Origin of the sequence: Thalassospira sp. MCCC 1A03138, from assembly GCF_002115785.1 — a bacterium.
Classification (GTDB): domain Bacteria; phylum Pseudomonadota; class Alphaproteobacteria; order Rhodospirillales; family Thalassospiraceae; genus Thalassospira.
The window spans coordinates 1-57671 of sequence record NZ_JFJY01000014.1; the positions used below are offsets into that span (position 1 = coordinate 1).

Annotated in this window: 51 protein-coding genes (1 of these 51 running past the window's edge); 32 read left to right on the forward strand and 19 right to left on the reverse strand. The window is 54.2% G+C overall.

The window, feature by feature from the left end; genetic code table 11:
• The first annotated feature begins 81 nt into the window (after positions 1–81).
• Entirely contained in the window at positions 82–807 is a 726-nt protein-coding gene (locus tag TH468_RS20360; protein WP_085646278.1) for a ribonuclease activity regulator RraA, read from the forward strand.
• Between the two features lie 78 nt (positions 808–885).
• Here the strand turns inward: TH468_RS20360 and TH468_RS20365 are convergent, their stop codons facing one another.
• The 5 genes from TH468_RS20365 to xylF all read right to left on the reverse strand — a co-directional run bounded on the left by TH468_RS20365 (position 886) and on the right by xylF (position 6626).
• Positions 886–2130 (reverse strand): ROK family transcriptional regulator, encoded by a 1245-nt coding sequence (locus TH468_RS20365; protein WP_085646279.1) that lies wholly within the window; start codon positions 2128–2130, stop codon positions 886–888.
• A gap of 105 nt (positions 2131–2235) precedes the next feature.
• Positions 2236–3417 carry a fumarylacetoacetate hydrolase family protein gene (locus tag TH468_RS20370; RefSeq protein WP_085646280.1) on the reverse strand — a complete coding sequence of 394 codons (1182 nt, stop codon included), beginning with the start codon at positions 3415–3417 and terminating at the stop codon, positions 2236–2238.
• The gene (locus tag TH468_RS20375) at positions 3414–4232 is read right to left on the reverse strand and encodes an ATP-binding cassette domain-containing protein (protein WP_085646281.1); all 819 of its coding nucleotides are present in this window, start codon (positions 4230–4232) and stop codon (positions 3414–3416) included. Before TH468_RS20375 ends, TH468_RS20370 begins: the two co-directional genes overlap by 4 nt.
• A gap of 12 nt (positions 4233–4244) precedes the next feature.
• The gene (locus TH468_RS20380) at positions 4245–5510 is read right to left on the reverse strand and encodes a sugar ABC transporter permease (RefSeq protein ID WP_210402275.1); all 1266 of its coding nucleotides are present in this window, start codon (positions 5508–5510) and stop codon (positions 4245–4247) included.
• 84 nt (positions 5511–5594) lie between these two features.
• Positions 5595–6626: a D-xylose ABC transporter substrate-binding protein gene (gene xylF, locus TH468_RS20385; RefSeq protein ID WP_085646283.1), complete on the reverse strand. Its 1032-nt coding sequence runs from the start codon at positions 6624–6626 to the stop codon at positions 5595–5597.
• A gap of 244 nt (positions 6627–6870) precedes the next feature.
• Here xylF and TH468_RS20390 point away from each other — a divergent pair, with 244 nt between their 5' ends.
• From TH468_RS20390 to TH468_RS20405, 4 genes are all read left to right on the forward strand, one after another.
• On the forward strand, positions 6871–7632 hold the full coding sequence (locus TH468_RS20390) for an SDR family NAD(P)-dependent oxidoreductase (RefSeq protein ID WP_085646284.1): 762 nt from the start codon (positions 6871–6873) through the stop codon (positions 7630–7632).
• A gap of 80 nt (positions 7633–7712) precedes the next feature.
• Positions 7713–9881 (forward strand): dihydroxy-acid dehydratase, encoded by a 2169-nt coding sequence (locus TH468_RS20395; protein WP_085646285.1) that lies wholly within the window; start codon positions 7713–7715, stop codon positions 9879–9881.
• A gap of 112 nt (positions 9882–9993) precedes the next feature.
• A complete protein-coding gene (locus TH468_RS20400; protein ID WP_085646286.1) occupies positions 9994–10689 on the forward strand; it encodes a dienelactone hydrolase family protein in 696 nt (231 codons plus the stop codon).
• Between the two features lie 136 nt (positions 10690–10825).
• Positions 10826–11668: a fumarylacetoacetate hydrolase family protein gene (locus TH468_RS20405; protein ID WP_085646287.1), complete on the forward strand. Its 843-nt coding sequence runs from the start codon at positions 10826–10828 to the stop codon at positions 11666–11668.
• A 60-nt stretch (positions 11669–11728) separates the two neighbouring features.
• Here the strand turns inward: TH468_RS20405 and TH468_RS20410 are convergent, their stop codons facing one another.
• Entirely contained in the window at positions 11729–13318 is a 1590-nt protein-coding gene (locus tag TH468_RS20410; protein WP_085646288.1) for an FGGY-family carbohydrate kinase, read from the reverse strand.
• A gap of 222 nt (positions 13319–13540) precedes the next feature.
• On the opposite strand from TH468_RS20410, the gene TH468_RS20415 reads away from it, so the two are divergent.
• Entirely contained in the window at positions 13541–14275 is a 735-nt protein-coding gene (locus tag TH468_RS20415) for an HAD family phosphatase (RefSeq protein WP_085646289.1), read from the forward strand.
• Positions 14276–14282: 7 nt separating this feature from the next.
• Here the strand turns inward: TH468_RS20415 and TH468_RS20420 are convergent, their stop codons facing one another.
• Positions 14283–15014 carry a FadR/GntR family transcriptional regulator gene (locus tag TH468_RS20420; RefSeq protein ID WP_007091580.1) on the reverse strand — a complete coding sequence of 244 codons (732 nt, stop codon included), beginning with the start codon at positions 15012–15014 and terminating at the stop codon, positions 14283–14285.
• A gap of 133 nt (positions 15015–15147) precedes the next feature.
• On the opposite strand from TH468_RS20420, the gene TH468_RS20425 reads away from it, so the two are divergent.
• The 3 genes from TH468_RS20425 (at position 15148) to TH468_RS20435 (ending at position 17960) form a co-directional block, all read left to right on the forward strand.
• Positions 15148–16131, forward strand: coding sequence for a hypothetical protein (locus TH468_RS20425; protein ID WP_085646290.1), 984 nt, complete (start codon positions 15148–15150; stop codon positions 16129–16131).
• 85 nt (positions 16132–16216) lie between these two features.
• Positions 16217–16933 (forward strand): FadR/GntR family transcriptional regulator, encoded by a 717-nt coding sequence (locus TH468_RS20430; protein WP_007091578.1) that lies wholly within the window; start codon positions 16217–16219, stop codon positions 16931–16933.
• A gap of 124 nt (positions 16934–17057) precedes the next feature.
• On the forward strand, positions 17058–17960 hold the full coding sequence (locus tag TH468_RS20435) for an SMP-30/gluconolactonase/LRE family protein (RefSeq protein WP_085646291.1): 903 nt from the start codon (positions 17058–17060) through the stop codon (positions 17958–17960).
• 65 nt (positions 17961–18025) lie between these two features.
• Here the strand turns inward: TH468_RS20435 and TH468_RS20440 are convergent, their stop codons facing one another.
• Positions 18026–18790, reverse strand: coding sequence for a 2-keto-4-pentenoate hydratase (locus TH468_RS20440; RefSeq protein ID WP_085646292.1), 765 nt, complete (start codon positions 18788–18790; stop codon positions 18026–18028).
• Between the two features lie 289 nt (positions 18791–19079).
• On the opposite strand from TH468_RS20440, the gene kdgD reads away from it, so the two are divergent.
• The 9 genes from kdgD (at position 19080) to TH468_RS20485 (ending at position 28704) form a co-directional block, all read left to right on the forward strand.
• Complete coding sequence (kdgD, locus tag TH468_RS20445) at positions 19080–20006, forward strand: 5-dehydro-4-deoxyglucarate dehydratase (RefSeq protein WP_085646293.1); 927 nt, start codon at positions 19080–19082, stop codon at positions 20004–20006.
• 203 nt (positions 20007–20209) lie between these two features.
• Positions 20210–21202 (forward strand): TRAP transporter substrate-binding protein, encoded by a 993-nt coding sequence (locus tag TH468_RS20450; protein ID WP_085646294.1) that lies wholly within the window; start codon positions 20210–20212, stop codon positions 21200–21202.
• Between the two features lie 94 nt (positions 21203–21296).
• Positions 21297–21842, forward strand: coding sequence for a TRAP transporter small permease (locus tag TH468_RS20455; protein ID WP_085646295.1), 546 nt, complete (start codon positions 21297–21299; stop codon positions 21840–21842).
• Positions 21843–23132 (forward strand): TRAP transporter large permease, encoded by a 1290-nt coding sequence (locus TH468_RS20460; protein WP_085646296.1) that lies wholly within the window; start codon positions 21843–21845, stop codon positions 23130–23132.
• A gap of 33 nt (positions 23133–23165) precedes the next feature.
• Positions 23166–23960, forward strand: coding sequence for an NAD(P)-dependent oxidoreductase (locus tag TH468_RS20465; RefSeq protein ID WP_085646297.1), 795 nt, complete (start codon positions 23166–23168; stop codon positions 23958–23960).
• A gap of 139 nt (positions 23961–24099) precedes the next feature.
• Positions 24100–24624 carry an RNA polymerase sigma factor gene (locus TH468_RS20470; RefSeq protein WP_085646298.1) on the forward strand — a complete coding sequence of 175 codons (525 nt, stop codon included), beginning with the start codon at positions 24100–24102 and terminating at the stop codon, positions 24622–24624.
• A gap of 75 nt (positions 24625–24699) precedes the next feature.
• Positions 24700–25752: a FecR family protein gene (locus TH468_RS20475; protein WP_246832395.1), complete on the forward strand. Its 1053-nt coding sequence runs from the start codon at positions 24700–24702 to the stop codon at positions 25750–25752.
• Between the two features lie 83 nt (positions 25753–25835).
• Positions 25836–28250 (forward strand): TonB-dependent receptor, encoded by a 2415-nt coding sequence (locus TH468_RS20480; RefSeq protein ID WP_085646300.1) that lies wholly within the window; start codon positions 25836–25838, stop codon positions 28248–28250.
• Between the two features lie 70 nt (positions 28251–28320).
• Complete coding sequence (locus TH468_RS20485) at positions 28321–28704, forward strand: hypothetical protein (protein ID WP_085646301.1); 384 nt, start codon at positions 28321–28323, stop codon at positions 28702–28704.
• Here the strand turns inward: TH468_RS20485 and fhuB are convergent.
• The 4 genes from fhuB to TH468_RS20505 are packed head-to-tail and all read right to left on the reverse strand — an operon-like array spanning position 28701 to position 33416.
• Entirely contained in the window at positions 28701–30710 is a 2010-nt protein-coding gene (gene fhuB, locus TH468_RS20490; RefSeq protein ID WP_246832396.1) for a Fe(3+)-hydroxamate ABC transporter permease FhuB, read from the reverse strand. The genes TH468_RS20485 and fhuB overlap by 4 nt on opposite strands.
• A gap of 32 nt (positions 30711–30742) precedes the next feature.
• Positions 30743–31675, reverse strand: a complete 933-nt coding sequence (locus TH468_RS20495; RefSeq protein WP_085646303.1) for an ABC transporter substrate-binding protein — start codon at positions 31673–31675, stop codon at positions 30743–30745.
• 6 nt (positions 31676–31681) lie between these two features.
• The gene (locus TH468_RS20500) at positions 31682–32629 is read right to left on the reverse strand and encodes an iron-siderophore ABC transporter substrate-binding protein (RefSeq protein WP_085646304.1); all 948 of its coding nucleotides are present in this window, start codon (positions 32627–32629) and stop codon (positions 31682–31684) included.
• Between the two features lie 10 nt (positions 32630–32639).
• Positions 32640–33416, reverse strand: a complete 777-nt coding sequence (locus TH468_RS20505) for an ABC transporter ATP-binding protein (RefSeq protein ID WP_085646305.1) — start codon at positions 33414–33416, stop codon at positions 32640–32642.
• 297 nt (positions 33417–33713) lie between these two features.
• Between TH468_RS20505 and TH468_RS20510 the strand changes: the two genes are divergently transcribed.
• Positions 33714–34604: an SMP-30/gluconolactonase/LRE family protein gene (locus tag TH468_RS20510; RefSeq protein ID WP_085646306.1), complete on the forward strand. Its 891-nt coding sequence runs from the start codon at positions 33714–33716 to the stop codon at positions 34602–34604.
• 175 nt (positions 34605–34779) lie between these two features.
• Positions 34780–36345, forward strand: coding sequence for a YbaY family lipoprotein (locus TH468_RS20515; RefSeq protein ID WP_246832397.1), 1566 nt, complete (start codon positions 34780–34782; stop codon positions 36343–36345).
• Positions 36346–36433: 88 nt separating this feature from the next.
• On the opposite strand, the gene TH468_RS20520 is transcribed toward TH468_RS20515, so the two are convergent.
• Both TH468_RS20520 and TH468_RS20525 read right to left on the reverse strand, forming a co-directional pair.
• Positions 36434–36940, reverse strand: a complete 507-nt coding sequence (locus TH468_RS20520) for a GNAT family N-acetyltransferase (protein WP_085646308.1) — start codon at positions 36938–36940, stop codon at positions 36434–36436.
• An 11-nt stretch (positions 36941–36951) separates the two neighbouring features.
• Positions 36952–38085 carry a type III PLP-dependent enzyme gene (locus TH468_RS20525; protein WP_085646309.1) on the reverse strand — a complete coding sequence of 378 codons (1134 nt, stop codon included), beginning with the start codon at positions 38083–38085 and terminating at the stop codon, positions 36952–36954.
• Positions 38086–38685: 600 nt separating this feature from the next.
• Here TH468_RS20525 and TH468_RS20530 point away from each other — a divergent pair.
• The 3 genes from TH468_RS20530 to TH468_RS20540 all read left to right on the forward strand — a co-directional run bounded on the left by TH468_RS20530 (position 38686) and on the right by TH468_RS20540 (position 41023).
• Positions 38686–39912, forward strand: a complete 1227-nt coding sequence (locus TH468_RS20530; protein ID WP_085646310.1) for an SLC13 family permease — start codon at positions 38686–38688, stop codon at positions 39910–39912.
• Between the two features lie 11 nt (positions 39913–39923).
• Positions 39924–40337 (forward strand): DUF3830 family protein, encoded by a 414-nt coding sequence (locus tag TH468_RS20535; protein WP_085646344.1) that lies wholly within the window; start codon positions 39924–39926, stop codon positions 40335–40337.
• Between the two features lie 92 nt (positions 40338–40429).
• Positions 40430–41023 carry a DedA family protein gene (locus TH468_RS20540; RefSeq protein WP_085646311.1) on the forward strand — a complete coding sequence of 198 codons (594 nt, stop codon included), beginning with the start codon at positions 40430–40432 and terminating at the stop codon, positions 41021–41023.
• Between the two features lie 60 nt (positions 41024–41083).
• Here TH468_RS20540 and TH468_RS20545 read toward each other — a convergent pair whose 3' ends face one another.
• Positions 41084–42730 (reverse strand): U32 family peptidase C-terminal domain-containing protein, encoded by a 1647-nt coding sequence (locus tag TH468_RS20545; protein ID WP_085646312.1) that lies wholly within the window; start codon positions 42728–42730, stop codon positions 41084–41086.
• 271 nt (positions 42731–43001) lie between these two features.
• Here TH468_RS20545 and TH468_RS20550 point away from each other — a divergent pair, with 271 nt between their 5' ends.
• Genes TH468_RS20550 through TH468_RS20560 form a run of 3 tightly spaced genes read left to right on the forward strand, consistent with a single transcriptional unit; the run spans position 43002 to position 46208 of the window.
• Entirely contained in the window at positions 43002–43496 is a 495-nt protein-coding gene (locus tag TH468_RS20550; protein WP_210402276.1) for a MarR family winged helix-turn-helix transcriptional regulator, read from the forward strand.
• A gap of 16 nt (positions 43497–43512) precedes the next feature.
• A complete protein-coding gene (locus tag TH468_RS20555) occupies positions 43513–44658 on the forward strand; it encodes an HlyD family secretion protein (protein WP_085646314.1) in 1146 nt (381 codons plus the stop codon).
• Positions 44655–46208, forward strand: a complete 1554-nt coding sequence (locus tag TH468_RS20560) for a DHA2 family efflux MFS transporter permease subunit (protein WP_085646315.1) — start codon at positions 44655–44657, stop codon at positions 46206–46208. The genes TH468_RS20555 and TH468_RS20560 overlap by 4 nt, the downstream gene beginning before the upstream one ends.
• Positions 46209–46261: 53 nt before the next feature.
• Here the strand turns inward: TH468_RS20560 and TH468_RS20565 are convergent, their stop codons facing one another.
• Together TH468_RS20565 and TH468_RS20570 are read right to left on the reverse strand one after the other, a co-directional pair.
• A complete protein-coding gene (locus TH468_RS20565) occupies positions 46262–47809 on the reverse strand; it encodes a sodium:alanine symporter family protein (protein WP_085646316.1) in 1548 nt (515 codons plus the stop codon).
• A gap of 54 nt (positions 47810–47863) precedes the next feature.
• Complete coding sequence (locus TH468_RS20570) at positions 47864–48310, reverse strand: universal stress protein (RefSeq protein WP_062958544.1); 447 nt, start codon at positions 48308–48310, stop codon at positions 47864–47866.
• Positions 48311–48557: 247 nt separating this feature from the next.
• Here TH468_RS20570 and TH468_RS20575 point away from each other — a divergent pair, with 247 nt between their 5' ends.
• The 4 genes from TH468_RS20575 (at position 48558) to TH468_RS20590 (ending at position 53386) form a co-directional block, all read left to right on the forward strand.
• Positions 48558–49013, forward strand: a complete 456-nt coding sequence (locus tag TH468_RS20575; RefSeq protein ID WP_062950827.1) for an Lrp/AsnC ligand binding domain-containing protein — start codon at positions 48558–48560, stop codon at positions 49011–49013.
• Positions 49014–49420: 407 nt separating this feature from the next.
• Positions 49421–50776 (forward strand): NAD(P)-dependent oxidoreductase, encoded by a 1356-nt coding sequence (locus TH468_RS20580; RefSeq protein ID WP_085646317.1) that lies wholly within the window; start codon positions 49421–49423, stop codon positions 50774–50776.
• A 20-nt stretch (positions 50777–50796) separates the two neighbouring features.
• Positions 50797–52074, forward strand: a complete 1278-nt coding sequence (gene preA / locus TH468_RS20585; protein WP_062950831.1) for an NAD-dependent dihydropyrimidine dehydrogenase subunit PreA — start codon at positions 50797–50799, stop codon at positions 52072–52074.
• A 34-nt stretch (positions 52075–52108) separates the two neighbouring features.
• A complete protein-coding gene (locus tag TH468_RS20590; protein ID WP_085646318.1) occupies positions 52109–53386 on the forward strand; it encodes a Zn-dependent hydrolase in 1278 nt (425 codons plus the stop codon).
• Between the two features lie 64 nt (positions 53387–53450).
• Here TH468_RS20590 and TH468_RS20595 read toward each other — a convergent pair whose 3' ends face one another.
• Both TH468_RS20595 and TH468_RS20600 read right to left on the reverse strand, forming a co-directional pair.
• Positions 53451–54266 carry an ABC transporter substrate-binding protein gene (locus TH468_RS20595; RefSeq protein WP_085646319.1) on the reverse strand — a complete coding sequence of 272 codons (816 nt, stop codon included), beginning with the start codon at positions 54264–54266 and terminating at the stop codon, positions 53451–53453.
• A 119-nt stretch (positions 54267–54385) separates the two neighbouring features.
• Entirely contained in the window at positions 54386–55027 is a 642-nt protein-coding gene (locus TH468_RS20600; protein WP_085646320.1) for a TetR/AcrR family transcriptional regulator, read from the reverse strand.
• 423 nt (positions 55028–55450) lie between these two features.
• Between TH468_RS20600 and TH468_RS20605 the strand changes: the two genes are divergently transcribed.
• Positions 55451–56782 carry an aspartate aminotransferase family protein gene (locus TH468_RS20605; RefSeq protein WP_085646321.1) on the forward strand — a complete coding sequence of 444 codons (1332 nt, stop codon included), beginning with the start codon at positions 55451–55453 and terminating at the stop codon, positions 56780–56782.
• A gap of 179 nt (positions 56783–56961) precedes the next feature.
• Positions 56962–57671 carry the 5' portion of a nitrilase-related carbon-nitrogen hydrolase gene (locus tag TH468_RS20610; RefSeq protein ID WP_085646345.1) on the forward strand. 157 nt of this gene lie beyond the right edge of the window, so 710 of the gene's 867 nt are visible here — the first part of the coding sequence; the start codon lies at positions 56962–56964; its stop codon lies off the right edge, out of view.

A 57671-nucleotide genomic window follows, 5' to 3' on the forward strand; every position in this document is an offset into this window, starting at 1 on the left:
CCTGCCGGCTGATCTGGCCTGATCGCATGTCATTGATTTGCCGGGGTGATCGGACCCCGGCGCACCTACGGAGTTCATATAATGAGCGATTATGTCCTTGGCGACGCAACGCGCGAGAAGCTTAAGAAAGTCAGCACGGCCTCGCTTTGCACAGCCCTTTTCAAACGTGGCCTGCGCAATCAGTTTATTCAGGATGTCGGGCCGGTTGCGCCAAAAGGTGAAAACATGGTCGGGCAGGCCTATACCCTGCGTTATATCCCGGCCCGCGAAGACCGCAACCCGATCGAGGTTTTCCGTGATCCCAACCATCCGCAGCGTGTGGCGGTTGAACAATGCCCGGCTGGTCATGTTCTGGTGATGGATAGCCGCAAGGATGCCCGGGCGGCATCGGCAGGCTCGATCCTTGTAACCCGTCTGATGAAGCGCGGCGTTGTCGGTATCGTTACCGATGGCGGTTTCCGTGATGCGGAAGGTATTGGCAAGCTTGATATCCACGCCTATCACAACCGTCCGTCGGCTCCGACCAACCTGACCCTGCATGAAGCATATGATCTGAACGTGCCGATCGGGTGCGGCGACGCGCCGGTTTTCCCGGGGGATGTTCTGGTCGGGGATAAGGATGGCGTTGTCGTCATTCCGGCCCATCTTGCCGACGAACTGGCCGAAGAATGCAGCGGCATGGAAAGCTTTGAAGATTTCGTTCTCGAAGAAGTTCTGGCGGGCAAGCCGATCATCGGCCTGTATCCGGCGACCAAGGACGAAACCAAAGCCAATTATGAGGCATGGCGCAAAAAAATGGGTCGCTGATCCTGTTATGCTTTGCTGAATCTCGCGTAAAGCCGCCCCGTTTCGGGCGGCTTTTTGCATTTCGGATGATTGATCCGGTCAGTTTATCGGAGGGTTGGCAAACATGCTTTCATCATGGCGCAAAAGGCTTTGGCCGATTGCACCCTGCAATGCCAGATCCTTGTCCCACGGCAGGTGGATAATCTTTGGTCCGCTGCGAAGCTCCGGCACTTGTGCCTCGCGAAGGCCGCGTTCGATTTCGGGTTCCATCAGATCATAGGCGCGTGCGCCGGAACCGGTAATCAGGATGCGTTCCGGTCCCAGAAGGGCGATCAGATTGGCAATGCCATATCCCAGTACCTTTCCGGCGTGGCGGAACAGATCGGCAAGGTCGTCGTGGCCGTCACGCGCCCGTTTGACCAGATCCATCATCTGTTTTTCACTGGGATGCAGACTGTTGGGATCGGGCAGGTCAATAAGGCCGCTGGCATCACGCAAAATGGCGTAATCCCCGATATAGGCTTCAATACAACCGCGTCGCCCGCAATTGCAAAGCGGCCCGTCGGGCTGGTATTTCATATGGCCAAATTCGGCGGCTGCGCCAAAATGCCCGTTATAGACCGCCCCGTTCAGGACAAGCCCCATACCCACGCCATAGCCCAGCATGATCACGGCAAAATCGCCATTGCCGCCAAGATTATTATTCTGGGTAATTGCGGTCGCAATACAGTTGGCATCGTTTGACATCTGGACAATGCCACCAAAGCGTTCGCGCAACGGTTTGGTAATCGCGATGTGACGATTGCGAAGGGCCGGTGACCAGATGATTTCGCCGCTGTTGCTGTCGGCGACACCTTGGATGGCGATACCGATCCCGATGGGCGGGTTTGGAGCGATATCGCGGTTATCGGTGATGAACTGATCAATCAGATCGCAAAGTGTTGTGACCAGGGATGTTTCATCAAGATCACGGGTGTTGATGCTGTGCTGGATACTGCGTTCAATCTCGCCCTTGAAATTTCCCAGTGCGATTTCAATCAGATTGATCGTTAGTTTAACGCCAACCACACTGGCCGCAGAGGGCACAAGATCAAGCAGAACCTTGGGGCGGCCGCGTGTAGCGCTTTGGCCGCTATTGCCATTTACTGTGTTTGGTACGCCTTGTGTTTCCTTGACCAGCCCCTGGGCAATCAGGTCCGCGGTGAGTGAGGTGACGGTTGCCGGGCTTAATCCCGTGGCGTTGCCGATATCGATCCGTGCTGCCGGGCCATGGATACGCAGAAAGCGCAGAATGGCGATCTGGGACGGTTGGCGCGGGGTATCGTAATCGGTTCGACGGCTCATGGGCGGGGCCTGTTATTCTGCAAGGCGGGGTCGGTACCGGGGATAAACCCGGTACCGGATAAGGGTATGTTTTTTACCGCTTTGGCAAGCTGGTGATGCAGCAGGTTAAAGCAATCCGCGTGCGGCCAGATTGGTCATCAGTGCCGTAATGCCAAAGGTCCATGGCGCAATGGCATCGGACCGCTCGACCTGATTGCAAAGCTTGCCGAGGCAGGGGGTCGAAATGGTAACGAGATCGCCCATTTCGTGGGTGAAGCCCTTACCAGCACCACCGCGATCATCGGTGGGCGCAAACATCGTGCCGAGAAACAGCATGAAACCATCCGGATATTGGTGATGTTTACCGCACGCCTGTGCGGCGAGGCTTTCGGGTGAGCGACTGATCTGGCTCATGGAGGAGCCAGCATCAAGGTGATAGCCATCCTGTCCGTCGACCGCCATTTCAAGATCGGCCTGCTTGACGGTTTCAAGCGTGAAATTACCATCAAAAATGCGGATGAACGGCCCGATGGCGCAAGACCCGTTATTGTCCTTTGCCTTGCCCAGAAGCAGGGCGGAGCGGCCTTCGACGTCGCGCAGATTGACATCGTTGCCAAGGGTCGCACCGATGATTTTGCCCTTTGAGCTGACGGCGAGAACGACTTCGGGTTCCGGGTTGTTCCAGTTTGAAATCGGATGCAGGCCAACATGCGCGCCATGACCCACGGCCGACATCGGCGGGGATTTGGTAAAGATTTCCGCATCAGGGCCAATGCCGACTTCAAGATATTGCGACCATGCGCCTTTGCCGATCAGGACTTCCTTGATGTCCGCGGCCTTTTGCGATCCCGGTTCGATCTGTGACAGGTCATCGCCGATGATGCCGGTGATTTCGGTGCGGATCAGGTCGGCCTTGCTGGCGTCGCCGCGCGCCTGTTCTTCGATCACACGTTCCAGAAGACTTGCGACAAACGTCACGCCACTGGCCTTGATCGCCTGAAGGTCATTGGGACTTAGTAGATGCAGGGTTTGCGATCCGGCACCGGGTTTGGATGCTGCCGCAACGTCATCAAGCGTACCGACAAGCGGGAAACCAGACGGATTGCGAAGCTGCGATACCAGGTCTTCGCGTTCAAGAAGCTGACTGATGGTCGGGGCCAGTTTGCTGATATCGCGAAGGTTGCCCTGATCGACAACAACCGGGGTCGGGCCGGAAACGCGCGGGTCCCAGACGCGACCAACCAGAATGGCATTGCCATGATCGTCGGGCAGAATATCGCGGGCGGTATTCGGAAAGTCGATAGTCATTGAAGGGCCTCTTTGTTCGGGGCGTTGGTAGCACCCGGCCCGGCCAGATGCATAAGATGTTCGGGCATTTTACCCAGAATGATCATTCCAAGAACGTCATCATGGGTGACATCTTTGGTCGGGACGGTGCCGACCAGCTTGCCGTTCTTCATAACATGCAAACGATCAGACAAATCAAACACATCATGAAGATCGTGACTGATCAACAAAATACCGAGCCCGTCACGTTTAAGCTGGGCAATCAGTTCGCCGACCATGCGGGTTTCATGCACGCCAAGTGCCGCGCAGGGTTCATCCATGATCAGGACGCGGGCTTCGAACAAAAGCGCGCGCGCAATCGCGACCGATTGGCGTTGCCCGCCCGAAAGGGCCGAAACCGGTGATGTGAATTTATGGAAATTCGGATTCAGGCGATGCAGTACTTCGCGCGCCTTGTGTTCCATCGCTGCATCGTCAAGAAAGCCGAATTTATCAACGATTTCACGGCCGAGAAACAGGTTCTGGGCGGCGTCAAGATTATCGGCAAGGGCCAGGTTCTGATAGATGGTTTCGATATTGTTGTCGCGGGCATCGCGGGCATTTTCAATTTTGGCTTCATGGCCATCGACGATGATCTGGCCGGTGTCGGCCTTATATGCACCCGAAAGAACCTTGATCAGGGTTGATTTTCCAGCGCCATTATGACCCAGAACGCCAACGACTTCGCCGGGATAAAGATCAATGGAAACCCCATCGACTGCCTTGACGCCGCCAAAGCTGATATGGATGTCGCGCATTTCGACCAGCGGGCTTTGACCGGTTTTGATATCGTTCATTTCCCCATACTCCTAGCTGGTCGGGTCGCTATAACGACGGTGGAAATATTTGTCGCTGAACACGGCAAGGACAAGCACAAGACCGATGACGATGCTTTGCAGCGACGTGTCGACGCCCAAAAGCGCCATACCGCTTTGCAGGCTTTGCATCACAAGGGCACCGATCAGCGCGCCATAGATGGTGCCGACACCGCCGGCCAGCGACGTTCCGCCGATCACAACCGCGGCAATCACGCGCAATTCGTCAAGCGTGCCAAGGTCATTGCCCGCCGATTGCAGGCGTGCCGATGAAATCGCCGCACTGATCGCGCACAAAACCCCCATAAGGGCAAAAACCGCAACCGTCATGCGTTTGACGTTAATGCCGGCCAGTTCGGCGGCCTGTGGGTTGCCGCCCATGGCGAAAACGTAGCGCCCAAACCGGGTGCGTTTGGCAACGATGGTCAGAACAATCGCCACAAGGGCAACAATCAGAAGCGGAACCGGAATGCCGTGCGAAATCATAAGGTTTTCAGGCGTTACTGGAATGCCGCGATCTTCAAGAATGCGTTCGGCTGCACGTTCGGGTAGATGATAGGCATTCAGCGTGATGATCGCCACCAGAACCAATCCGGCCTTGATGATTGTATTGGTATATTCCGCCCAGATCGGTTTGACCGGAAACTGGAATGATAACCGGCGGCGACGTTCCATAATGGCGGCATAGATGATTGCGGCAATGGCGATGGCTGCGACGATCCAGCTCCAGGTTGCGCCAATTGTGCCTTCGATTCCGCCGCCCAGCAGCATGAAGTTGTGATCAAGCGGGGCAACAGTGCGCCCCTGCGTGACCCACCAGGCCGCCCCGCGCCAGACCAGAAGTCCGCCCAAGGTCACAATAAATGCCGGAACGCCAAGATAGCCAACGGCAAGGCCTTGAACCCCGCCTATTGCCGCGCCAATGATCAACCCGACAAGCAGGGTAATGATCCATGTCATCGGGTGATTGTATTCAAGGAATTGCGGCAGGATGTCGGATTGCACGACCCCCATGATCATCGCAAGAACACCCAGTATCGCGCCGACCGAAAGATCGATATGCCGGGTGACGATAATCAGAACCATGCCACAGGCCATCACGGCAACAGATGCCGTCTGAACCGACAGGTTGAAGATATTACGCGGGGTGATGAAGCGGCCGCCGGAGGCAATATCAAAGCCGATCCAGATAACCAGAAGCACAACGGCGAGCCCTACAAGGCGGCGGTCGACTTCCATCTTGGCAAGTAGTCTTGTCATGTAAAATGCTCGTCAGGCAGCGGGGCCGGTCGACAGGGTGCGGCCGGCCCCGGGGTTTAACAAGGTCGGAGGGAGGAAACCTGCCTAGTTACAGGCAGCGACCTTGCCGCTTTCAACCCCTTTGCAGACGACGTCCTTGGATACCCAGCCCGCGTCGATCACAAGATCAAGCTTGTTCTGGGTGATCGCCACCGGATCAAGGAAGTAGGACTTCATGGTGACACCGTTCGGGCTTTTCCAATCCTCGGTGCCTTCGACATCACCAAGTTTTGTACCCTTTGCCAGTTCAACGGCGATTTCAGCTGCGCGCTGTCCGAGAAGGCGGGCATCTTTCCAGACCGAAACCGTCTGGGTGCCAAGAGCGACACGGTTAAGTGCTGCGTGATCGCCATCCTGACCGGAAACCGGGATGCCCTGCATACCCTGTGCGGAAAGGGCAGCAACAACACCACCGGCGGTGCCGTCATTTGAGGCAACAACAGCATCGACCTTGTTGTCGGCAGCGGTCAGGAACTGTTCCATGTTGCGCTGGGCGATGGCTGGCTGCCAGCTATCGGTATAAGCTTCGCCGACGACCTTGATGTCGCCGCTATCGATAGCGGCCTGAAGGATTTCAAGCTGGCCTTCATGCAGGATATTGGCGTTCGGGTCGGTCGGTGCGCCTTTGATGAAGACGTAATTGCCTTTCGGCTGTTCGGCAAACACGGCTTCGGCCTGAAGACGGCCGACTTCCTTGTTGTTGAACGTAATGTAATAGGCGTTCGGGTCTTCGATCAGGCGGTCATAGCCAACCACCGGAATGCCTTCATTGATCGCCTGTGTGACTGCAGCGCCAATGGATGAGGAATCCTGTGCCAGAACGATAAGGGCATCTGCGCCACGCGAAATCAGACTTTCGATATCGGAAAGCTGTTTGGACGGCGAACTTTGGGCATCGGCACTGATATATTGTGCGCCAGCTGCTTCAAGCGCCTTCACAATGGCGGCTTCGTCGGTTTTCCAGCGTTCTTCTTGGAAGTTTGACCAACTGACACCAACGATCAGATCGTCGGCAAAGGCGTTGGCGGAAAACAGCACGGCACCGGCCAGTGCGACCGAGGAGAGGAGTTTTTTCATCTGTTTCTTCCCTGAATGATATGTGTCTTGCAGTGACATTTATTTTTGTTGTCGAAAAAATGTTGACGCCTTCGATCCGTCCTGTCAAATTTTTTTTAATGAACAAATTAAAAATCTCGCTTTTCAGGCTAAAATCCATCATTGAACCGCATGTTTAGTTGATTCTATGTGGATTTGAGTTGGTGCAGCGCAGCATTTAATTTGATAGTGAAAAATAAAAGATGAAAACAAGTCAGGGAACGTCATGACAGCGAGTTATCACGACATACAGGGCAAATCGGTTCTTGTGACCGGTGGCGCATCGGGCATCGGGGCGTCTATCGTCCGGGCTTTTTGTGTGCAGGGCGCGCGGGTCGGTTTTTTTGATATCGATGATGATGCTGCGGCAAAACTGTGTGCCGAAATCGAACGCGATCTGGATGTTCGTCCGTACTACATGTCACTTGATCTGCGCGATCAGGCCCGAATTCCCAAGGCAGTTACCGAAATGGCATCGAAAATCGGCGTGATTGATGTGCTGGTCAATAATGCCGCGCGTGATGATCGCCACAGCCCCGAAGAAACCGGGCCGGATGAATGGCGTGACAAGCTTGATGTCAATCTGTCACACCAGTTTTTCTGTTCGCGTGCCGTGGCAAAGGGCATGGCCGAGAAGGGCCGGGGCAGCATCATTAATTTCAGTTCGGTAAGTTATTTGATGGGGCTGCCCGATCTGGTCGGTTATGAAACGGCCAAAGCCGGTGTGGTTGGCATGACGCGCGCACTGGCGCGTGATTGGGGTGCTGATGGTATCCGGGTCAATACGGTCATTCCGGGCTGTATCATTACCCAGCGACAGCTTGACCTTTGGATCAGCCCGGAAGATGAAGAGCGCATTCAGTCCGAACAATGCATCAAGCGTCGACTTGTCGGGGATGATGTTGCACAGATGGTGCTTTTCCTCGCATCTGACGTGTCATCGGCATGTTCGTCACAAAGCTTTATCGTCGACGGCGGACTTGTCTGATAATCTACCCAAAACGAAGTAACGTTAAGCCATAATCGCCATTATTCCGCAGCCCCGATATCCCGCAGTCAGAGTCGATCATGCCCCACCAATCCCGATCCATCCCCAATGCCATTACCATTGATGAAAAAGCCAATCCCTATCGTGACTGTATTCAGGGGCTGGCCAATCAGCCGATTACGGTTGTCCGTCTTTTGCGTGATGCGGTGAATGAAAACCCGGTTGTTGCTAGCGATCGGAAATTTGCGGTGCCCGAAATCCGCGATGTGGTCGGGCGTTTAGTGGAAAACCGGCCACGCATTGCGATTATCGGCGGCGCACCGGATCATCCTGCGCATTTGCTGGATCGGCCACAGGCCTTGATGGCGGCCATTCGTATCTGGGAAATGGGCGGGGTGCCGTTCCTGTTTCATGTACCGGTAATCTGCGATGGCACGGCGCAAAACAATATCGGCCAAAGTTATTCGCTTGCGTCACGCAACCATACGGCTGCTGCCGTGAACATTACCTTTGAAGGCCACAGTTATCATGCGGCTTATGTGATTGCCGGGTGCGACAAATCACCCGCCGCCGTTGTGGCCGGTTTGGCGGCCGCCGATCAGGCGCGCAAGTATCGCGGCGATCAGGCCCCTGTCTGGGCGGTGTTTGCGCCGTCCCACGTTCTGAAGGGCGGGGAAATTCCCGATGGCACCCGCCGGTTGCTAGATAAAATTGCCGATGATGCAGATCTGGCCGGGCATGATGACCTTGGTTCGGATATTCGAGAAAACATGCGCTATATCCTGCAATGCACGTCTGACGAAGCCTTTGCCGGGTTGCTGGACCGGGCGCGGTTGCTGGGCATTATCGATGGCAAGATGGAACGCCGGGTTCTTGACGAGCTCGCCGGGGCGACCTGTGATTCCAAGGGCGGGATTTGCGCCTTTAACGGCACGGGCAATTCATCGCGCACCATGCTGGCAGCCTTTGGCCTGACACCGCCTGAACTGGAATTGCTTACCGATGTGCCGCCTTATGCGGCGGTGGCGGCCGGGATTGATGCGCTGTTTGGGGTATTCAACAAACCTGAATATGCGATCAGCAATCTGTTGAAACGCAACTTTGCCAATTTCGTTCGCATCCATAATGCCACGGGGTCAAGCAGCAACATGCTGCTGCATTTGCCCTTCATGATGCGCTATGCCGGGTTTGATGTGACGATTGATGATTATCAGGATGTGCGTCTTAAAACGCCGGTGCCGGAAATCTTCGCCCATAGCCTGACCGAAAACCGCGATACCTTTGTTCTGGCGCAGCAAATGGCCGAAGGCAAAAACCGCGGCATGGAAAGCATCTATCGCATTCTGGCCGATCTTGGTGTGGCGATGGATCTTGATGCGCCGACGGTTCTTGGCAGGACATGGGGGGAAAGGATTGCAAATCTTGAAAACCCCGTTGATCTGTCGCTGGGGGATAAATCGGTTATCCGGGCAACGCCGGTGCGCAAGCGGTCCGGTGTTGACGTTCTGACCGGCAGTTTCTTTGAGAATTGTACGGTCAAGACATCGGGTATGAGCGACCATCTGATCGAACATTTCGACGATCACGTTTTCATCGTGCGTTATTATGAAAACGAGCATGTCTGTAACGCTGATTTTGCCTCGCCCGATCTGGTGACGCGTTTGATTGAAACCGATGGCGTGGACGAAGACCTGATTGCTGCCGTGGTGCGGCGCAATGGTGGCAACCGGGTTGATATGGATGCACCAAAGGACATGCTGGCACAGGGGCATTTGTCCTTTGCCTTTGTCATTGGCGGGCAGGGGCCGGAAGCCTATGGCATGCCGGAAATGTTTTCACCGTCCCAGAACCTGCGCCATCATCGCATCCTTGAAGCATCAAGCATGCTGATCACCGATGGCCGTTATTCCGGCGTGACGAAGGGGGCGTGTATCGGCCATATGGTACCAGAGGCCTTCGTTGGTGGCGGCATCGGTCATCTGCGCGACGGGGATGTGCTGCGTCTTGATCTGACGAAAAATACACTGGATTGGCTGGATCGCGATGCGTTTCTTGCGGGGACGGAAACGGCCGGAAGCCCGATTGATCTGGCGGATCGTGCACCGTTATTTGCTGAACGGCAAAAGCGCATGATCGCACGTCAATACGATATCGCAGCCAGCAACGTGATGGATCATGTATCTAACGCGGCACGCGGGATCGTACCGGGTGTGGTGGATCGTCGTGCGGTTAATCCGTGGCGAAACTGATCTGAGGGACAGGGATTTCTGCCACGCCCTTGCGAAATCAGTATGATCCAATACCTCATCAGGGAAACAACCGGCGTCGCCGGAAAATCCGATATCGACAAGGAGGACCATCATGACCAGCAAGCTGACCGTGCAGACGCCGGACGGAAATTTCGATGCCTATGTCGCCATGCCGGCCAAATTACCGGCACCGGTGGTGGTGATTATTCAGGAAATCTTTGGCGTGAATGCCGTCATGCGCGGCATTGCCGATGACTATGCCAAGCAGGGCTATATCGCGGTTTGTCCTGATCTCTTCTGGCGGATCGAGCCCGGGATCGAAATCACCGACAAGACCGAAGAAGAATGGAAACAGGCATTTGGCTATTATCAGGCATTTAATGTCGATAAGGGTGTCGAGGATATTGCGGCAACCCTGACGGCAGCACGCAAGATTGATGGTGCAAATGGCAAGGCCGGTGTTGTCGGTTTCTGCCTTGGCGGGCTTTTGACCTTCCTGTCGGCCACGCGAACTGATGGCGATGCCTTTGCCGTCTATTATGGTGGCGGCATGAACAATTATGTCGGCGAAGCCGGGAAGATCAAACAGCCGGTGATCATTCACCTTGCCGGGAATGATGAATATATCCCTGCCGATGCGCAGGCCGTTATCAAGGATGCGCTTGATGACCATCCGTTGACCGAGCTTCATTTCTATCCCGGTCGCGATCATGCGTTTGCGCGCAAGGGCGGGGCGCATTACGACGAGAAGGATGCAGAAACCGCCAATGCACGGACGGCCGAGTTTTTTCAGGAAAACCTTGCGTGATCGTCACAACGTGATCCCAACAAGGGCCGCAAATCTGCGGCCCTTTTAATTTACAAGATCAATGATCCTTACTGGACCCATGATCGGTTTATTTGTATGAGGAATACAAATAAACCGATCATGGGAGGAATATTAAATGAAACTTCTGCGTTTTGGGGCTGCCGGTGCGGAAAAGCCCGGGCTTCTAGATCCGGATGGTGTAATCCGCGATCTTTCGTCGGTGATCGAGGATTACAATCCCGAGACCATTTCCGATGCGACCTTTACCAAAATCGCAGCCCTTGATCCCAAAAAACTTCCGGCAGTTTCCGGCAATCCGCGAATTGGTGCCTGTGTTGCCAAACCAGGCAAGTTCATTTGCATCGGTTTGAACTATTCCGATCATGCCGCCGAGGCGGGCATGCAGGTGCCGCCCGAGCCGATCATCTTTTTCAAGGCAACGTCGGCAGTTTGCGGCCCGAATGATGATGTCGAAATCCCGCGTGGGTCGGAAAAATCTGACTGGGAGGTTGAGCTGGGCATCGTGATCGGCAAGCAAGCCAAATACGTGACCGAGGCGGAGGCGCTTGGTCATGTTGCCGGTTATTGCGTGGTCAATGATGTGTCCGAACGTGCGTTTCAGCTTGAACATGCCGGACAATGGGTAAAGGGCAAAAGCCACGATACTTTCGGCCCGATTGGCCCGTGGCTTGTGACACGGGACGAGGTTGCCGATCCGCAGAACCTGCGTCTGTGGCTGGAACTGAACGGCGAACGTGTTCAGAATGGCAGTACAGCAACTATGGTTTACGGCGTTGCCTATCTGATCAGCTATCTGTCGAAATTCATGACCCTGCAGCCGGGCGACATCATCACGACTGGTACCCCGCCCGGTGTCGGTATGGGCATGACGCCGCAGCGTTTCCTGAAACCCGGCGATGTCATGGAGCTTGGCGTCGAAGGGCTGGGAAGCCAGCGTCAGAAAACCGTTCAGGCCTGATGAGGCTTGTGAGCAAAATGAAAAGCCCCGCTGCGTATGTTGCGGGGCTTTTTTTATGAATCAGCCTGCTGCCATGGCATCAAGTTCCTGTCGGTGGGCATGAAGCTTGTGGAAAATGGCATAGCGCCTATCGTGGGCGTCCTTTGAGGTTTGGTCCGGGGCGTGGATGGTTTCCTTGCCAGCCATCCGGCGCGATGCAAGGGCAAGACCGCCTTCGGGATCAAGGGCCGCCGCACCCAGCATCGCGGATCCCAGCAGGACCGGTTCGGCACAGTCGGACATCACGACATTGCAGCCGGTGACGTCGGCATAAAGTTTGATCAGAACCGGGCTTGCAGTGTGTCCGCCGCTTAGATGGATATGTTTGATCTCATAGCCCGTTGCGTTCAGGGCATCAATGATATGGCGCGTGCCATAGGCAATCGCGCAGGCGGTTGCCCAGTAAAGGTCAAGGAAGCTCTCCTCGCTTTGATCAAGGCTGAGACCTGAAATCACGCCGAGTGCTTCTGAGTCGGCAAGTGGCGACCGATTGCCATGAAAATCGGGCAGAACATGCAGTCGGGGCGCAAGATCGGGTGTTCCCATCATCCGGGGCATAAGCTTTTCCCCTGCAAGCTTGTGCGCATCACGGCCCATGTTGTGCGAAAACGGATGCATGGCCACGATATGATCAAGCAGCGCGCCGGTTGCAGACTGACCGCCCTCGTTTAACCAAAGACCCGGCGCAATCGCCCCGAAATAGGGGCCCCAGACACCTTTAATGAAACGCGGTTCGGAGGATAGAGCCATATGGCAAGTGGATGTTCCGGCAATCATGGCAAAGCGTTCATCAAGATTGCCATCCAGATATTCGCCAAGTGTGCCAAGGGCCCCGGCATGGGCATCAATCAAGCCTGCCCCCACGACGCAATCGGTGGTCAGGCCGAGTTCGGCGGCCCCCTGATCTGACAGATTGCCGATCAGATCGCCAACACCCAATGCCTTGCGGTTAATTCCGGCCTTGCCGGGGAAATCATCAAGGCCGATCTGATCAAGAAACGCGCGATCCCACGGATCATCCTGATGCGCCAAATAGGTCCATTTACAGGTGATTGTGCAGCAGGACCGGTCGTCACTGCCGGTTGCGCGGAAAGACAGGAAATCGGCAAGGTCATATGCCGCGCCCATTTTGTCCCAGTTCTGACGATGATGGCGTTTCAGCCACATCAGTTTGGGCAATTCCATTTCGGGGGACATGGTGCCGCCGATATATTCTAGCACCTTGGTGCCGGTTTTGGTGCATTCTTCGGCTTCGCGGATGGCACGGTGATCCATCCAGACAATAACATCCCAGTTATCCGCACCACCCGGTGTTACGCCAAGCGGACGGTTATCAGTATCGCGGATCACGAGCGAACAGGTGGCATCAAATCCGATGGCTGCGACCTGATCGGCGGCAATATTTGATTTTGCCAGCGCGTCGCGAACCGACTGGCAAACCGATTGCCAGATATTTTCCGAGTCCTGTTCGACAAAATCAGGTTTTGGCTTGTTCATGGCGATGGCATGGGCGGCGCTGCCAAGCAACTTTCCATCGACGCTAAACACGCCAGCGCGTGCGCTTCCGGTGCCAACATCCACGCCGATGATGAACTTATCTGTAGGGCTCATTTGATCTTCCTCCCGCGGGGCCGATTGGTAGTGTGATGCGTTTTGAGCGCAAATCCGACCCTGATTTCAAGCGATTTCCGCGTATCTTTTTGTCCGCAATAAATTTACATGACGTGCAATTGAGCAAAAGTGCATCATTTGGTCAAATGCTCATTTTGGTTGACTGTGATATTCGCATTTGTATAGGCTTTTGTCATCAAACCCAATGAAGCCAGGTTCAACATGGCCCCCCGAAATGTCCAAGATAACGTCCGTAACCGGACACTGGCACCGATCATGACCGGCAAGGGTGTCGTTCTTTTTGATTGTGACGGTGTCCTGGTCGACAGCGAACCGATCTCCTTGGCAACACTTGTCGATGTGCTTGATCATTACGGTGCACCGCTAAGTCTAGCAGAAGTTGCAGCACGCTTTACCGGGCGATCAAGTGCCGCCCCGATCGAACATATCCGCCTTGAAACCGGACGTGACATCGCCCTCGAATTCAAGCCGTTCTTTTATGAGCGTCTGTTTGCCCGTTACGACGTTGAACTTCGGAAAACAGACGCAATCGATACGGTCCTTGCCGCGCTTAAAAAACGCAAGATCGCGTTTTGCATTTCATCAAGCAGTTCGGTGCAGCGGCTTGAACGGACAATGAACGTGACGGGACTGGGCCATTGGTTCGGAACCGATATTTACAGTGCCGATTTCGTCCTTAACGGTAAACCAGCACCGGATCTGTTTTTATATGCCGCTGATAAAATGGGGTTTCGTCCGGATCAGGCAATCGTGATCGAGGATTCTATTGCCGGGGTGAAGGCCGCCGTGGCAGCAGGCATGACCTGCATCGGTTATATCGGGGGCGGGCATTATGCCGGGCAGCGCGAAGATGCATCGACCCGGCTTTATGACGCCGGGGCCGATATTGTTTTCGATGACATGCGTGATATCGTCACCCTGATCAAGCAGAGCTAGAGTCTGCCTAGCGCTGCCGCAGCAGGCTTTGGTAGCGGGCCTGACTCTGGCTGAGATGTTCGCGCATTGCGGTGCGGGCCGTTTCGGCATCACGCGATGCAATCGCATCAAAGATGCGATGATGTTCGGCCAGAATTTTCTGCATATAGTTTTTCTGGTCTTCGACCTCGGGAGGGCGGCGGCGTAATTGCGCGCGCGGGATGGTCTTATCGCCCAGATGTTCGAGAAACTCGACATAACGCCGGTTATTGGTCGCATCGGCAATCGCGCGATGGAACTCGAAATCGGCCTTTTCGGTCGGATTGCCGCGTTCAAAGCAGTCGGTCATTTCCTGCAGGGCTTCGTATATTTTGGCCTGCTGGGCGGCAGAGCTTCGTGCGCAGGCAAGACCGGCTGCCTCGATCTCGACTGCCATGCGCAGTTCAAGAATTTCCAGGACATCGGAAATCTGCGCGGAATCGACGGCAAAGATCGTGCTGCCTAGTTTGCGCGGATTGGGAGCCAGCACAAACACGCCTGCTCCTTGGCGCGGTTCGAGCAGACCATCGGCCTTAAGGGCCGCAATGGCTTCGCGGACCACCGTGCGGCTGACGCCGAACTGTTCGGTCAAAACCGGCTCGGTTGGAAGTTTGCTGCCGGGCGTGCGCATGCCGCTTTCAATTTCGTGACGCAGGCTTGCAATGACCTTTTCGGTCAGCGAAACTTTTCGTGGCGCGTTCTGCGCGGAGTTGTTGCTCATTTTCTTGCTCTGCAAATCCGCTATGATCGGAACCAGATGTTAATAATGATGAATTTAACATCCTGAAATAGTCCTACGATGTTGGTGACGGAAAGTCATCATATGATTTTGATATAGTGATGGGGCGACGACAATGGCCAAATCGGCCGAACCGGAATATCGCTGGAACAGTGGTCCGTTCAGGGTCGGAATTGTCCCGCGGGGCGGGGCCATTTCGCGGATCGACTGGGTGCGTCCCGACGGTAACGGGGTGGTAAACCTGTTGCGTCCGGTTGACGATTATTCCCCGGCATCGGGCAATCCTTCGCACCTTGGATGTTTTCCGATGGTACCCTTTGCCAACCGGCTGGGTTATGCCCAGTTCGAATTCGATGGCAAAACCATCAATGTTCCGGCAAATCGGGCACCGGACCCGCATGCCATTCACGGATTTGGTATTTCAAGTATCTGGGATATCGAACGTCCAACGGTTGATACCATCCGGTTCAATCACAAACATGATGATCCGCTGACCGGTTTTTGTTATGTCGCCTGGCAGCAGATCAAGGTCGCAAACGATACTATTTCAATCGAAATCGGTGTGCGTCATCTTGGCAAGGATCCGATGCCATACGGGATCGGGTTGCATCCATGGTTCCCCGGAGGCGAAAGTGCATGGGTACAGTTTGTTGCGACCGACTGTTTCGGAACCGACGAAGGCAAGTTACCCACAACGCGCACGGTGATCGATCTTGGTCGCGATTTTGCCGATGGAAAAATGATCCGCCATCACAAGGGGCTTGATATTCATTATATCGGCTGGAACAAACAGGCGGAAATGGTCTGGGCAGACCGGCAGTTAAGCCTGCTTCTGGAAGCCAGTGACACTTTGTCGAATCTGCAATTCTATATCCCGGAAAACGGTCAGACATTCTGTGTCGAGCCGGTGTCGCATGTACCAAACGTCCATAACCGTCCTGAATTCAAGGAATTCGGCGATGTCAGGGTGCTTGGCTATAATGATACGCTTTCTGGCGTCATGACCCTGACACCAGGCCTTTTGAGCGGATCGGATAATAGCCTTGTCGATGATCACGAGGAATTGGTCGGCAGGCGGGATTATTCACTGGTCGACTGATTGCTTCCCCTTTACCCCCTCAGAATTTGCCGATAAAACTTACAAGTAAGAATGACAAGATGACAAGTTGACGGGGATTGGGGAAATGACCGGCTTGCAACTTAAAATCCAGAAGCGTGAAAAACTTGCGGATCAGCTTTACGGGCAGATACTTGAGCAGATTGTATCGGGCAATCTGTCCGAAGGGGCCAAGCTGCCCTCTGAAAATGAAATATGTGCATCCTTTGGTGTGTCGCGACCCGTGGTACGCGAAGCCCTGCGCAAATTGCAGTCTGACGGGTTGGTATATGCCCGACAGGGAGTTGGATCATTCGTCAAGAAACGACCACCACAAGGGTTGATCGAGTTTGGCGGGATCAATGATGTGGCCGGGTTACTGCGCTGTTTTGAAGCCCGCATTGCGATCGAGGGGGCAACCGCGCGCATGGCCGCCGAACGCGCCACACTGCGTCATCATCGCGACATCGAACGTGCGCTTAAGATGCTTGAAGAAGGTATTGCAGCCGGTGATATAGCCGATCAGGCGGATTTTGAATTCCACATGTCAATCGCACGCGCCAGCGGCAATGATATCTTTGTCACCATGTTGACGTCCCTACATGGCGTGATTGCCAAAACCATGAATGTCGCCTTGAACATCACGCGCACCGGATCGGCCGAACGGGTAAAAAAGGTTCTTTTGGAACATCGTCAGATTTATGATGCGATTCGTGGGCAGGACGGCGAGAGCGCGGAATTGCTAATGCGCTATCACCTGCATCAAGCCCGCCAGCGGGTAACCGACCATGCGCGTGATATGTAACGTCGCGACTTCCACGCACAGAACATCCTGTAAAGTTTCCACGCAAATTTGTTGACAAGTTGCCCCGAGCGCCTGCACACAAGTCGTATGACGAATTGCGTCGGAAAGAATACAGGAACGGATCATGTCAGGTGATATTTCAGCCGTACAACAGCCCCGCATTCTGCTGGAGGAACGGTTTGAACTGGGCGAATGCCCGAACTGGGACGGCGACAATAACCGCCTTTACTGGGCCGATATCATTGGTCAGAAAATCCATGCGCTTGATATTGAAACCGGGCAGCGCCATAGCTGGTCATTCGAGAGCGAAGTCGGCTGTTTCGGTCTGACCGATCAGGGGCGTCTGGTCGTGGCGCTGAAAAGTGATATTATCCTGTTTGATCCAAAAACCGGGGTGCGCGAAAAGCTTGCCGCGGTCGATGGTGATAATGACATGAGCCGCACTAATGACGGCAAAATCGGCCCGGACGGGGCATTCTGGGTCGGCACCATGGACCAGAATGCCGACAAGCAGCCGGTGGCATCGCTGTATCGCGTTACCGGATCAGGGGAAGTCGAACACAAGGCCGGCGGGATCAAGATTTCCAACGGTCTGGCATGGTCGCCCGATGGTCGCATTATGTATCATTCGGATTCTCGTGGGCCTTGGGTCAATCGCTGGGATTTTGATGCCAAGACCGGCGCGATCAGTAATTGTCAGCGTTTCCTTGATCTTAACGACACGGTCGGACGCCCGGATGGTGCGGCGGTTGATATGGAAGGCTGTTATTGGAGTGCGGGTGTTTCGGCGGGCAAACTGAACCGGTTTTCCCCTGATGGTACCTTGTTGCTATCAATTGATATGCCGATGCCAAATCCGACCATGCCGTGCTTTGGCGGGGTGGACATGAAAACGCTTTATGTCACCAGTCACATGGAAAACTACCCGGCCGAAAAACGTGCCGAATTCCCGGATGCAGGCAAACTTGTCATGCTGCGTGTCGATGTCGCGGGGGTGTCGGTCAACCGGTTCTGCGAAGATGTATAGATACTGAAAACAAAAGGGCCATGCGGTTTGCAGCGCAAGGCCCCTTTGCCATTTTCTGTACGTTTTTAGGCGGTTTTGATTTCGGCGCGCACGGTGCCGACACCTTCAAAAATCGCTTCGATACGGCCATGTTTGGTCAAGGTCGGCGGGGCGCAGGCCCCGGTGGTGATGACATCGCCTGCTTTTAAGTTCTGACCGCGTTTGGCGAGGAACCGCACCAGATAGGCCAATCCGCCAAACGGATCAGGCCATGCGGCGGGGTCGCTGTTTTGCGCTAGAACCTTGTCATCGGACCGCGTTTCTACCGGCCCATTCAGAAACGCCATATCGCGCCAATCGGCAATTTCCGGGCCAAGCACCAGATAGCCGGTGGAATTCAAATCGGCCAATGTCGAGACCGGTCCCTGTTTTTTGGTAAATCTGCGATCTGCGATCTCTATCGCCAGATGCACGCTTTTGATGTGATCAAGGATCGCTTTGGCGGTAGCATTGGCAGCAGGAGTGCTAGCCATGACCACGGCAATCTCGGCCTCGATATTCGGGAAATGGACATCATTTGTGGTGATGGTGGCTCCGTCGGCGATAATCCGGCCATCAAGCAGCGGCCCGATCAACGGCCCATCAAGCCCAAGCCCCGCCTGTGCAGCACGTGTTGCCACCGAGAGCTTCCAGCCGGTTTGTTTCGCACCTGTCAGGGCAAGGGTTGCCTGCTGAACCTTGTATGCTGTTTCGAAGTCGGTCGGGTTGGCACCGTCGGGCAAGGGATCAATCAGGATGTTTTGGGTGAAAGCATCGGCCAGAATTCGGCTTGCCTTGGTGATGTCGGTCATTCCCTGTGCCTATCCTTCTGTTTTTAGGGTGTTTTTCGTGGCGCTATCAGCAGTCTAGCGGTGCATTTGCATGAAGTCATCATATCAATTTCCGAGAGTCGTCTCTTTTTGATTTAGGTTGCGTTTGTGTGATGATTTTCGACAAAGGCGACAACGGTGAATAATCCCGGAAAGTGGCGGTTTTACACCCATACTAAAGTTGATAAGTAATATGATTGACACAATGATATGATGAATTTATAGAATCATCATAGGTTATGTCGCTAGCTTGTGAATTGAAGGACGCTTTATGCATTATCAGGATCTGAAAACGGCAATTGGTGCTGGTCTTCTGTCTTTCCCGGTCACTCCGTTCAGGGCGGATGGTTCTCTGGATATGAACACCTACCGTACGCATGTTGCCTGGTTGGCCCAGTATCCGGCAGCGGCACTGTTTGCGGCTGGTGGTACGGGGGAATTTTTCTCGCTAACCCCGGCGGAAGTTGTTGAAACCGTCCGTGTTGCGAAAGAAGTTGCTGGCGATACCCCGATCATTGCCGGGTGCGGTTACGGGACAGCCATGGCAGTCGAACTGGCGCGCGAATGCGAGAAAGCCGGTGCGGATGGCCTGCTTTTGCTGCCGCAATATCTGGTTGGTGCCAAGCAGGAAGGCATGTATGAGCGCGTCAAGGCGGTCTGCAATGCGGTCAAGATTGGTGTGATCGTTTACAACCGCGACAATGCGATCCTGTCGGCTGAAACGCTTTCCAAATTGTGTGATGAATGCCCGAACCTTGTCGGTTTCAAGGATGGTCACGGCGATATCGAACTGGTAACGCGCGTTTGTGTTACAATGGGGGATCGTCTTTCCTATATCGGTGGCATGCCGACGGCCGAAGTTTTTGCCAAGGCTTATAAGGCTGCAGGCGTTACGACCTATTCGTCGGCAATATTCAACTTTCTGCCCAAGCAGGCGCTGGAATTCTATGACGCGCTGAAAACTGATGACGATGCGACGATGAACCGCATCCTGACCGATTTCTTCTATCCGTATCTTGCGGTGCGTGATCGCGGCACGGGTTATGCCGTGTCGATCGTCAAGGCAGGCATGCGCGTAATCGGTCGTGATACCGGCCCGGTTCGCAGCCCGCTTACCGATCTGAGCGGTGAAGAACATGACATGCTGGCTGAAGTTATCCGCAACGCCTTTGGCGAGGACGCACTGAAAGTTGCCTAAGCTTGACGACCCCGGCAGGTGGCTTCTGCCGGGACTACATCTGCGACGCTGCAAAAGCAAATGGCGCGCAAAATTCGGTTGTCAGAAAAACCATTACTTGTTGTTACAAGTAACAAGATGTAAGGTTTTCTGACAACAACTGGTCCCATCAGGGAAAACAAGACTTTAACGTTAAACGACATAAAGTCACGGGAGGAATATCGATGAACAAGTTTATGAAAACCACGACGCTGACACTTGCCGCAGCGGCAATGTCGGTCGCCTTTGTTGCCGGTGCGCAAGCAAGTGAATGGCGCGGCTGGAATATCCATCCGGCAGACTATCCTGTTTCGACCGGGATGGAAGAATTCGCCCGCCTGATCAATGAAAAATCCGTTGGAAACCTTGAAGCCAAGGTTTATCACGGCGGCGTTCTGGGCGATCAGCCCGATGCCATCCAGCAGGTTCGCCTTGGCGGTCTGGACTGGGCTGTTTTCAACCTTGGTCCGTTGGGTGAAGTCGCACCCGAAGCCAACGTTGTTTCGCTGCCTTTCATCTTTAAAAACGTCGATGCCATGCATGACGTCATGGATGGTCCCGCCGGTCAGCAGATCGCAGACGGCCTTGCAAGTGCGGGCCTTCAGGCACTTGGCTGGTACGACTCAGGTGCGCGTTCCTTCTATAACACCAAGCACCCGATCAACACGCCAGAAGACCTCAAGGGGCTTAAATTCCGCGTGATGAGCAACGATCTGTATGTGCAGATGGTTGGTGCCCTTGGCGGTAATGCAACCCCGATGCCGTATGGCGAAGTTTACCAGTCGCTGAAAACCGGTGTGATCGACGGTGCGGAAAATAACTATCCGTCTTATGACAGCTCGGGCCATTTCGAAGCGGCGAAATACTATTCCGTGACCCAGCACCTGATCCTTCCGGAATGCCTGTGCGTCAACAAGGCGCTTTATGACGGTCTGTCGGATGACGAAAAGAAAATCCTTCAGGAAGCAGCCGATGAGTCGGTCAAGGTTCAGCGCGCTGCCTGGGCAGAACGTGCAGAACAGTCCAAAGAGAAAGTTGTTGCTGCCGGTATCGAAGTGAACGAAATCGCGGATAAGGCAGCGTTCCAGGATGCGATGAAGCCTGTCTATGACAACTTCATCAAAGCCAACCCGGATCTGGCCGATCTGGTCAAGGCGATCCAGGACGCCCAGAAATAATTGATCAAGCCATGGAAGGGCGGCGACATTCTCGCCGCCCTTCTTTACGCTTGTATCCAGTTTTTTTCGTTAATCCATTTCTGGCGGCGTGCGAATGTTTTCTCAACTCACCGGGATGCTTGACCGTTTGGGTGGCAGACTTGCCAAAATCCTTAATCTGATCGGCGGAATTGCGCTGGTGGCGCTTATTCCTGCCTTCGCCTGGCTGGTTTTCGGGCGCTATGTGCTCAATGAAACCCCAACCTGGGTCGAGCAGCTTTCTCTGATCCTGATCGTTCTGATCACCTTTCCGGTTGCGGCCGCCTGTATCCGCGACAATAGCCATCTTTCGGTATCGTTTTTCCGCGATGCATTGCCGCCCAAGGCGGCGGCGGTCATGGCCCTGATCAGCTATGCCGCAATGGTGGTGTTTGGCTATTACATGTTTATCGGTGGGTATGATCTTGTTGTCTTTAACTGGGCCAAGAAAATGCCGATCATTCACATCCCCGATGGCATGCGGTCGATCCCGATGATGGTTTGCGGGGCAGGCATCACTTTTTACAGCGTTGTACATATCCTTAAAATCCTCAGTGGCTGGAACACCATCGCACAAAGCCGCTTTTACAGTGACGAATTGCTTGATAAGGACACCGAATAAATGGGCATGACCATTCTTTTGGGCCTGTTTGCCATTGCTATTGTCATTGGTATGCCCGTTGCCCTTGCGCTTGGCGTTGCAGCCCTTGCGACTTTCTTCTTCGAAGGTCTGCCAACCCTGATCGCATTTCAGCGCATCGGTTCGGGGATCAGTGCCTTTTCGCTTCTGGCCATTCCGTTCTTTATCTTTGCCGGTGAACTGATGCTGCATGGTGGGATCGCCAACCGGCTGGTGCAGTTCGCAACCGCCCTTGTAGGCAGCCGCCGTGGCGGACTTGGCATTGTGAACGTATTTTCATCGATGCTGTTTGGCGGCATTTCCGGGTCTGCTGTTGCCGATACCTCCGCGCTTGGCTCGATCCTTATTCCGGTGATGAAAAAGGAAGGCTACCGTGCGGATTATGCGGTCAACGTCACGGTGACCTCGTCGATTGCGGGTATCATGATCCCGCCCAGCCATAACATGATCCTGTATGCTGTCGCGGCCGGTGGCGGGATTTCGATTTCCAAGCTGTTCATGGCCGGTCTGGTGCCGGGCATCATCATGTGTCTGTTGCTTGGGCTTGCCACGTGGCTGGTGGCGATAAAACACGGTTACCCGTCGGTTCCGTTTCCGGGATGGCGCGTTGTCGGGGTTACGGCCATTCGTGCCATTCCCGGATTTTTCACGGCGGTCATTATTGTCGGTGGTGTTCTGAGCGGTATCTTCACCGTGACAGAATCCGGCGCGATTGGTGTGGCTTATGCGTTGATCATTACCGGGATTGTTTATCGCGAACTCAATTGGGCGGGCTTTGTTGCTGCGGTCAAGCAATCGGCCAAAACGACGGCTCTTGTCATGTTGCTGGTCGGGTGTGCATCGGCCTATGGTTATATGCTGGCCTTCTATCAGGTGCCCGATGCACTGGCCCATGCGATTACATCGATCACCGATAATCCGATCATGGTTCTGTTGCTGATCAATCTTATGTTGCTGGTGGCCGGCATGATCATGGATATGGCGGCATTGATCCTGATCTGCACGCCTATCTTCCTGCCGCTGGCGACCCAGTTTGGCATGGATCCGATCCAGTTCGGCATGGTGCTGATGATGAATTTGGGCCTTGGCCTTTGTACGCCGCCGGTGGGTTCCTGCCTGTTTGTCGGTTGTGCGATTGGCGGGGTGAAGATCGAGAAGGCCGTCATGACGATCTGGCCGTTCTATCTGGCGATCCTGACGGCGCTTATGCTGACAACCTATGTGCCTGCGATTTCGCTGACGTTGCCGAACCTTGTGTTTGGTGGTGGCTGATCGTGGGGCGAGATGACTTCAAAGAGGAAGACAATGAAACGTTTGCTGATTACCGGTGCTGCCGGCAACCTTGGGAAAATCCTGCGCGAGGGGCTGAAAGGCTATGCCGATGTGCTGCGCCTTTCGGATATCGCGCCGATGGATCCGGCTGGTCCGGGCGAGGAAGTCGTACCGTGCGATCTTTCGGATCGTTCGGCTGTCCATGAATTGACCAAGGATTGTGACGGGATCATTCATCTGGGTGGGATTTCGGTCGAAGCCGCGTTTGATGACCTGCTGCAGGCCAATTTCCTTGGCACCTATAACCTCTATGAAGGTGCCCGCAAAAACGGCAAGCCACGCATCCTGTTTGCCAGTTCGAACCACGCCATCGGGTTCCACAAGCGCACGACCAAGCTTGATGACAAATCCGAACTACGCCCTGACAGTCTGTATGGCGTCATCAAATGCTATGGCGAGGCCTTGGCGAGTTACTATTTCGACAAGTTCGATGTTGAAACCGTCTCGCTTCGTATCGGGTCATGTTTTGAAAAGCCGCGCGATCGCCGGATGTTGTCGACCTGGATGAGCCCGCGTGACTTCATTTCCCTGATGAAGGCAGTGTTTGATGCACCGATGACCGGCCATCTGGTGATGTATGGGGTTTCGAACAACCGCACCAAATGGTGGAGCAACGATCATGCCGAACTGATCGGCTGGCAGCCGCAGGATAGTTCCGAGATCTTCCGTGAAGAAATCGAGGCAGCCTTCCCGGTCGAAGACCGTCACGACCCGGCTGTGATCTATCAGGGCGGTGGTTTTGCTGCCAAAGGTCACTTTGAAGACTGATCAAATCAACGCTCACTTCACAGTCAAAGGTCTGCGCAAGCGGGCCTTTTGCTTTTGGGATTGACCCTGAAACCGTGCGCTGTATAAATATTGATGAAAATGATAACCGTTATCATTATTAATTAAATCGGTGAGAGACATGACGGTCAGGGACCGTTTCTGGGATGGGATATATCAACAATACCACGGGCGCCTGTTGCGTCAGGTGCAGAAATATCTGCCCACTGGCGAAGAAAGCCATGATGTGTTGCAAGACCTTTATATCCAACTTCGCAAACGTGCGGTCGACCCGCGCGACGTTGACAACCCGCCTGCCTATCTGATGCGTATGGCAACCAATCTGGCGATTGATACGCTGCGCCGTCGCAATCGAAATCCGCTTGATTTTACCGATCCCGCCGACCTTGCCGATATACCCGATGCAATCGGGGGTAGCGTGACTCCAGAACAAATCAGCGCAGACCGGCAACGTATCGCCATTGTCGGTCGGGCGATTGATGGATTGCCGCCGCGCTGCCGGGATGCTTTCCTGCTGTGCAAGCGCGACCATCTCAGCCCGGCGGAAGCCGCAGAAGCCCTTGGCATCAGTCGCAATATGGTCGAAAAACACTTGCGCCATGCCCTTAAACATTGTCGAACGGTGCTGGCGCGATATGCAAACTGAATATCCTCTTTGTGCGTTGCCATTCGTCTTTTACATATCAAGCTATTCGATCAATTGCCGGGTCCCGCCATTGCCATGACAGAGTTTCGCTATCCCGACGACTGCCAAAGCAATGAAGACATTGCCGATTTTTGGGCAATCCGCCTTGACCAGGGGGATCTGGATCGACGTGAGCAGACGGCTTTTGAAAACTGGCAGGCTGAAAATTCTGGCAATGTGCGGCTTTTGATGCGGGCACGCCAGACATGGCGCAGCATGGAAATGGCCGTAACGGATAGTCCGGGACCAGCGCAGGAAAATACTGAAAGACAACCCGTCGATCTTGACGGCATTCGCGCCGATCTTGAACGCCTTGGCGCACTTGAAGGCGGGCAGGGGCGATTGCCGGGAATGCGATCCGGCAAACGCCGGTTTCGGCCGAAGCTGGCGGCAGCTATCGGATTGGTCCTCGTCGGCCTGTTTGTGCTGGGCGGGCTTCGTCGCGATCCGGATCTGATCGCGGCGAACGATGTCAGTGCGGTTCGCGAAATTCACGAACTGACAGATGGTTCACGGGTCTGGATGGAACCGGGAACACGGCTTGCGGTCAGATATGATGATACCGGGCGCGATATTACGGTTCTTGAAGGTGGCATTTATATTGAAGTTGCTCCTGACAAATTCCGGCCTTTACGGGTTCGTCTGAATGATATTACCGCCCAGGCCGTCGGCACCGCCTTTGTGGCTTCGAAATGGGGGGGGCTCGCCCGGGTGGAAGTCAGCGAAGGTTTGGTCGATCTGCGTCAGAGTGACGGCAACATACGTTTGGCGCAGCTTTCCGCCGGGCGTGCCGCGTGGCAGGTGCCAACGGGTGACATGCGTTATGGCACGCGCGATGTGGATCGCATTGCCGGATGGCGGACTGGTCGTTGGATGGTTAACGAGATGTCGCTTGAGGAATTGATCGCACGGATTTCGCCGCTTTTGCCGGGGCAGAACTTTATCCTTGATCCGCGTATGGGCGATATTTTCGTTACCGGCAATTTCGATCTGGCAAAATCCGACAGTGCGATGAATGCTCTGATGGCAGCCTATGACCTTGAAAATAAAGCCTATCCGGGTGGTTTTCACCTGATTTCAAAAAAATAAACAAAATGACCTCCTCATTCCCGCGAGCCATTCGTCATGAGGGTAATAGTGATTTGCATTATTATCTTTCAGATATGGGGGGAATGATCTTGAAACACGAACAAAGCGCGATGATGCACCTGCTTGGAACAAGCGCACTTGTGTCTGTCCTGATGATCTGCAGTACCGGAATGGTGCAGGCACAGGACGCTAATACGGTCCATACAATCCGCATTGAAACGCAAGGTCTTCGCGCGGCACTTGATCAACTGGCGACCGAGTTTGGTTTGCAACTGATTGTGCAGGGCGATCTTGCTGGGATGGTTGCAACGCCGTTTGCAGGGGATGTAACTGCGACGGAAGCATTGCAAACCCTGCTAACAGGTAGCGGGTATGATTTTGAGTTTATCGGGGCTGACAGCGTAAAAATCATTCCGGCGGCAAAGTCGGATAGTGGCGAGATCATCCTGCAGGATATTGTGGTTTCGGCAAGTCGTTCGAAACGCTCAATAAAAAGCATGTCTCCGTCAGTCGTGGTAATTGGTCGCGACCAGATCGAGGCGCAACTCGCAAAGTCCAACAGTCTTTCGACCCTTTTACGGGATGCTGTTCCCGGCTTTATGTTCGATGCGCAAACCCTGACCAGCAGCACGGAAACTTTCCGAGGACGCGACATACAGGTGCTTGTTGACGGGATTGGTCGCAATACGCCGCTACGTAATTCCAGCCGCATTCTGTCTATGATTGATCCGGAACTGATCGAAAGCATCGAAGTTATTCCGGGTTCAAGCGCCCTGAACGGAGAGGGAGCAACCGGGGCGACGATTAATATCGTAACCAAGACCGGGACACCGGGGGAGATCATCTTTGTTGTCGATACCCATGTAAAAGCATTCACTCAGGATATCGGTGACAGCCTTGCGCCGTCGCTTACTCTTTCCGGCAGCGGTGGCGTGGGGAAATTCGACTATGCCGCAAGTGTTACCGGATCAACATCCGAAAACCAGTATAGCGGCTATGGGAAACAAATGCCGTCCGACCCGATGATGGGGCAGGGTAGTTTTGACAATGCCGAGAATCTGAACCTTTTTGGCAAGGTCGGCTACAGTTTCGTTGATGGGCATCGGGTTTCGTTTTCTACTGAAGTCGTACGTTTCAGCCAGAAACCGGATTATTATCCTGATGTGCGGGCAGATCCTGCTGCACCAAATTTCTCTGCACCTTATGACGGGCAGCCGCTTGAGGATGAAAGCGAATATTTTACTGCGGGCTACGAATTCGACTTCGGTGCATTGGGGCAGGGTGATCTTAAGCTGTTTTACAATGATACGTACAAGCAGGCTTCTCGTGCGCAATATGATGCGACCTACAACTTTGCACTCGTCGCGTTACCGGGTAGTCCTTCTGTCGAAGACCCGCTCGGACAGTCGGTAATTGATGCTCAGAGATACGGCATCAAACTCTCAACCGATACTCGCCTTGATGATCTGTATGACGGCTTAACCCTTAGCTGGGGTGGTGATCTGACATTTGACGACGTCAAGTATCGTACGATCAGCGGACGGGATATCGGCGCGCCAATGGATCAGGAAGGTAAGGCGGTTTTTGCACAGTTGAGCGCGCCGATAACGCGTTTTCTAGATGTTTCAGGCGGTGTTCGGTATGAGACATATGATCTTACGGTCGATGATTTCTTGCGTCCGAACTATATGCGATATGTCGGCGGCGTGGCTGGGGCCTTTTTCCCGGCGTCGCAATTCACAGGTGGTAGCACAACCTATGATGCCGTTACCTATAACGCATCTGCGGTGGTTCACTGGACCGATCAGTTTGATACATCACTGAGCTATAGCGAAGGTTTTGCTGTGCCTGATGTCGGCGCCTATACCCGCCGTGCCGGGACGCAGGGGGTGCCCCTGAATTTCTCGCAGATTGATGTCGATGCATCCAAGGTCAAGACATATGAAGTTGCTGCAAGCTATAATGAGCGCAATTTCCGGACCGCGGGTGCTGTGTATATGAGCACCAATGAGCGGGGCAATAATTTCGATCCTGCGACCAATACGCTCAGTCAGGAAAAAGAACGCATCATCGGTGCGGAACTGAATGCGGAATATGACCTTACGGAAGATACTTATATCGGTGCATTGGCATCTTATGTCGAAGGTCGCTATGACGATAACAATGACGGTGACCTGGATAGCTGGCTGCCCAACAACCGCATTCCATCTCCCTTCCGTTTCACTGGCTATATCGACAGTTATGTTTGGGACGATCTGAACATGCGGTTCGATGGTACATACACGGCACAGCGTAACCGTATCGAGGACGAGACAATCAAACCAAGTCTGGTTTTCAACCTGTCGGCTAATTACCCGGTGATGGGCGGAACGGCGCGGCTTGGGATCGAGAATATTCTTGATACCAGCTATGAAAACCCGGCAGCAACCGCCCTTCGCGGATATTCTATTGCCGGACTTGGCCGGACGATCCTGATCGGATTCCGTCGGGAATTCTGATCTGGCGGTATATAGCAGCATAGCAACCCGGCGGGGCATCCCGCCGGGGGGGCGGTGTTCAGGAGACGGAATGTTTACAAGTTCGGAACCGCGTCACGGGATTATCCTGTTTGAAATGAAAGATGCCCAAAGCGAAGCAGACGGGGCTGCCTATATCACCGCCCTTCATGCGCTTTCGGTCCGAACACAACCGGTGATTCTGATCATGACGGTTCAGGGCTATACTGATCAGGATCACGAAACCCGCAAACAGGCCGCCCTTTGGTTCAAGCAAAATCGTGACAGGTTATCGGCGTTTCTGCATGGCGTGATCCGGGTCGATGACCACGACCACGAGGGTCATGTCGAAGAATTGGAGAGCAGCAACTTTGCAAAGATGCTGCCATTTCCGATTAAACATGCTGATAGCCTTGAAAAGGCTTATGCGATGGCTGAGAACTGGCCAAAGCCCTAGCGTTTTCGGATTGCCAGAAACAGGAAATAGGTCGTCCCAATCAGTGCCGCGATCAGGCCGGTTGGCAGTTGTTGCGGATAAAGCAGGTTTCTGGCCATCCATTCGGCCACCATCATTACATTCGCCCCGATCAGAACCGCACCAAGCAAATGGCCGCCCGCAAGCCGATACCCGGCAATACGCGCCAAATGCGGTGCCATCAGTCCGACAAAACTAAGCGGCCCGACAAGCAGGGTGGCACTGGCGGCAAGGATGGCGGCAAGCAGCATGATGAAGAACTGAAAGCCTGAAATGCCAAGGCCTAGCGAGGTGGCCTGATCATTGCCAAATGATGCCAGTTCAAGCGGACGACGGGCAGCAATCACCACAATCAGCAAGGCCACAGTAACCCCCGCGACGATGAGGACTTCGTCCATGCGGGTAAAATATGTGGTGCCGGCCAGCCATGAAATCAGCATCGAGGTCTGTGTGCCGCTGCGGGTCAGAGCAATCCGTACAATAGCACCCAAAATGGCGGTTAAAGCAAGGCCGTTGAGTAATAGGTAATGCGGGGTGTGGGTGAATTTTCGGCATAGAAGTAATAAAATGATCAGCGAAATGATCCCGCCGACCGCCCCGACAAACATCAGATCGGCGCGTTGCCCAAAGCCAAAGAAGACAAGGGCGATGATCATGGCAAGTGCCGTAGCAGAACTGACGCCCGTAATTTCAGGGCTGGCCAACGGATTGCGTCCAACGCGTTGAATTAACGTGCCTGAAACCGCCAGCGCCGCACCACAAATGATCGCGGCAAAGGTGCGTTCGGAACGCTGGAGGAGGATGTCATGGAAGCTTTCACCGCCGGTCAGAAGCACAAAATCATGGCCGTTAAACGATACAAACAAAGATAAGCCGAGGCCTGTAACCAGCCCGAATACCAGTACCAGGCTCAGCACATTTTTCGAGACAATCTGCTGATCGGGGTGGTGATCCTCGCTTTGCTGGCCGGGCATGATCCGTGCCTTGCGCAGGATCAGAATGATGAAGGGGGCGCCGATCAATGCGGTGGCCGCACCTGTCGGAACGATGTCACCGCCAAGCCCATTCATCTGCCGGACAAGGAAGTCGATGCACAGCAATGCAAAGCCCCCGGTCAACAGAGAATAGATCATCAGATCGCGCGAACGCGTCAGACCGGCAATGCGCAGAGCGGCTGGAACCGCCAGACCGATAAAACCGATCAATCCGGCGGCCGAAATGACCGATGCGGTAATGAAGACGGCAAAGCCCAGAATCAGCAGTCGCAAGATGGTTACACGCGCACCAAGCGAGCTTGCGGTGTCGTCACCAAGCGCAAGAAGATCAAGCGGGCGTGACAGCAACAGCACAACCGCAACACCAACCAGCAGGCGGGGCAAAACAAACTGCGTTGAGTCCCAGCCATTTTGCGCGAGGTCTCCTGCCCCCCACATGAAGACCGATTGCAGATATTGTTCGTTAAACAGCAGGAAAATCTGCGTACCCGATTGCAGCATCAGATTGATGATCATCCCGGCTAATATCAGCCACAGTGTCGCATTGGCGCGCCGCGATGCAATCAGATAAACCGCGCCAAGGGCGATCATGCCACCGGCAAGCGCAGCGGCTTCCTTGAACGGAGCGAGTGCCGCCGGGGCAAGAAGCAGGAAAACCGTCAGGGCAAATTCAACACCGGCACCAACCCCAAGGGTGGTCGGCGATGCCAAGGGGTTGCGCAATACCGTCTGGATCGCAGCACCGGCCAAGGCCAGACCGGCTCCGCAGATAAAGGCCATTGTGATCCGCGGCAGGGTGCTGAAATGAAACAGGATCTGGTCGAAATCGGTTTCGTCGGGATGAAATATAACATTCATCCCGGCGCCGTTTTGCAGGAACGGCCAAAGATCGTTGATCAGGATGGTAACGGAACAAAGCGCAAGGACAATACACAGGATGGTTGGGCCGCGATGGAAAAAGCGGTTCATGTCACTATTGATGGCGCGGGTCATTGCAGGGTTCGCTTCATGGGACTTTTGGCCGCTCATTTAACCGGGCCGCTTTCCATGCTTTCGGCAAGAAGCCGTGCAAAGCGCAAGGCCGATGGCATGCCGCCATAGGCCCATACGACGGGCAATTCATAGACCCGGTCATTCTTAACGAAATCAAGGATTTTCCAGACCGGAGATGCCCAGACTTTTTCACGGATCACGTCGGGCACCGGGTTCAGATACACCAGTGTATCCTGCGCACGGGGGCCAAGGATTTCAACGCCACCCTTGGCAAAGCCCCAATTATTGACTGGTCCCTGATAGGCCAGCGGCAGGTCCATTTTCGCAAGTACCGTGCCGGGCAGAGATGATTTGCCATAAAGTCCTATATGACTTTCGGAGACGAACTGGGTAATGGCAAGGGCGTGACCCGGCGGCATGGCGGCCCGAACACGATCGCCATATTCAGCAAATTTGACATCGGCATCGTCAAGCCATGCTTTGGCTTCGGCTTGACGATCGGTGGCCTTGGCGAGGGTTTTGAGAAGTTTTTGCGCCTCGGGCAGGGCATCGCGATTGTTGTTATAGACCGACAATACGATGGTTGGGGCGATGGCATTGAAATTGTCATATGCCATTTCAAGGTTCTTGCTGATCACGATCAGGTCAGGCTTGGCCGCGCGCAGGGCTTCCATATTGGGGGCGGCGCGCTGGCCAATATCGGTGAAGTTTTCGGGAAGGTCCGGCTTGGCGACCCAGTCAAGGTAATCGTTGGGATCGGCAATTGCGACCGGGTCCAACCCCAGTGCAATGACGGTTTCGGTTGTCGCCCAATTGGTCACGGCAATGCGTTTAGCCGGGGCATCAAGCTTTAGGGTGCCGTGCTCATGTTCAATGGTAATCGGATCGGCATGGGCCATTTGGGGCGTAAGTGCTGCGGTTAAACCGGCGATCACGAACAGGCGAAGAAACAGGTGTCTGATCATATCGATTTACGATCCCTGTGCGGTGGTCTTGGTCACGGCATCAGCAAGCTGTTCGGCAAAACGTGCTGCTGACAAAAGCCCGCCAAATGTCCAGCTTGCAGGGACTTCATAGACGGTGTTTTGCCGGTTGAACGGCAGTGCCTTCCAGACCGGAGAGGCAAAAAGTTTGGCCTTCACCGGATCGGGGGTGGGTTCGATATAGGCGACATGAGTCGGGCCGAGTTTGGCAAGATCGCCAATTTCGCCATTGCTGAAGCCCCAGCCATTAAGCGGGCCAGTCCATGCATTGGCAAATCCCATCCGCGCCAGTGTCGATCCGAAAAGCGATGTGGTGCCGTGAATGCGGAAATGGGCACCATCAAGGATGCGTACGACCGAGAATTTGGCATCATCACCAACGGCCTTGCGGATGCGGTCGGCGGCGGTGATGATCCGTTGATTGGCCGACGCGATGATTTCCTCTGCCTTGTCGCTGCGCCCGGTCAGTTTACCGATATTGCGCGTGAGCTCCTCTGCCTTTTCAAGAGCGGGCTGATCGCTGTTATAGATCGAATAGACTATGGTTGGGGCAAGAGCCGATAGCTTGTCATAGGCCATGGCGACTTCGTTACTGATCAGGATGACGTCGGGGTGACTATCGCGCAGAACTTCGAGGTTAGGGGATCTGCGTTCGCCAAGATCGGCAAATTCAGCGGGTAGGGCAGGTTCGACGACCCATGCGCGATATCCGTCGGCCTCCGGGATGGCGACCGGATCAAGACCAAGGGCCAGAACCGTTTCCGTCAGTGACCAGTTCGATACGGCAATCCGGGTCGGGGGTGTTGCGAAATTTACCGTTCCCATTTCATGGCGATAGGTTTCAGCCAATGCGATTGTCGGGGCGATGGTCGGTGCAAGGATGCCGGTTGCAATCATGCAGGAACAGGCAATTGAAGCGATCAGACGGTTTCGCATGGTCAGGGTCCTAGGCTATGTAACTGACATAATGAGTGGATTCCGGCAAGCGGATCACACCTATTTCGGTTTGGAAAATATCGCGAAGCGTATCGGCTTGCATGAAGTCGGCTGCTGTGCCCTGCCAGCACGTTTGGCCGCCGCGAAGTGCGAGGATATGATCGGCAAACCGTCCGACCATGTCGATATCGTGCAGAACGGCAATCACGGTAAGGCCGATTTCGGATTTAAGATTGGCGACAAGTTGCAGGATGTCGCGTTGATGACCGACATCAAGGGCGGATGTCGGTTCATCAAGCAACAGAACCGGGGCATCCTGGGCAAGCAGCATGGCGAGCCAGACACGTTGGCGTTCCCCACCCGAAAGACTTGCGACAAAGCGGTCGGCAAATTCGGTGACGTGGGTCATTTCCATGGCACGGTCGATTTTTTCGTGATCTTCCGCGCGATATCGGCCAAAGGCACCGCGCCACGGATATCGGCCAAAGGCAACCAGTTCACGGACACTGAGATGGGCTGGGACAATCGGGCTTTGCGGCAGATAGGCGACCTTGCGGGCGAAATCGCGTGTGCTGTGGCTATCAAGGATTTGCGTATCTAGCGTGATCTGGCCGGATGCCGGTTTGTTTTTGCGGGCGAGCAATTTCAAAAGCGTGCTTTTGCCCGATCCGTTATGTCCGACAATCGCGCTGAATTCGCCTGTCGGGAAGGATATCGATATATCGCCAAGCAGCGTTTTCGGGTTCTTGCCTTCGCTTTGGAAGGAGACATTTTTCAGATCGAACATTGGGCGGAAACTCGCAAGAAGTCGGTGCCGATACGAAATGACGGATTATATCCGGCAAAGCAGGCAACTGAATATGAGAATGCCTATCAATAACCAAATGAAAATGCAACCGAGTTGCGATTGCGAACCATGGTTTGAGTCAATCATCATACAAAATGACTTTTCAGTTTCCCCCTTTCGCGATAGCAATAGACATAATGATTTCCCTGCGCCGGATCGTGGCTTGATGGCCGACTGGTTTGCATTAAAGGGACAGGTTAAAACGGGGGAACCCCGCCAGAATCTCAGGGAGATATTATGTCCAAAGTTAAAACGGTCCTGCCAAATCTGCGCTGTACGCTGGGCGAAGGACCGCATTGGGATGTCGAGGATGGTGTCCTTTATTGGGTCGACATTGTCGGTAAAACAGCATTCGCCTTGCGCCCGAGCGATGGCGGATCGCGCAGCTGGACTTTCAATCAGTCAGTATCGGCGATCGTGCCTCGCACGAGTGGCGGGCTGTTGGTGGCCTTGGCCGACGGTTTGGCGTTTCTGGATGCCGAAAGTGGACAGACCATGCCGTTTGTTGCCCCAGATGCAGACCACCCCGGCAATCGGTCGAACGAGGCGCGTGTCGATCCGGCAGGGCGGTTCTGGCACGGGACCATGCAAAACAATATTGGCCCGAATGGCGAAGACCTGCCCGTTACGGTTTCGACGGGAACTTTGAACCGGGTCGAGCCGAGTGGCGATATCAAACGCTTTGTTGCCGATATCGGGATTTCCAATACGTTGCTGTGGTCGGCTGATGGCACAAAGATGTTCTTTGGCGACACGATCAGGAACACGCTTGATGTCTATGATTTCGATATGGCGACCGGTGTGCCGTCAAACCCGAAACCGTTCTTTGGCCCGCAAGCGCGCGGGAATATGGATGGATCGGCAATGGATGCGGATGGCTATATCTGGAACGCGCGTTGGGGGGGACGTTGCCTGATCCGGTTTGCACCCGATGGATCGGTGGATCGTATTGTCGAATTGCCGGTTACCCAGCCGACCAGTTGTGTTTTTGGTGGCCCGGATCTCAAGACGCTTTATATCACGTCAGCATCCGTTGGGCTGGACGGCAATGGTAACGATCTTGAAGGTGCTTTGTTGTCGATTGAAACCGATGTGGCGGGGCAGGTTTGCAACCGCTTTGCCGGTTAGGCAGGTACTGGGTTCCATGGTGTCAGGCGGTTTTGCCGCCTGAGTGCCGTAATGAAATAACATAACTTTAATCAGTAATTTTGCCGCTTTTTGGCCTTGGTTTTCTTGTTGTTTGCGGTCACGATTGCGAACGGGGGACTACACCCGATAAAAACACGAGCAAACTGAGGCCATAATGAAACTCTCTTCATGGATTTGGGGAAGGTTGCAGGCGGTATTGATGATCGGGCTTTTGGCTCTGGTCACGGGCTGTACCGGACTGCAATCCAATCAGGACCGGGTTACCGGCACCGTCGTTTTCCGCGAAAGAATTGCCCTGGCACCAAACAGTGCAAATCTTGTCGTGCGACTTCTTGATGTATCAAAAGCCGATGCGCCGTCGATGGAAATTGCATCCATAACCCATCCGGCGACCAATCCGCCGATGGTATTTATCCTGCCCTATGATGCCAAACAGATCGATCCGCGCCATCGATATGTGATCGAGGCAAAGATCGAGACCAAGAATGGCGATCTTCTGTTTCGCAATGATCAGGCATATCCCGTGCTGACCAATGATGCGCCCGATGATGTCGAAGTGATGGTCAAACGCGCCGGGCCGGGATCAGCGGCCGCCGCGCGCAATGGCGGCAGTTCGGATGTTGAACGCGATGTTGCCGCGATCGAGGCACGCCTGCCTGATCTCCGGATGATCCCGGGCAGTTATAGTGCCGGGGACAGCAAGGCGACATTCAAGGCCTATGTCACTACCGATGGGCAGCCTGTCTATGTGGAGGAACATCGTGATCTTGGGGATTATGGCAAGTCGGATGTCAAATTCTATTATCGCAATGGCAAGCTTCTGCGATTTGTTGAAGATGCCAATCGCATGAATTTTGGCGGAGCAAGTGACGGTGATGTGCTGAACTTTACGCTTAATCTTGATTTTGCCATGGGCCGCTTTGCCGGGGGATCGAAAACCGTCAATGGCGTACCTGGCACCCCGGACGAGCATGAAGTCAGCGGGGCGATGGCGCAAAGCAAGGTCGCATTAAGCCGGATCGAGGCCGCCCTTGGTGAAGCTGCAATGGCACCGGTTACCGGGCGCCAGACTTTTGTCTGCGAGGATAAAAGCCGGTTCTATGCTACTTTCGAGGGGCGCAAGGGCGAGGCGGTTATTGAATTTCTTGGCCGTGAGCCGCTTGTCCTGAACATCAAGCGGACCGGTTCCGGGTATGAATATGCCAACGAGATGTATTCAATTCGTGGCAAAGGCCAGGAAGCGATCTGGACCGGGCCGAGTGGTTCGACCAAATGTGCGGTTTCTGCCGAAATTACCGGGCTTGCACTTGCCCCCGGCGATTTCCCGGTCGTCGATATCACGGAGCTTGAAAAACCGGAAAATCCGGAATGGACCCGTTTCATCAACGAACTGATGCCAGCAATCAATTCCTGCCTTGCGGTATCAAGCGGTGATCTGACGTCGGTTCTGAAAGCCTGGCCGTTGAACCATGGCATGGTCGGCGTTCGCACGATAAACAGCAATGGCGGGCGCTACGACTGCCTTGCGCCGACCGACGGGCTTGGCGAAGTTCATACCGAACTGGTCGAGGCCAACACCAACCGCCTGCCCGGGGAGGGCAATGTACGCTTCACCCCGGCAAGCGGGGCCTATCCCGGTGGGGAATGCTTCAGCCACCAGCGGCTTGAACATAACGGCATCTTTATCGGCTGGCTGTCGCGTAACAACTGCACGAGCTGATTGCCGAAAGTCCCTAACAGAAAAGCCCCGCAGCACTGGCTGCGGGGCTTTTTTCATCAAATCACGGTCGTTTAATCAATATGCCAACTCAATGTGTCATCTGGCCGGTTCCCCGAAGGATGCCCGTGGAACCCGAAAGGGCATCACCATTGCCAAGATTGATGCCAAGGAACCGGTGGCGATCAAAATGTCCGGGCATCAAAAGCCCGTTGGCAGGGGCCGCATGGAAGCCGAAGCGCGCGTAATAATCCGGATCACCGACCAGCAGAACCGACTTGTGCCCGGTTGACTGTGCGGCATTCAGTGCCGCATACATCAAACCCGCACCAACGCCCGAGCCGCTATAGGCCTTTTCAACCGCAAGCGGCCCCAGCAACAGCGAAGACCCGCTGTGACCGGCTTTGACATTCCACAACCGGACTGTTCCGATCATGTGTTTGCCGTCGTGGGCGACAAACGCCAGACCGTCAGCCGGAAGGCGGCCACGGCGCAGCAATTCAGACGATTTCTGAAAGCGCGACGGACCCATGACGCGATCAAGCAGCTTTTCACGTTCGACGTGCGAAAGGCTGTTTTCGCGATCAATCACGATCATCGATGAGATCCCTAGATCACATAGGCGGTCAGCGGTGCGAAACCGTTGAACGCCACCGAGGCATAAGTGGTGGTATAGGCACCGGTTGCTTCGATCAGAACCTCGTCACCGATGGTCAGTGCAATCGGCAGATCGTAGGGTTTCTTTTCGTAAAGCACGTCAGCCGAATCACATGTCGGACCGGCAAGAACGCACGGTGCAACATCGCCGCCGTCATGGATCGTGGTGATCGGATAACGGATCGCTTCATCCATGGTTTCGGCAAGGCCGCCGAATTTACCGATATCGAGGTAAACCCAACGTACCGGATCATCGGCATGTTTACGCGAAATCAGAACGACTTCGGCTTTGATCACGCCGGCATCGCCAACCATGCCACGGCCCGGTTCGATGATGGTTTCGGGCATGTGGTTGCCGAAATGTGTGTGAAGCGCGTCGATGATTGCTGCACCGTATGCTTCGGTTGCCGGAACGTCGCGCAGATAACGGGTCGGGAAACCGCCACCCATATTGACCATGCGAAGGACAATGCCCTTTTCGGCAAGGGTGCGGAAAATCGACGAGGCTTCTGCAAGGGCTGTGTTCCAGGCATCAAGATTGCACTGCTGCGATCCGACATGGAAGGAAACGCCGTATGCGTCCAGACCCATGTGATGGGCATGCTGAAGAACTTCAAGCGCCATGCTCGGCGCGCAACCGAATTTGCGCGACAGTGGCCATTCGGCACCTTCGCCATCGGTCAGGATGCGGCAGAATACACGCGAAGCCGGGGCTACACGGGCAATCTTTTCGACTTCTTCGACGCAATCAACGGCGAACAGGCGAACACCCAGCGCGTAGGCACGCGCAATGTCACGTTCCTTTTTGATGGTGTTGCCAAACGAAATACGCTCCGGGCTTGCACCTGCGGCCATCGCCATTTCGATTTCAGGCACGGATGCAGTGTCGAAATTGCTGCCAAGATCGGCAAGCAGGCTCAGAACTTCCGGTGCCGGGTTTGCCTTGACCGCATAGAAAACACGGGAATCCGGCAGGGCACGGGTGAAGGTTTCGTAGTTGCGCTGAACCACGTCAAGGTCGACAACCAGGCACGGACCTTCCGGTCGGCTCTGGGCGAGAAAATCGATAATACGCTGCGTTGCCATTGGGGCGTTCTCCCATTCCACGATATGGCAGCTTGCGGTACCTGATGCGTTTAGGCGCGGTGGAGGCGCAGTAACGCGGACTACCGACAGGCTGATAAGCTCCGGTGCCTACCGGAACTTGCGAAACTTTTTGCCTCGCTATGGATGGGAGTTTCCCGTCCGCACGTAGGGCAATGATGGTGTGCCTCTTCAGTGTCGGTGGTATTTGGACAACCACCTGAGACCAAAAAAGCCCTACACCGTCGTTGCTTTAAGTAAGTCCTACAGGGTTCCATCTAGCAGGACCACCACAGGCACGTGCGACTTTGGGCAAGTCGCGATGTACGCCTGTTGAACCTCGCGTGCAAGTGAAATTTTATGGCGTTTTGTCATGAGACAACCGCAGAAACGTCGAACAATTCATGTTGCTTCGCACAAAGTGGCGCGAATGGCCGGTTTTTGGATTGGCAAGAACGTGATTTATCGGATTTCAACATGGGGCATTGCAATTTGTGCATATCCCGCAGGGTGCCCGAGATGAGATTGACCGCGTCCGATTACCAGAGTAGCGATAAATAACAGGCGGCTATTGTGCGCCGAATTTAAACAGGATGGCACGGATTGGATTGGCTGGTTGTTGCCGTATTTGGCGGGGTCTATATCGGCATGGCGCTGGGGCGTTGGCCGGGGCTTGCGATCAATCGCACGGGGATTGCGCTGATCGGGGCGCTGGTCCTGCTGCTAAGCGGGGCGGTTGACGGGGACGCGGCACTCACATCGGTCGATTTCGCGACACTTTCGGTTTTGCTGACATTGATGGTGTTGTCTTCGCAATATGCTGCCAGCGGTTTCTTTGACTGGATCGGCAACCGGATCACCCATCTTGATTTGACCCCGCGCGGGCTTCTGGCGGGGGTAATTGCGATTTGCGGCGGCCTGTCGGCGGTGATGACCAATGATGTTGTCGTCTGGGCGGTGACGCCGATCCTGATACGGGGTGTAATGGCGCGCCGTCTTGATCCGCGTCCCTATGTGATTGCCGTTGCATGTGCAGCCAATGCCGGATCGGCCGCGACCCTGATCGGTAATCCGCAGAACCTTATGATTGCCGAATTCGGGCAACTTGATTTCACAGCCTTCCTTCTGGCGTGCGGTGTGCCTGCCCTGATTGGACTTTTGATAGTCTATGGCGTGATCGCCTATGGTCCGATGACGCGGGCCGCGTTTGATCCGGTGCCAGATGGCTCGGCACTGGACGAAGGCGGCCCGATCAAGCTTGACCGCCCGATGCTGATCAAAGCGGTGGCAGCGACGATTGCGGTAATTGCGATCTTTATCTTTGTCGAAGACCGCGCCCTTTGGTCATTGCTGATTGTGGCTGTGCTGTTGCTTAGCCGAAGGCTTGGTACTGATCAGGTATTGGGGCGGGTCGACTGGCATTTGCTGGCCCTGTTTTGCGGGCTGTTCATTGTTACCGGGGTAATGGCCGGGGATGACGCGATTGCTACCTTTTTCCGCGATGCGCTTTCAGGGATTCGGATTGATAACCCGGCGGTGCTGGCCACCCTTTCGCTTGCGGGAAGTAACACGATTGGTAATGTGCCGCTGGTGATGATGTTGCTGTCTCTTGGCCCGGATTGGACGCCCAAACTGTTGCACGGGCTTGCGGTTTTCAGCACATTGTCGGGCAACTTTTTAATTGTCGGTTCGGTCGCCAATATCATTGCGGTCGAACAGGCCCGCGCCGCCGGTATTACCATCGGCTTTGGCGATTATGCCCGGGTCGGCATCCCGATTACCCTGATCAGCCTTGCGTTTGCGTGGGGCTGGATCATGATGTTTGTTTGAATGGATTTATGATGACCAAGATTAAAATCACTGCAGGCCCGTTTACCTTTGACGGTGTACTTGAAATCGCCAAGGCGCCGCAAACCTGCAAGGCGTTCATGGATTGCATGCCGTTTGAAAGCAAAGCCGTCCATGTCCGCTGGAGCGGCGAGGGTGTCTGGATGCCGCTTGGCGATTATCAGTTCGGCATTGGTTATGAAAATCACACCAGTTTCCCGGCACCGGGCCAGATTATTCTGTATCCCGGCGGCATCAGCGAAACCGAAATACTGTTGGCCTATGGCGGTGTTCATTTCGCATCGAAAGTCGGGCAGCTTGCCGGCAACCATTTCATCACGATTACCAGCAATTTTGATGACCTTGAAAAGCTCGGCAAGATGGCGCTTTGGGAGGGGGCACAACCGATCCGGTTTGAGATGGCGTAATAATATTCAGGGTGTGAAGCGGCACACTCGCTTATGAGGCCAGCCTGATCTAGAACACTTTTTATCTTTGGGACAGGCAGGCGAGTGCGGACGTGTTTGAAACAATCAATCTTTGGATTCAGGATCACCAGCAACTGGTCTATAGCCTGATCTTTACCTACTGCGTGAGCAAGGCCAGCATCCTGCCAGTTTTTGTCGGTATCTTTGTCGTGTCCGAAAGTCTTCTGATCGGTCCATCCATGATCGCGATGATTTCCGGCGCATTTGTCGGGGACATGGTAAGGTTCTGGCTGGGCCGGAAATATGGCGATGCGATTGTCAGAAAACTGCCTGACTCGTTTTCAAAATGGCTGGGCAAAACCATGCGCCTGTTTGAGCATTATGGTGTCGCCTACATCATGCTGTGTCGCTATCCCAACACCATCCGCTCTATCAGTGTGTTCCCGGTCGGAATGAGCTCAATGTCGTTTATGCGGTTTCTGCTGCTGAGTATCGCATCGATCCTGATTTGGATCGGGTCGTTCTTTGCACTTGGATATGTCTTGGGCGAGGGGATGTCGGAACTGTTGGAACGCAATCTGACGCTGCTTAGCCCTATCCTGCTGATTGTGTTTCTTGGGCTTGGCTGGTTTGGTCTTCGTCGGATCGACAAGCTGGAGCAACAGGCCGAAAAGGCCATCAAGTAGCCCAAAAGAAAACGGCAGCCACATTGGGCTGCCGTTCCTGTATCCGGGCTTTGTGAATGCCTATTCAGCGGCAATCGTCTTGCCGTCTTTTTCCAGCATTTCACCCTGTTTGCGTTTGGCAAGGATTTCACGCGCTTTGGCATAGCTTTCATCGTGCCAGAAGATCAGGCAGCCGTTACAACCACGGCCGCAGCATCCTTTGGTGCCGACGCGCGGGGTACGGAAAGAGCGTTCTTTCTGGCGGTCATCAAGGGCGGTCTGAAGTGCTTCGCGTTTGGCGTCATAGCGTTCTTCGTTGCCTTTGCCCATTTCGATCTTGTGGCCTTCTTGATCAAGTTTCAGGCGTTGCCATTCGTCTTCGGACAGGGCCTTTTCCTTGCGCACGATGGTCATCGGCAGGATTTCACGCTTCAGGAATTCAGGATCTTCCTGTTCAAACAGGGAGAACGGAAGGCGGATGCGCGGATGGGTGTTGGCATGGACCGCTTCGCCGACCTTGCCGGTTTTGGCATCGATGAATTCATACATGCGGATGAAAATGGTCTGGCGCGAACGCGGCGGGACGATTTCAATGACGTCACCGGGCAGCATGCGGTTTTTGACCGACATGATGAAGGCGTCGTCTTCGACTTCCTCGATCATCCCGGCAAATTCCCAATCGGACACATTGGTATTGCTGTCATAGCCATGTGCATAATTGGTCAGGCGGCCATCATGAAACGCAAGGGTGTAGCCCCGGTTCGGGATGGTTGCCAGTTCCTTCATATATTCTTCGGCTGACCAGTTTTCCGGATCCTTGTACCAGTCATCAATTGCCATGCGATAGGCACGTGCAACAAGGCCTGCGTAATAGGGGCTTTTGCCACGGCCTTCGACCTTGAGGCTATCGACACCGATTTTCAGGTAATCTTCGAGCTTCGGCATGATGCAAAGATCGCGCGAGTTCAGGATATAAGAGCCACGTTCGTCTTCCTGAATTTCCATCAGTTCGCCCGGACGCATGTCTTCTTCAAGGAAGAAGTCAAACATTTCGAGGTTTTCCTCGGTCAGTTTGAGTTCCTTGACCGTGCCGTCCTTGATCTTCATGTGGACTTTGTATTTCCAGCGGCACGAATTGGCACATGCCCCCTGATTGGCGCCGCGTTCGGCCATGAAGTTCGACAACAGACAGCGCCCGGAATAGGTCATGCACATCGAGCCATGCACGAAGGCCTCGATCTTGATGTCCTGGCATTTGGCGCGAATTTCGGTGAGTTCCTCGTAGGAAACCTCACGGCCCAGAACGACAAGCTTCGCCCCGATGCTCTGCCAGAATTTGACCGACTGCCAAGAACATACGTTTGCCTGTGTCGACACATGGAGGTCAAGTTCCGGGGCATGTTCACGGACAAACATGAAAACACCGGGATCGGCAACGATCAGCCCGTCCGGGCGGACCTTGCGCACGGTGTCGACATATTCCGGCAGCTTGTCGATATCCTTGTTATGCGAGAACAGGTTCAGCGTCAGATAAACGCGAACGCCATGTTCATGGGCAAATTCGATCCCTTCGACCACATCTTCAAGCGATATCTGGCTTTTGACCCGAAGCGACAGGTCGGGCGTGCCCATATAAACCGCGTCAGCCCCATAAAGGACGGCGACTTTCAGTTTTTCTAGCGAGCCGGCGGGCATCAGCAATTCGGAACGGCGCGATTGATTACTCATCACTTGCGGGTCTTTTCTTTGGGATACGGGAATCTCTCTGTCCGTCGGGATTCCATGACCCGGCGGTAAATTTGCGCGTGTCATATCACAATCGTACAACGCTTGCCGATCAAAATCGCACATTTCACCGCAATTGCAAAGCAGACCCGATGACCGGCAGCCATGAATGGCTTGCATAAGGGATGTGAAATTATATGACTTGTGGTCATTTGTGAATTTAATATATATTACTTACTATATATCAACCGATCTACTTTGACAGAGGCACCCATTGGCGTCTTTTAGCGATCCAAAACAGAATATCGGCTTCCTGATGAAGGACGTGACCCGCCTGATGCGGCGTAATTTTATGCGTCATGCTGGTGATTTCGGCCTGACGCAGGCGCAGATGCAGGCCATGGCCTATGTCGCGCGCAAGGAAGGCATCCGGCAGGTGGCTTTGGCAGAAATGCTCGAAATCCAGCCCATAACGACGGCGCGTCTGATCGACAAGCTGGTCGAGGAAGGGCTGGTTGAACGCCGTCCGGACCCCGATGATCGTCGTGCGGTGCAGCTTTATGTAACCGCAAAGGCAACCGAGTTGCTGGAACGGATCATGGTTGTTGCGGCATCTGCCCGCGAAGAGGCGATGATCGGTATTACGCCGGAAATGCAGGAAATGCTGATTTCCGTTCTTGGAAAGATGCATGAAAACCTGATGGCGGCCGAACCGCCACAGAAAAGGCCCGAAAGCGCCCCCACCAAAACGAAAAAGTCAAAAGACTGAAGCAAGGCCCTGTATCATGACCGAGAAAAATGAAAATGTTGGCGCATCTGCAGGTAACGAACAGAATGTTGCCAAACGCAAGAAGCGCTGGTTGCGTTCCGTATTGCTTCTGGCCGGACCACTTGCGGTGATTGTCGGCGGGGCATACTGGTATTATTCCGGCGGGCGGTTTGTCGGTACCGAAAATGCCTATATCCATGCCGATATGGTTGCGATCAGTCCTCAGATTGACGGACCGATCAGCGAAATCCTGATCCATGAAAACCAGCGGGTGGAAAAGGGAGACGTCTTGTTTCGCATTGATCCGCGCCCCTATCAGATTGCAGTTGAACGCGCACATGCCAACCTTGCCGCCACTGCGCAGGAGATTGAGGCGCTGAAGCAAAGCTATGAAGAGCTTCAGGGCAGTCTTGAACTGGCGAAGATCAATCTGGATTTTGCCAAAAAGAAATATGACCGGCAGGCGGCATTGCGCAAAAGCAATGTCGCGTCGCAGGCATCCTTCGATGAAGCCCAAAATGCGCTTTTGGCAGCAAAGCAGCGCATCGTCCTTGATCAGCGGGCGATGAAAACCACATTGGCGAAGCTCGGCGGAAATTACGACACACCGATTACGGATTTGCCGCAATATCAGCAGGCCAAATACGCGCTTGATCAGGCCGAACTTGATCTTACCCATACCGAAATTATCGCCCCGTTCCGCGGTGTGATTAGCAACAAACCCGAAGAAGGTGCCTATGCCAAGGCAGGGCAGGCTATGGCGAGCCTTGTTTCGAGCGATGCCGTCTGGATTGATGCCAATTTCAAGGAAGTTGATCTGACTCATCTTGAACCGGGACAGGAAGCCGAGATTTCGGTCGATGCCTATCCGGGCAAGGTCTGGCAAGGTGTGGTTCATTCGGTTGCCCCGGCCACCGGTGCAGAATTTTCCGTGATTCCGGCCCAGAATGCGACGGGCAACTGGGTGAAGGTCGTGCAACGGGTCCCGGTGCGGATCGCCGTTGACATTGAAAATGGTGGTCCTGAATTGCGGGCTGGCATGAGCACCGAGGTCGAGGTGGATACCCATCACAAACGTGAACTGCCGGCCTTTGCCGCCGTCGCACTTGGCTGGATCGGGATCAATCAGGCCGAAGCTGGTACCGAAGGGGCCGTGCAATGAATGCAGCCGCCACGGCGGCCAGCGAGACCAAGCCGCTTGAACGCGGTCTGACCACCGTTTCGATCATGCTTGCGACGATCATGCAGGCACTTGATACCACTATTGCAAACGTTGCCCTGCCGCATATGCAGGGTAGTATGGCCGCCACCCAGGATCAGATTTCCTGGGTGCTGACATCCTATATCGTTGCCGCGGCTATTATGACGCCACCGACAGGCTTTCTGGCGTCACGGTTTGGTCGCAAGAAGCTGTTTCTGGTGTCTGTCACCGGTTTTACCATTGCCTCCATGTTGTGCGGGGCGGCTGTTTCCCTGCCGGAAATGGTTGTGTTTCGCTTGTTGCAAGGTGCATTTGGTGCCGGGTTGGTTCCGCTGTCGCAGGCAGTTTTGCTTGATACATACCCCAAGGAAAAGCATGGCTCGGCCATGGCGATGTGGGGCATGGGTGTGATGCTTGGCCCGATCCTCGGACCGACACTGGGCGGGTATTTGACCGAGTATTACAATTGGCGCTGGGTGTTTTACATCAACCTGCCCGTCGGTCTTTTGGCCCTTGGCGGGATCATGGCCTTTGTGCCCGAAACCGATAAACGAAAAGGGCTTTCATTTGACTGGTTCGGCTTTGCGTTGCTGAGCCTTTCGATTGGCGCGTTGCAGATGATGCTTGATCGCGGGGAAAGCCAGAACTGGTTTTCGTCGTCGGAAATCCTGATTGAAACGGCCTTGGCGGCGGTGTGCCTTTATATGTTCATCGTACATATGTTTACGGCCAGAAATCCGTTTCTGGAGCCGGGGCTGTTTGCGGACCGGAACTTTGTTATCGGGTTGTTCTTTATCTTTATCGTCGGTGTGGTGTTGCTTGCGACATTGGCATTATTGCCGCCATTTTTGCAAAATCTGATGGGATATCCGGTGGTGACGGCAGGGATGCTGCTTGCGCCGCGCGGGGTTGGCACGATGATCGCCATGATGCTTGTCGGGCGGTTGATCGGCAAAATCGATATCCGGCTTCTGATCCTGTTCGGTCTGTTCATGACAGCCTTGTCACTTTACCAGATGATGGGCTTTACGACCGAGGTCAGCGAATTCACGATCATCCGCACCGGGATCATTCAGGGGATCGGGCTCGGCTTTATTTTCGTGCCGCTCAGCACGATTACCTTTGCCACCCTTGATCCGCATTACCGTACCGAAGGTACGGCGATGTTCAGCCTGATGCGCAATATCGGATCAAGCATCGGCATTTCAGTGATGACCACGATGCTGACGCAGAATACCCAAGTGATGCATGCAAGCCTTGCCGCGACCCTGACGCCATTCCGGATGGCGTTGCAAAGCCCGTGGCTGCCCGAAACTTGGGACTGGCAGAGTGCGACCGGTGCAGTCACCCTTAATCAGGTTGTGACAGCTCAGGCCAATACGGTTGCCTATCTGAATGATTTTCAGGCGATGATGTGGATCGTGATTGCAGTGGTGCCCTTGCTGCTTTTGATGCAGGGGCCAAAGTGCAGGGCGCCGTCTCGTGACGAGCATATGGAAGTTATGGAATAGGCCAAATCAAGCCCCCTGCGCGAAAGGCAGGGGGCTTTTGGTTTGATCGTGGGTCAGGCTTCTGCTTCGGCAGCAGCAGATTTGTCGACTTTGCGGATTTCGCCACGGTCGATTTTGGCCCAGTATTGGTCCACTTCGCCGCGTACGACCGACATCAGCAGATAAAGGCCAATGACGTTCGGAATGGCCATGGCAAAGATCATGGAATCCGAGAAGTCAATTACGGGACCGAGGCTCATGCTTGCCCCCACGATGACACACAGGCAGAAGAACAGCTTGAAGATGATCTCCTTGCCTTTGCCTTCTCCCACAAGATAGGTCCAGGCTTTCAGGCCGTAATAGGACCATGACAGCATGGTTGAAAAGGCAAACAGGACCACGGCAAGTGCCAGTACCAGCGGAAACCATGTAAAGGCTGATGCAAATGCCGCCGATGTCAGTTCAACACCGGTCAGGCCGGAATTGAGTTCGCCGCTGATGGTAATGACAAGGGCTGTCATGGTGCAGATCACAACAGTATCGATAAACGGTTCAAGCAGGGCGACATAACCCTCTGTCACCGGTTCCTTGGTGCGAACTGCCGAATGGGCGATGGCAGCCGAACCAATACCGGCCTCGTTGGAAAAGGCTGCACGTTTGAAGCCCTGGATCAAGGCCCCGACAACGCCACCGGCCACACCGGCCCCGGTAAAGGCCCCGACGAAAATGTCGCTAAACGCCTGACCGACCATGCCGATATTGCTGATGATAATAACCAGCCCGGCGGTGACATAAATTACCGCCATGAAAGGCACGATTTTTTCGGTGACCTTGGCAATCGATTTGATGCCGCCAATGATGACCGAGCCAACGATGACGGCCATGATCAGGCCGAATAGCCAGCCGCTTCCGGCAACGAAGCTGTTTTCACCACCGGTAACATTGACGACCTGCTGGAAGGCCTGATTGGCCTGAAACATGTTGCCGCCGCCAACTGCACCACCGATGCAGCAGATCGAAAAAAGGATGGCGAGCGCCTTGCCCAGTCCGGGTTTGCCTTTTTCGGCCAATCCTTTGGACAGGTAATACATAGGCCCGCCCGATACGCGCCCATCGGGATATTCATTGCGATATTTGACCCCTAATGTGCATTCGGTAAATTTCGACGCCATGCCCATCAAACCGGCAAGAATCATCCAGAATGTCGCCCCCGGTCCGCCGATGGAAACCGCGACGGCAACACCGGCAATATTGCCAAGGCCAACGGTACCTGACAGGGCCGTTGCCAATGCCTGAAAATGCGAAACTTCGCCCGCGTCATCGGGATGTGAATAATCACCTTTCACCAATGCAATCGCATGGCCGAATTTGCGGAATTGCACGAAGCCAAAATAAAGCGTGAAAATAGCGGCGGCAATTACAAGCCAGCCGACGATCAGCGGGAAATCATTCCCCGCGATGGGGACGGAATAGAAAATTGTACCGGCAATGACATTTGAGATCGGCGCAACGGTTTCGTTGATGCGCTGGTCAAGCGACCCTTCCTGCGCCATCGCCATGAAGGGGAAAATAGTCGCCGTTATGCCCGCGGCCCACGCCGGGACTTTGTACTGGCAAGACATGAGAACTCTCCGATTTTGATTGTTTTATGTTTTTGACTGCAAACCCGGTGGTGTTCAGGGCACCACGGTAACGGGCACGGGACTGGCCTGAACCAGTGTCAGGGCAAGGCTGCCCAGTAATCGCGCGCCAAGGGCTGTGCCGCCCTTTCGACCAAGGACGATCTGTGTGGCTTTCTTTTCCTTGGCGATCTGGCAGATCAGTTCGCCGGAATGGCCGTATCTGACCTCGTAGGTCATTGGGATATTGCGGTCGGTAAAAACACGAAGTGCCGGGGCAAGGGTGGCCTCGGCACGGGAAAGTTCTTCGGTTCGGCGTTGATGGCGTTCTTCAAGTTCCTGGGCCGACAGAAAGCTGTATGGCGACCATTCCAGAACATAGATGACATGTACCGGGCATCCTTCGGCGGCGGCCCGGTTGGCGGTAAATTGAACCGCGCGGTCTGCTGCCTCTGTCCCGTCATAGCCAATCAGGATCGGCTTCACGGATGGTGTCTGTGACATGGTGAAGTCCCTTTTTGCGATAGTTGTTCGTTGTCGGTTTTCCACTCCCGTTACGCCGGACTTGATCCGGTCTTGCCGACATCCGCTGGTCGTTGATGCCTGTGCGACCCGGGCCAGCGGTTTGCTGCCGTTGGTTAATGATACGACTTTATGACAGGTGGTTTTTCCCAAAGTTGATTTGATGAATGGGTAATTTCACTTATTATTTTGGCTGTAATAGGAAATTTAATTACATTAGAGGTGCCAAATGGGTGTTTTGGACAAGATTGATCTGGCGGTTCTGCGCGAAGTTGCTGTGAATGGCCGGATTACGGTTACGGATCTGGCGCATCGCGTCGGACTATCGAAAACCCCCTGTGCCCTGCGTCTGCGACGGTTGGAAGAAAGTGAACACATCCTTGGTTATCGGGCGATCCTTCATCCGGAAAAAATGGGGGCCAGCCATATTGCGTTTGTTCAGGTGATCCTGACCGATACCAAGACCGAGGCGCTTAATGCATTCAACAAGGCCGTGCGGGACGTGCCTGAAATAGAGCAATGCCACATGATCGCGGGGGCGTTTGATTACCTGATCAAGGTGCGCAGCCGTGATATTGGTGATTATCGACGTGTGCTGGGCGAGAAGATTTCCGAACTGCCATATGTGTCGCACACATCTACCTTTGTTGTGATGGAAGCAGTCAAGGACAGCTATTCGTTATAGCCTTCTGGTTTTCTGGCGATGAAAGAGCAAAAGTGACAGAAATGCAGGATAAAACTGCAAGTTTAATAACCTGTATTTTTAATCTTGACCAAATGATCAGGATTGGACATGCTGTATCTGTCAGAGAGAGGCATCTGTACGTGCTATCAACCGGGAATAACCCGAACTCCATAAAAGCGCGGCAGATCGAATACTGGGAAATAGTCCGGCGATATGCCGGACGGATACGCCAAGAATGTCATTGATAGAAGACCCAGAGTTGGTCGGGCCCGCCCGTCCGCATACGCCATAAATCCATCCGAAGCTTTTTTAAGGCTTCCAAGGGCGGCTGGTTTTTTGAGAATGCCATTCTTGTTTGTCTCTCGCTGACGCCAGGAGATGACGCCTTTTTGGCAGGGAGACAAAACATGACCATCTTGCAGGGCAAGCAAGTTTCGAAATCAGGTGCGATCCATGGTGTTGGCCATAACGACGCTGATGACGGCTTTTCCGATCTGCATCCGCCTTATTCCACCTTGCAGGCCATGGCCGAAAGCAATCGCTGCCTGTATTGCTATGATGCGCCGTGCGTTACAGCATGCCCGACATCAATCGATATTCCGGGCTTCATCCGCAAAATCAGCACCGGAAACCCGGACGGGGCGGCAAAAACCATCCTGTCAGCCAACATCATGGGGGGCACCTGTGCACGTGCCTGCCCGACGGAAGTGCTGTGCGAACAGGCCTGTGTGCGTAATGTGTCAGAAGATGTCACCGTCGAAATCGGTAGCCTGCAACGTTTTGCGGTTGATCATCTGATGGCGCGGGCTGATTTGCCCCATCCATTCAAACGTGCACCTTCGACTGGCAAGCAGATTGCTGTGGTCGGCGCTGGTCCAGCGGGACTTTCGTGCGCACATCGTGCGGCGATGCTGGGCCATGATGTCACGGTGTTCGAAGCCAAGGCGAAGCCGGGCGGGCTTAATGAATATGGTCTTGCGGCTTACAAAATGACCAATGATTTCGCCCAGCGCGAGGTTGAATTTCTTTTGGGCATTGGTGGCATCCGGATCGAATATGGCAAGGCGCTTGGCCGTGACATCAGTCTTGGGGCTTTGCGTGACGGATATGATGCGGTGTTTGTTGGTGTGGGGCTTGGTGCGACCAACGAGCTTGGCCTGCCGGGCGAGGCATTTGACGGTGTAGATGATGCGATTGCCTTTATCGAGCAGCTTCGTCAGACCGAACCGAAATCCGATATGCCGGTTGGCAATAATGTGATCGTGATTGGTGGTGGCAACACTGCAGTTGATGCCGCCATTCAGGCCAAACGCCTTGGTGCCGACGAAGTCACATTGGTCTATCGCCGTGGGACCGAACATATGTCGGCGACCGAATATGAACAGGAATTGGCCAAGATAAATGGCGTGATTGTGCGCCACTGGGCCAAGCCGATTGCGATCAAGGCAAATGGTAAACTCATCGGTATGGAGTTCGAGAAAACGGAACTTCGGGACGGCAAGCTTGTCGGTACCGGCGAGAAATTTGAAATCCGCGCCGATCAGATCCTGAAGGCCATCGGGCAGAAAATCAAAACAGATGACCTTGCCGGAATGGAAATTGCCGGGGGCAAGATCGTGGTCGACGAAAATTACCAGACAACCGCCTCTGGCATCTTTGCTGGTGGGGATTGCATCAAGAGTGGCGAGGACCTGACAGTTCAGTCGGTCGAAGACGGCAAACAGGCTGCAATTGCCATCGATGCGTTCCTTAAAACCGCATAAGCCAGAAAGGGAGAGAGAAAATGGCTGATCTAAGCTGCAAAATTGCCGGGATTGATTCACTCAACCCGTTCTGGCTGGCCTCCGCACCGCCGACCGACAAGAAATACAACGTTGTTCGCGCATTTCAGGCCGGATGGGGCGGGGTTGTCTGGAAGACACTTGGCATCGATCCGCCGGTGGTTAACGTATCGTCGCGCTATGGCGCGCATCATGACCAGAACCGCCGTTTGCTTGGTATCAACAATATCGAACTGATTTCCGACCGGCCGCTTTCGGTCAACCTTCAGGAAATCCGTGAATGTCGTAAAGAATATCCCGACCATGTGATCATCGGATCGATGATGGCCCCGATTGAAGAACGGGCATGGAAGGATTTGGCACAACAGATCGCCGAAAGCGGCGTGCACGGGATAGAACTTAACCTTGGCTGCCCGCACGGCATGTGCGAGCGCGGCATGGGATCGGCCATCGGGCAGGTGCCTGAGATGGTCGAACAGGTCACCCGCTGGGTCAAGGATGCGGTCGATATTCCGGTCTTTACGAAGCTGACGCCAAACATCACCAATATCCTTTGGTCGGCAGAGGCAGCACTTAAAGGTGGGGCGGACGCCGTGTCGCTCATTAACACCGTTAACTCGATCATTTCGGTCGATCTTGACAGCATGGTTCCCGAACCGATTGTTGATGGTAAGGGTACGCATGGTGGTTATTGCGGATCGGCAGTGAAGCCGATTGCGCTTAACATGGTCGCCGAAATTGCCCGCACGCCGGAAACCCGTGATCTGCATATTTCCGGCATCGGCGGGATTACCACATGGAAAGACGCCGTTGAATTCATGGCGTTGGGGTCAAACGCGGTGCAGGTTTGCACGGCTGCGATGATTTATGGTTTCCGGGTTGTCGATGATCTGATCGATGGCATGAGCCAGTGGATGGATGACAAGGGTTACACCAGTGTCGAACAGTTCACGCGTGCGGCCGTGCCGCAGGTCGCGAACTGGAACGAGCTTAACATGAATTTCGATACCAAGGCGGTGATCAACCCCGACAATTGTATCGAATGTGGCCGTTGCCACATCGCGTGCGAGGATACATCACATCAGGCGATTGCGATGAATGTGAAGGAAGACGGGCACCGTGAGTTTGTTGTCATCGACGAGGAATGTGTTGGTTGCAACCTTTGCTATCACATTTGTCCGGTGCCTGATTGCATCACCATGGAACCGGTCAAAACCGACAAGCCTTACATGACCTGGCCGGAACATCCGCTTAATCCGATGCGGCAGGCTGCCGAGTAATCCCAAGCCGGAAGACAGACAAAAGGATATCTAAATGACCGTTCAACCAAGTGTGCGCAATCTGTCGATCAATGGCGACCGGCTTTGGGACAGCCTGATGGAAATGGCAAAGATCGGCAAAACCGCCAAGGATGGCGTTTGCCGATTGGCGCTGACCGATCTGGATCGTGAGAGCCGAGACTTGTTCATCAAATGGTGCAAGGCCGAGGGGTGCACGATCCGCATCGACAAGATGGGCAATATCTTTGCGCGCCGTGAAGGACGCAATCCCGATCTGCCACCGGTGGTGATGGGTAGCCATCTGGACAGCCAGCCGACAGGGGGCAAATATGATGGCGTTTATGGTGTGCTTTCGGGGCTTGAAGTAATCCGGGCTCTGAACGAAGCCAAATATGAAACCGAAGCACCGCTTGAAGTCGTTTGCTGGACCAACGAAGAAGGGTCGCGCTTTGCCCCTGCAATGGTCGCATCAGGCGTTTTTGCCAAAGTGTTTGATCTTGAATACGGCCATTCGCGTGCTGATGTCGATGGCAAGACGATGGGCGAGGAATTGAAACGCATCGGCTATCTTGGCGATGACGAGGCAACAATTGATGCCCATCCGATGGGCGCCTATTTCGAAGCCCATATCGAACAGGGCCCGATCCTTGAGGATGAAGGCAAGGATATCGGTATAGTCACCGATGCACAGGGGCAGCGCTGGTATGAAATCAGGTTCACCGGTGTTGAGGCCCATGCCGGACCGACACCGATGAAAACCCGCAAGGATGCGTTGCTGGGGGCGGCACGGGTGGTTGATCTGGTCAACAGGATCGGTCTGGATCGTTCCCCGTTGGCCTGTGCGACGGTTGGGATGATGCAGATTCACCCCAATTCACGCAACGTGATTCCGGGCGAGGTGTTCTTTACTGTCGATTTCCGCCATCCTGACGACGCGGTCCTGGCCGATATGGATAAGGCCCTTCGCGAAGGTGTCGAGAAGATCGCAGCCGAGATCGGCCTTAAAACCGAGTTTGAGCAGATATTCTATTATGCGCCGGTTCCGTTCGACAAAACCTGTGTCGATGCGGTGCGCAACGCGGTTGAGGTCGGCGGTTACTCGGCGCGCGAAATTGTGTCGGGTGCCGGTCATGATGCGTGCTATCTGGCGCAAGTGACTCCGACCGCGATGATCTTTATCCCGTGTGTTGATGGCATTTCCCATAACGAGATAGAGGAAGTTCACAAGCATTGGTCGGACGCGGGCGGGCAGGTTCTGCTGCATGCCGTTCTGGCCAAGGCCGATGAAACGGTCATGACGCAATCTGTCTAGGCGATATCAAGAACCTGCCCTGAATACTCCAGACTGGACCGGCCTTTGTGCCGGTCTTTTTTTGTCAGTTGCTGTTGGATTTGGGCAGGTGAAGGGCGACCCATTCGGAAAGTTGTCCGTTGCTTTCCAGTTCCGTGATCAAGTCGTTGATCCGGGCGATGTGCGGAACGCACGGGCTGTTGCGCGAAAACATGAATTGAACTTCGTTCACGGCCAGCGGTGGTTCAATGGCAATCACCTGTTGCTCGATACCATCAAGCGAGATATTGGCCATGCCGTCATATCGCCCGAGCAACACATAATCGACCCGCCCGTTCATCAGGATATCGAATATGCGGTTGCCGGTTGGTGAATAAATCATGTCGAGCCTATCAATGGCATACCGGTCAATGAAATCGCCGTAGCTCCCGCCTTGGGGGCGGGCACCGCTGTGACCGATCAGGCTTTCGATATTTTGCACGGAAAATTGTCGGTCAATATGCTGAAAGACCATGACATCATCGAATGCATACGGAAGGGAATAAATGAAAGTCATCGCGCGTTCGGCCGTGTAATAGGCACCTGCCATCACATCAATTTCACCGGCTTCTAGCATCTGGATCGATCGGTTCCACGGGATTTCAAAATGCACTTTCAGGCTGATATTGTTCTCTTGCGTGTATCGACGCAGGATATCAATCGAAATGCCTTGTGCATGGCCATTGCTGTCGAAGTAAGAAATCGGTTCCCATCCTGCCGCACCGCCAACGACAATCTGTTTGCAGGTATCAGATGCGGCATGGGCATGATTGGTGCTTGCGGACAGGACCATGCACATCAGAACAAGCATAGGCATGATGCCAAATTGGATCGCGTACATGAATACGCGTTGAAAATGCATGCTGGCCCCCGTTGAAAATAGATCAGTGTTTGTCGATTTCAGATTTGGGGGATGGGGATATTTTTCAACTATTCGTTAGTGTGGGGTTGGGGTAGGCAGCTTTGTTGCGGTGGTTGCCTTTAAGACAGCCCAACGCCTTTCAGGATGATGCGCACGACATTTTCCTTGGCCTCGGCGAATTGGGTATCCGATAGCGGTTGATCGTTGTTGAAGATTTCGATCTGACGGGCAAAGTCGGCGTAATGCTGGGTTGTGGCAAAGATCATATACATTAGCGAGTATGGTTCGACCTGGTCCATCTTGCCTTCTGTGATCCAGCGATTGATTACCACCACGCGGCTATCAAGCCAGTTTTTGACTGTGGTTGAAATGTAGTCGGACGAGAACTTTGCGCCACGGATGATTTCGTGCGCCCAGACGCGCGAACCGTGCGGGCGGGCACGCGACAGATCCATCTTGGCTTCGATATAGCCGCGCAGAATTTCGGCCGGGTCGGAACTGTTTTCAAATGTCATTGCCGCTTCAAGCCAATGATCGCAAATGTCTTCCATAATCCGGCGATAAAGGGCTTCTTTGGTGCTGAAATAGTAATGCACATTGGCCTTGGGCACCTTGGCAATTTCGGCAATCCGCGCGGTGGTTGCGCCCTTGAAGCCGTAATCGGCAAAAACCAGCTCGGCAGCGGCAAGAATTTGCTCTTCGTTTTCCTGACGAATGGCGGCTTTATGTGCGCCGTTTTGCCCGGATTTGACTGCACTCATCGACGTTCCCCGAAATTGCGTCATTTATCTTGACCGTTTGGTCAGGTTAAAATAATCTCTACTTTAGATACTAAAAAGCAAGCTTAAAATACGCGCCGAACCAACCGGGTATGTCCAAAATTTTGAACAACACCGGTGAAAGATAAAGAGAAATTCGGTGCCGTAAACAAAAATCAGGGTCGCTGAAATGGCATTTGGCAGTCGAAAATTCGAAACCAGTTCCCGGTGACTTTAAAGCGCTAGTGCATGGGAGATTCCCGTGCTAACGATTTTTCTGCACCCTTATTCAGGTGTAGTCCAAACTGCCCTATGTGCGACATATCGCTCAGTCGGGGCGGTCTGACTATTTAATAAAGTCGGACATTGATTTGGCCCGCCAAAACGATGTCAGGGAAGCACAAGAAAGGTACGGGAGACCTTTTTATGACAGCCACCACGAAAATCAGCCGGCCGAACGATCTTTCGGCATTCTGGATGCCGTTTACGGCGAACCGCCAGTTCAAGCAGGCCCCCCGCATGCTTGTCAGCGCGGAAGGTATGTATTACCAGACCGATGACAACCGCCAGATTCTGGACGGTACTGCCGGGCTTTGGTGCTGCAACGCCGGTCACAAGCGTCCCAGGATCGTCGAGGCGGTCAAGGCACAGATGGACGAACTGGATTATGCCCCGGCATTCCAGATGGGCCATCCCAAGGCGTTCGAGCTTGCCAGCCGTCTGGCGCAGCTTATGCCGGGCGATCTGAACCATGTTTTTTATACCAATTCCGGTTCTGAATCGGTTGAGACCGCGCTTAAAATCGCGATTGCCTATCACCGGGCACGCGGGGACGGGCAGCGGACCCGTTTGATCGGTCGTGAACGTGGCTATCACGGTGTCAATTTCGGCGGTATTTCGGTTGGTGGTATTTCGGGCAACCGCAAGACCTTTGGCCAGATGCTGGGTGGGGTTGACCATATCCGTCACACCTATCTGCCTGACGAAAACGGCGTTACCCGCGGCCAGCCGGAACATGGTGCGTTTCTGGCCGATGATCTGGAACGTATTTGCGCGCTTCATGATCCGTCGACCATAGCGGCCGTTATTGTCGAGCCGGTTGCAGGGTCGACCGGTGTTCTGATCCCGCCAAAGGGCTATCTGGAACGACTGCGCGAGATATGCACCAAGCATGGCATTCTTCTGATCTTTGATGAAGTCATTACCGGTTTTGGTCGCCTTGGCGCCCCGTTTGCGGTGGATTATTTCGGTGTTCAGCCAGATCTGGTGACGACTGCAAAGGGGCTTACCAACGGCACGATCCCCATGGGGGCGGTTTTCGCCACTGACGACATCCATGACACGTTCATGACCGGTCCGGAAAACATGATCGAGCTGTTCCATGGTTATACCTATTCGGGCAACCCGGTTGCCTGTGCGGCGGGCCTCGCGACGCTTGAGACCTATGAGGAAGAAGGCCTTTACACCAAGGGGCAGGAACTTGGCCAATATTGGGAAGATGCGGTTCACAGCCTGATTGATCTGCCGAAGGTCAAGGATATCCGCAACCTTGGTCTGATCGGTGCGATCGAACTTGAAAGCATCGAAGGCTTCCCGACCAAGCGGGCCTTTAGTGCATTCCTCAAGGCGTTCGAGAAGGGCATCCTGATCCGCACCACGGGCGATATCATTGCGCTTTCACCGCCGCTGATCATTGAAAAATCTCATATCGATCAGCTGTTTGGCACGCTGCGCGAAGTGTTGAAGGAAATTGACTAAGAACTGATTTCAACCCTGTCCCATTGCGGGCAGGGTGGGCGAAAGCCCGAAGGAGACGTTACGTTTCACGATTTTCCGGTTTGCGTCCCATCATGGGAATTGGGGGCGCAGACCGCACCAAGCCACAAGATCGGCAAAAGCCGACACATGGCATATATCAGATCAAGGAGGTATCTCGGATGTCTATGCTGAGAGGCGGACTGATTCAGATGAGCCTTAAAGGTTCAACCGAACAGTCGCCAGACGAAATTCGTCAAGCCATGATCGACGCGCATCTGCCCTATATCGAAGAGGCAGGGCGGCAGGGCGTGCAGGTTTTGTGTTTTCAGGAAGTTTTCACACAACCCTATTTCTGCCCCAGCCAGGACAGGAAATGGTATGACGCGGCCGAAGAAATCCCGAACGGCCCGACCACGCAGTTGATGTGCGAACTGGCCAAGAAACACAAGATGGTCATCGTCGTTCCGATCTACGAGCAGGAAATTACCGGTGTGTATTACAACGCCGCCGCCGTGATTGATGCCGACGGGACCTATCTTGGCAAATATCGCAAAACCCATATCCCGCAGGTTGCCGGTTTCTGGGAGAAGTTTTTCTTCAAGCCCGGCGTTTCGGACTGGCCGGTGTTTGATACCCAATATTGCAAGCTTGGCGTTTATATCTGCTATGACCGACACTTTCCGGAAGGCTGGCGTGCGCTGGCGTTAAATGGGGCGGAATATATCGTCAATCCGTCGGCAACGGTGGCCGGGCTTTCTGAACATCTGTGGAAGCTGGAACAACCCGCATCGGCAGTTGCCAACGGATGTTATATCGGGGCGATCAACCGGGTTGGCCGGGAAATGCCGTGGAACATTGGCGAGTTTTACGGCCAGAGCTATTTTGTCAA

Coding starts and splice junctions, on each gene's coding strand:
- TH468_RS20470 (WP_085646298.1), top strand. CDS start 24,100: ATGACGGTCAGGGACCGTTTCTGGGATGGGATATATCAACAATACCAC.
- TH468_RS20600 (WP_085646320.1), bottom strand. CDS start 55,027: ATGAGTGCAGTCAAATCCGGGCAAAACGGCGCACATAAAGCCGCCATT.
- TH468_RS20510 (WP_085646306.1), top strand. CDS start 33,714: ATGTCCAAAGTTAAAACGGTCCTGCCAAATCTGCGCTGTACGCTGGGC.
- TH468_RS20480 (WP_085646300.1), top strand. CDS start 25,836: ATGATCTTGAAACACGAACAAAGCGCGATGATGCACCTGCTTGGAACA.
- preA (WP_062950831.1), top strand. CDS start 50,797: ATGGCTGATCTAAGCTGCAAAATTGCCGGGATTGATTCACTCAACCCG.
- TH468_RS20580 (WP_085646317.1), top strand. CDS start 49,421: ATGACCATCTTGCAGGGCAAGCAAGTTTCGAAATCAGGTGCGATCCAT.
- TH468_RS20375 (WP_085646281.1), bottom strand. CDS start 4,232: ATGAACGATATCAAAACCGGTCAAAGCCCGCTGGTCGAAATGCGCGAC.
- TH468_RS20370 (WP_085646280.1), bottom strand. CDS start 3,417: ATGACTATCGACTTTCCGAATACCGCCCGCGATATTCTGCCCGACGAT.
- fhuB (WP_246832396.1), bottom strand. CDS start 30,710: ATGACCCGCGCCATCAATAGTGACATGAACCGCTTTTTCCATCGCGGC.
- TH468_RS20495 (WP_085646303.1), bottom strand. CDS start 31,675: ATGATCAGACACCTGTTTCTTCGCCTGTTCGTGATCGCCGGTTTAACC.
- TH468_RS20380 (WP_210402275.1), bottom strand. CDS start 5,510: ATGACAAGACTACTTGCCAAGATGGAAGTCGACCGCCGCCTTGTAGGG.
- TH468_RS20460 (WP_085646296.1), top strand. CDS start 21,843: ATGGGCATGACCATTCTTTTGGGCCTGTTTGCCATTGCTATTGTCATT.
- TH468_RS20520 (WP_085646308.1), bottom strand. CDS start 36,940: ATGATCGTGATTGATCGCGAAAACAGCCTTTCGCACGTCGAACGTGAA.
- xylF (WP_085646283.1), bottom strand. CDS start 6,626: ATGAAAAAACTCCTCTCCTCGGTCGCACTGGCCGGTGCCGTGCTGTTT.
- TH468_RS20575 (WP_062950827.1), top strand. CDS start 48,558: ATGGGTGTTTTGGACAAGATTGATCTGGCGGTTCTGCGCGAAGTTGCT.
- TH468_RS20535 (WP_085646344.1), top strand. CDS start 39,924: ATGACCAAGATTAAAATCACTGCAGGCCCGTTTACCTTTGACGGTGTA.
- TH468_RS20525 (WP_085646309.1), bottom strand. CDS start 38,085: ATGGCAACGCAGCGTATTATCGATTTTCTCGCCCAGAGCCGACCGGAA.
- TH468_RS20410 (WP_085646288.1), bottom strand. CDS start 13,318: ATGAGCCCTACAGATAAGTTCATCATCGGCGTGGATGTTGGCACCGGA.
- TH468_RS20465 (WP_085646297.1), top strand. CDS start 23,166: ATGAAACGTTTGCTGATTACCGGTGCTGCCGGCAACCTTGGGAAAATC.
- TH468_RS20595 (WP_085646319.1), bottom strand. CDS start 54,266: ATGCATTTTCAACGCGTATTCATGTACGCGATCCAATTTGGCATCATG.
- TH468_RS20415 (WP_085646289.1), top strand. CDS start 13,541: ATGGCCCCCCGAAATGTCCAAGATAACGTCCGTAACCGGACACTGGCA.
- TH468_RS20555 (WP_085646314.1), top strand. CDS start 43,513: ATGACCGAGAAAAATGAAAATGTTGGCGCATCTGCAGGTAACGAACAG.
- TH468_RS20500 (WP_085646304.1), bottom strand. CDS start 32,629: ATGCGAAACCGTCTGATCGCTTCAATTGCCTGTTCCTGCATGATTGCA.
- TH468_RS20440 (WP_085646292.1), bottom strand. CDS start 18,790: ATGACCGACATCACCAAGGCAAGCCGAATTCTGGCCGATGCTTTCACC.
- TH468_RS20590 (WP_085646318.1), top strand. CDS start 52,109: ATGACCGTTCAACCAAGTGTGCGCAATCTGTCGATCAATGGCGACCGG.
- TH468_RS20430 (WP_007091578.1), top strand. CDS start 16,217: ATGACCGGCTTGCAACTTAAAATCCAGAAGCGTGAAAAACTTGCGGAT.
- TH468_RS20405 (WP_085646287.1), top strand. CDS start 10,826: ATGAAACTTCTGCGTTTTGGGGCTGCCGGTGCGGAAAAGCCCGGGCTT.
- TH468_RS20475 (WP_246832395.1), top strand. CDS start 24,700: ATGACAGAGTTTCGCTATCCCGACGACTGCCAAAGCAATGAAGACATT.
- TH468_RS20455 (WP_085646295.1), top strand. CDS start 21,297: ATGTTTTCTCAACTCACCGGGATGCTTGACCGTTTGGGTGGCAGACTT.
- TH468_RS20570 (WP_062958544.1), bottom strand. CDS start 48,310: ATGTCACAGACACCATCCGTGAAGCCGATCCTGATTGGCTATGACGGG.
- TH468_RS20435 (WP_085646291.1), top strand. CDS start 17,058: ATGTCAGGTGATATTTCAGCCGTACAACAGCCCCGCATTCTGCTGGAG.
- TH468_RS20485 (WP_085646301.1), top strand. CDS start 28,321: ATGTTTACAAGTTCGGAACCGCGTCACGGGATTATCCTGTTTGAAATG.
- TH468_RS20365 (WP_085646279.1), bottom strand. CDS start 2,130: ATGAGCCGTCGAACCGATTACGATACCCCGCGCCAACCGTCCCAGATC.
- TH468_RS20605 (WP_085646321.1), top strand. CDS start 55,451: ATGACAGCCACCACGAAAATCAGCCGGCCGAACGATCTTTCGGCATTC.
- TH468_RS20360 (WP_085646278.1), top strand. CDS start 82: ATGAGCGATTATGTCCTTGGCGACGCAACGCGCGAGAAGCTTAAGAAA.
- TH468_RS20515 (WP_246832397.1), top strand. CDS start 34,780: ATGAAACTCTCTTCATGGATTTGGGGAAGGTTGCAGGCGGTATTGATG.
- kdgD (WP_085646293.1), top strand. CDS start 19,080: ATGCATTATCAGGATCTGAAAACGGCAATTGGTGCTGGTCTTCTGTCT.
- TH468_RS20400 (WP_085646286.1), top strand. CDS start 9,994: ATGACCAGCAAGCTGACCGTGCAGACGCCGGACGGAAATTTCGATGCC.
- TH468_RS20545 (WP_085646312.1), bottom strand. CDS start 42,730: ATGAGTAATCAATCGCGCCGTTCCGAATTGCTGATGCCCGCCGGCTCG.
- TH468_RS20560 (WP_085646315.1), top strand. CDS start 44,655: ATGAATGCAGCCGCCACGGCGGCCAGCGAGACCAAGCCGCTTGAACGC.
- TH468_RS20420 (WP_007091580.1), bottom strand. CDS start 15,014: ATGAGCAACAACTCCGCGCAGAACGCGCCACGAAAAGTTTCGCTGACC.
- TH468_RS20390 (WP_085646284.1), top strand. CDS start 6,871: ATGACAGCGAGTTATCACGACATACAGGGCAAATCGGTTCTTGTGACC.
- TH468_RS20565 (WP_085646316.1), bottom strand. CDS start 47,809: ATGTCTTGCCAGTACAAAGTCCCGGCGTGGGCCGCGGGCATAACGGCG.
- TH468_RS20425 (WP_085646290.1), top strand. CDS start 15,148: ATGGCCAAATCGGCCGAACCGGAATATCGCTGGAACAGTGGTCCGTTC.
- TH468_RS20395 (WP_085646285.1), top strand. CDS start 7,713: ATGCCCCACCAATCCCGATCCATCCCCAATGCCATTACCATTGATGAA.
- TH468_RS20505 (WP_085646305.1), bottom strand. CDS start 33,416: ATGTTCGATCTGAAAAATGTCTCCTTCCAAAGCGAAGGCAAGAACCCG.
- TH468_RS20450 (WP_085646294.1), top strand. CDS start 20,210: ATGAACAAGTTTATGAAAACCACGACGCTGACACTTGCCGCAGCGGCA.